Source organism: Bacteroides bouchesdurhonensis (genome assembly GCF_900155865.1).
In the GTDB taxonomy this organism is placed as follows: Bacteria; Bacteroidota; Bacteroidia; order Bacteroidales; family Bacteroidaceae; genus Bacteroides; species Bacteroides bouchesdurhonensis.
Genome location: NZ_LT707006.1, coordinates 5,201,208 through 5,258,878 on the forward strand (window position 1 = coordinate 5,201,208; position 57,671 = coordinate 5,258,878).

At 40.3% G+C, this 57,671-nt stretch carries 54 protein-coding genes and 1 tRNA gene; 28 read left to right on the forward strand and 27 right to left on the reverse strand.

Annotation, left to right across the window (positions count from 1 at the left end; all coding sequences use genetic code 11):
- Window positions 1-735, forward strand: a 735-nt coding sequence (locus tag CZ225_RS22300; protein ID WP_317045360.1) for an RHS repeat domain-containing protein, incomplete at its 5' end; no start/stop codon positions are given.
- Window positions 736-775: 40 nt separating this feature from the next.
- Here CZ225_RS22300 and CZ225_RS22305 read toward each other — a convergent pair.
- The 6 genes from CZ225_RS22305 to CZ225_RS22330 form a co-directional block, all read right to left on the reverse strand.
- The gene (locus CZ225_RS22305; protein WP_077155559.1) at window positions 776-2,275 is read right to left on the reverse strand and encodes a butyryl-CoA:acetate CoA transferase; all 1,500 of its coding nucleotides are present in this window, start codon (window positions 2,273-2,275) and stop codon (window positions 776-778) included.
- A gap of 57 nt (window positions 2,276-2,332) precedes the next feature.
- Entirely contained in the window at window positions 2,333-2,782 is a 450-nt protein-coding gene (locus tag CZ225_RS22310) for a hypothetical protein (RefSeq protein WP_077155560.1), read from the reverse strand.
- Window positions 2,783-3,171: 389 nt separating this feature from the next.
- Window positions 3,172-3,639 (reverse strand): DUF4252 domain-containing protein, encoded by a 468-nt coding sequence (locus tag CZ225_RS22315; RefSeq protein WP_077155956.1) that lies wholly within the window; start codon window positions 3,637-3,639, stop codon window positions 3,172-3,174.
- 1 nt (window position 3,640) lies between these two features.
- Entirely contained in the window at window positions 3,641-4,063 is a 423-nt protein-coding gene (locus CZ225_RS22320) for a hypothetical protein (RefSeq protein WP_077155561.1), read from the reverse strand.
- Entirely contained in the window at window positions 4,056-4,568 is a 513-nt protein-coding gene (locus CZ225_RS22325; protein ID WP_077155562.1) for an RNA polymerase sigma factor, read from the reverse strand. Before CZ225_RS22325 ends, CZ225_RS22320 begins: the two co-directional genes overlap by 8 nt.
- Window positions 4,558-5,010, reverse strand: coding sequence for a DUF4252 domain-containing protein (locus tag CZ225_RS22330; RefSeq protein WP_077155563.1), 453 nt, complete (start codon window positions 5,008-5,010; stop codon window positions 4,558-4,560). Before CZ225_RS22330 ends, CZ225_RS22325 begins: the two co-directional genes overlap by 11 nt.
- A 267-nt stretch (window positions 5,011-5,277) precedes the next feature.
- On the opposite strand from CZ225_RS22330, the gene miaB reads away from it, so the two are divergent.
- The 9 genes from miaB to folK all read left to right on the forward strand — a co-directional run bounded on the left by miaB (window position 5,278) and on the right by folK (window position 12,352).
- A complete protein-coding gene (gene miaB, locus CZ225_RS22335) occupies window positions 5,278-6,648 on the forward strand; it encodes a tRNA (N6-isopentenyl adenosine(37)-C2)-methylthiotransferase MiaB (RefSeq protein WP_077155564.1) in 1,371 nt (456 codons plus the stop codon).
- Window positions 6,649-6,784: 136 nt separating this feature from the next.
- Window positions 6,785-7,684, forward strand: coding sequence for a methyltransferase domain-containing protein (locus CZ225_RS22340; protein ID WP_077155565.1), 900 nt, complete (start codon window positions 6,785-6,787; stop codon window positions 7,682-7,684).
- A 3-nt stretch (window positions 7,685-7,687) separates the two neighbouring features.
- On the forward strand, window positions 7,688-8,569 hold the full coding sequence (locus CZ225_RS22345) for a cell division protein FtsX (RefSeq protein WP_077155566.1): 882 nt from the start codon (window positions 7,688-7,690) through the stop codon (window positions 8,567-8,569).
- 71 nt (window positions 8,570-8,640) lie between these two features.
- Complete coding sequence (locus CZ225_RS22350) at window positions 8,641-8,916, forward strand: DUF3098 domain-containing protein (protein WP_025075523.1); 276 nt, start codon at window positions 8,641-8,643, stop codon at window positions 8,914-8,916.
- Window positions 8,913-9,704, forward strand: coding sequence for an undecaprenyl-diphosphate phosphatase (locus tag CZ225_RS22355; protein WP_077155567.1), 792 nt, complete (start codon window positions 8,913-8,915; stop codon window positions 9,702-9,704). The genes CZ225_RS22350 and CZ225_RS22355 overlap by 4 nt, the downstream gene beginning before the upstream one ends.
- The gene (truB, locus tag CZ225_RS22360; protein WP_077155568.1) at window positions 9,704-10,426 is read left to right on the forward strand and encodes a tRNA pseudouridine(55) synthase TruB; all 723 of its coding nucleotides are present in this window, start codon (window positions 9,704-9,706) and stop codon (window positions 10,424-10,426) included. Before CZ225_RS22355 ends, truB begins: the two co-directional genes overlap by 1 nt.
- 17 nt (window positions 10,427-10,443) lie before the next feature.
- A complete protein-coding gene (gene queA, locus CZ225_RS22365; protein ID WP_077155569.1) occupies window positions 10,444-11,502 on the forward strand; it encodes a tRNA preQ1(34) S-adenosylmethionine ribosyltransferase-isomerase QueA in 1,059 nt (352 codons plus the stop codon).
- Between the two features lie 10 nt (window positions 11,503-11,512).
- Window positions 11,513-11,869, forward strand: coding sequence for a hypothetical protein (locus tag CZ225_RS22370; RefSeq protein ID WP_077155570.1), 357 nt, complete (start codon window positions 11,513-11,515; stop codon window positions 11,867-11,869).
- 6 nt (window positions 11,870-11,875) lie between these two features.
- Complete coding sequence (gene folK / locus CZ225_RS22375) at window positions 11,876-12,352, forward strand: 2-amino-4-hydroxy-6-hydroxymethyldihydropteridine diphosphokinase (protein WP_077155571.1); 477 nt, start codon at window positions 11,876-11,878, stop codon at window positions 12,350-12,352.
- Between the two features lie 103 nt (window positions 12,353-12,455).
- Here folK and CZ225_RS24520 read toward each other — a convergent pair whose 3' ends face one another.
- Entirely contained in the window at window positions 12,456-12,644 is a 189-nt protein-coding gene (locus tag CZ225_RS24520; protein WP_077155572.1) for a hypothetical protein, read from the reverse strand.
- A gap of 276 nt (window positions 12,645-12,920) precedes the next feature.
- On the opposite strand from CZ225_RS24520, the gene metK reads away from it, so the two are divergent.
- The 17 genes from metK (at window position 12,921) to CZ225_RS22470 (ending at window position 29,053) form a co-directional block, all read left to right on the forward strand.
- Window positions 12,921-14,213 carry a methionine adenosyltransferase gene (gene metK / locus CZ225_RS22385; protein WP_077155573.1) on the forward strand — a complete coding sequence of 431 codons (1,293 nt, stop codon included), beginning with the start codon at window positions 12,921-12,923 and terminating at the stop codon, window positions 14,211-14,213.
- A gap of 126 nt (window positions 14,214-14,339) precedes the next feature.
- A complete protein-coding gene (locus CZ225_RS22390; protein ID WP_077155574.1) occupies window positions 14,340-14,927 on the forward strand; it encodes an LOG family protein in 588 nt (195 codons plus the stop codon).
- Between the two features lie 83 nt (window positions 14,928-15,010).
- Window positions 15,011-15,832: a DUF4271 domain-containing protein gene (locus tag CZ225_RS22395; RefSeq protein ID WP_234983201.1), complete on the forward strand. Its 822-nt coding sequence runs from the start codon at window positions 15,011-15,013 to the stop codon at window positions 15,830-15,832.
- Window positions 15,833-15,836: 4 nt separating this feature from the next.
- The gene (locus CZ225_RS22400; RefSeq protein WP_077155575.1) at window positions 15,837-16,583 is read left to right on the forward strand and encodes a uroporphyrinogen-III synthase; all 747 of its coding nucleotides are present in this window, start codon (window positions 15,837-15,839) and stop codon (window positions 16,581-16,583) included.
- A gap of 6 nt (window positions 16,584-16,589) precedes the next feature.
- Window positions 16,590-16,979: a ribonuclease P protein component gene (gene rnpA, locus CZ225_RS22405; protein ID WP_077155576.1), complete on the forward strand. Its 390-nt coding sequence runs from the start codon at window positions 16,590-16,592 to the stop codon at window positions 16,977-16,979.
- A 44-nt stretch (window positions 16,980-17,023) separates the two neighbouring features.
- On the forward strand, window positions 17,024-17,251 hold the full coding sequence (gene yidD / locus CZ225_RS22410) for a membrane protein insertion efficiency factor YidD (protein WP_129585935.1): 228 nt from the start codon (window positions 17,024-17,026) through the stop codon (window positions 17,249-17,251).
- A gap of 23 nt (window positions 17,252-17,274) precedes the next feature.
- Window positions 17,275-18,066: a TatD family hydrolase gene (locus CZ225_RS22415; protein ID WP_077155578.1), complete on the forward strand. Its 792-nt coding sequence runs from the start codon at window positions 17,275-17,277 to the stop codon at window positions 18,064-18,066.
- An 84-nt stretch (window positions 18,067-18,150) separates the two neighbouring features.
- Window positions 18,151-19,443, forward strand: a complete 1,293-nt coding sequence (tyrS, locus tag CZ225_RS22420) for a tyrosine--tRNA ligase (protein WP_077155579.1) — start codon at window positions 18,151-18,153, stop codon at window positions 19,441-19,443.
- Window positions 19,444-19,542: 99 nt separating this feature from the next.
- Window positions 19,543-19,613 (forward strand) — tRNA-Gln (locus CZ225_RS22425).
- Between the two features lie 93 nt (window positions 19,614-19,706).
- Entirely contained in the window at window positions 19,707-20,765 is a 1,059-nt protein-coding gene (locus CZ225_RS22430; protein WP_077155958.1) for an endonuclease/exonuclease/phosphatase family protein, read from the forward strand.
- 1,047 nt (window positions 20,766-21,812) lie between these two features.
- Window positions 21,813-22,691, forward strand: coding sequence for a DUF1573 domain-containing protein (locus CZ225_RS22440; RefSeq protein ID WP_077155581.1), 879 nt, complete (start codon window positions 21,813-21,815; stop codon window positions 22,689-22,691).
- 201 nt (window positions 22,692-22,892) lie between these two features.
- Complete coding sequence (locus CZ225_RS22445) at window positions 22,893-23,192, forward strand: NVEALA domain-containing protein (RefSeq protein ID WP_077155582.1); 300 nt, start codon at window positions 22,893-22,895, stop codon at window positions 23,190-23,192.
- Between the two features lie 145 nt (window positions 23,193-23,337).
- Complete coding sequence (locus CZ225_RS22450) at window positions 23,338-24,456, forward strand: BF3164 family lipoprotein (protein WP_077155583.1); 1,119 nt, start codon at window positions 23,338-23,340, stop codon at window positions 24,454-24,456.
- 149 nt (window positions 24,457-24,605) lie between these two features.
- Complete coding sequence (locus tag CZ225_RS22455; protein ID WP_077155584.1) at window positions 24,606-25,730, forward strand: BF3164 family lipoprotein; 1,125 nt, start codon at window positions 24,606-24,608, stop codon at window positions 25,728-25,730.
- Between the two features lie 282 nt (window positions 25,731-26,012).
- Window positions 26,013-26,855, forward strand: a complete 843-nt coding sequence (gene kduI, locus CZ225_RS22460) for a 5-dehydro-4-deoxy-D-glucuronate isomerase (protein WP_077155585.1) — start codon at window positions 26,013-26,015, stop codon at window positions 26,853-26,855.
- 38 nt (window positions 26,856-26,893) lie between these two features.
- Entirely contained in the window at window positions 26,894-27,697 is an 804-nt protein-coding gene (locus tag CZ225_RS22465) for a gluconate 5-dehydrogenase (protein WP_077155586.1), read from the forward strand.
- A gap of 108 nt (window positions 27,698-27,805) precedes the next feature.
- Window positions 27,806-29,053, forward strand: a complete 1,248-nt coding sequence (locus CZ225_RS22470; protein ID WP_077155959.1) for a DUF4861 domain-containing protein — start codon at window positions 27,806-27,808, stop codon at window positions 29,051-29,053.
- A gap of 8 nt (window positions 29,054-29,061) precedes the next feature.
- Here CZ225_RS22470 and queG read toward each other — a convergent pair whose 3' ends face one another.
- The 13 genes from queG to polA all read right to left on the reverse strand — a co-directional run bounded on the left by queG (window position 29,062) and on the right by polA (window position 48,291).
- On the reverse strand, window positions 29,062-30,039 hold the full coding sequence (queG, locus tag CZ225_RS22475) for a tRNA epoxyqueuosine(34) reductase QueG (RefSeq protein WP_077155587.1): 978 nt from the start codon (window positions 30,037-30,039) through the stop codon (window positions 29,062-29,064).
- A 61-nt stretch (window positions 30,040-30,100) separates the two neighbouring features.
- Window positions 30,101-30,715, reverse strand: a complete 615-nt coding sequence (locus CZ225_RS22480; protein ID WP_073350160.1) for a polysaccharide deacetylase family protein — start codon at window positions 30,713-30,715, stop codon at window positions 30,101-30,103.
- Between the two features lie 99 nt (window positions 30,716-30,814).
- The gene (locus tag CZ225_RS22485) at window positions 30,815-34,231 is read right to left on the reverse strand and encodes a protein O-mannosyl-transferase family (RefSeq protein WP_077155588.1); all 3,417 of its coding nucleotides are present in this window, start codon (window positions 34,229-34,231) and stop codon (window positions 30,815-30,817) included.
- Between the two features lie 269 nt (window positions 34,232-34,500).
- Window positions 34,501-35,310 (reverse strand): metal ABC transporter ATP-binding protein, encoded by an 810-nt coding sequence (locus CZ225_RS22490; RefSeq protein ID WP_077155589.1) that lies wholly within the window; start codon window positions 35,308-35,310, stop codon window positions 34,501-34,503.
- Window positions 35,311-35,449: 139 nt separating this feature from the next.
- Window positions 35,450-36,370, reverse strand: coding sequence for a metal ABC transporter solute-binding protein, Zn/Mn family (locus CZ225_RS22495; RefSeq protein ID WP_077155590.1), 921 nt, complete (start codon window positions 36,368-36,370; stop codon window positions 35,450-35,452).
- 27 nt (window positions 36,371-36,397) lie between these two features.
- Window positions 36,398-37,096 (reverse strand): tRNA (5-methylaminomethyl-2-thiouridine)(34)-methyltransferase MnmC2, encoded by a 699-nt coding sequence (gene mnmD, locus CZ225_RS22500; protein WP_077155591.1) that lies wholly within the window; start codon window positions 37,094-37,096, stop codon window positions 36,398-36,400.
- A gap of 31 nt (window positions 37,097-37,127) precedes the next feature.
- Complete coding sequence (locus CZ225_RS22505; protein WP_077155592.1) at window positions 37,128-37,607, reverse strand: YqaA family protein; 480 nt, start codon at window positions 37,605-37,607, stop codon at window positions 37,128-37,130.
- On the reverse strand, window positions 37,592-38,602 hold the full coding sequence (locus tag CZ225_RS22510) for a hypothetical protein (RefSeq protein ID WP_077155593.1): 1,011 nt from the start codon (window positions 38,600-38,602) through the stop codon (window positions 37,592-37,594). Before CZ225_RS22510 ends, CZ225_RS22505 begins: the two co-directional genes overlap by 16 nt.
- A gap of 167 nt (window positions 38,603-38,769) precedes the next feature.
- Window positions 38,770-40,044, reverse strand: coding sequence for a phosphoribosylamine--glycine ligase (gene purD, locus CZ225_RS22515; protein ID WP_077155594.1), 1,275 nt, complete (start codon window positions 40,042-40,044; stop codon window positions 38,770-38,772).
- A gap of 12 nt (window positions 40,045-40,056) precedes the next feature.
- Window positions 40,057-42,195, reverse strand: a complete 2,139-nt coding sequence (locus tag CZ225_RS22520; protein ID WP_077155595.1) for a S9 family peptidase — start codon at window positions 42,193-42,195, stop codon at window positions 40,057-40,059.
- 247 nt (window positions 42,196-42,442) lie between these two features.
- Window positions 42,443-43,912 carry a THUMP domain-containing class I SAM-dependent RNA methyltransferase gene (locus CZ225_RS22525; protein WP_077155596.1) on the reverse strand — a complete coding sequence of 490 codons (1,470 nt, stop codon included), beginning with the start codon at window positions 43,910-43,912 and terminating at the stop codon, window positions 42,443-42,445.
- 16 nt (window positions 43,913-43,928) lie between these two features.
- Complete coding sequence (locus CZ225_RS22530) at window positions 43,929-44,831, reverse strand: serine O-acetyltransferase (protein ID WP_025075552.1); 903 nt, start codon at window positions 44,829-44,831, stop codon at window positions 43,929-43,931.
- Between the two features lie 619 nt (window positions 44,832-45,450).
- On the reverse strand, window positions 45,451-48,291 hold the full coding sequence (gene polA, locus CZ225_RS22535; protein ID WP_077155597.1) for a DNA polymerase I: 2,841 nt from the start codon (window positions 48,289-48,291) through the stop codon (window positions 45,451-45,453).
- Window positions 48,292-48,378: 87 nt separating this feature from the next.
- Between polA and CZ225_RS22540 the strand changes: the two genes are divergently transcribed.
- Window positions 48,379-49,353, forward strand: a complete 975-nt coding sequence (locus tag CZ225_RS22540; protein ID WP_077155598.1) for a polyprenyl synthetase family protein — start codon at window positions 48,379-48,381, stop codon at window positions 49,351-49,353.
- Here CZ225_RS22540 and CZ225_RS22545 read toward each other — a convergent pair whose 3' ends face one another.
- The 7 genes from CZ225_RS22545 to mnmG form a co-directional block, all read right to left on the reverse strand.
- On the reverse strand, window positions 49,354-50,034 hold the full coding sequence (locus CZ225_RS22545) for a DUF1266 domain-containing protein (protein ID WP_077155599.1): 681 nt from the start codon (window positions 50,032-50,034) through the stop codon (window positions 49,354-49,356).
- A gap of 408 nt (window positions 50,035-50,442) precedes the next feature.
- Window positions 50,443-51,345, reverse strand: coding sequence for a deoxyribose-phosphate aldolase (gene deoC, locus CZ225_RS22555; protein ID WP_077155600.1), 903 nt, complete (start codon window positions 51,343-51,345; stop codon window positions 50,443-50,445).
- Entirely contained in the window at window positions 51,332-51,670 is a 339-nt protein-coding gene (locus tag CZ225_RS22560) for a nucleotide pyrophosphohydrolase (RefSeq protein ID WP_077155601.1), read from the reverse strand. The genes deoC and CZ225_RS22560 overlap by 14 nt, the downstream gene beginning before the upstream one ends.
- Window positions 51,671-51,738: 68 nt before the next feature.
- Window positions 51,739-52,191 (reverse strand): D-aminoacyl-tRNA deacylase, encoded by a 453-nt coding sequence (dtd, locus tag CZ225_RS22565; RefSeq protein WP_077155602.1) that lies wholly within the window; start codon window positions 52,189-52,191, stop codon window positions 51,739-51,741.
- Between the two features lie 305 nt (window positions 52,192-52,496).
- Window positions 52,497-54,329, reverse strand: coding sequence for an excinuclease ABC subunit UvrC (gene uvrC / locus CZ225_RS22570; protein ID WP_077155603.1), 1,833 nt, complete (start codon window positions 54,327-54,329; stop codon window positions 52,497-52,499).
- 75 nt (window positions 54,330-54,404) lie between these two features.
- The gene (locus CZ225_RS22575) at window positions 54,405-54,935 is read right to left on the reverse strand and encodes an adenine phosphoribosyltransferase (protein ID WP_129585854.1); all 531 of its coding nucleotides are present in this window, start codon (window positions 54,933-54,935) and stop codon (window positions 54,405-54,407) included.
- A gap of 50 nt (window positions 54,936-54,985) precedes the next feature.
- Window positions 54,986-56,872: a tRNA uridine-5-carboxymethylaminomethyl(34) synthesis enzyme MnmG gene (gene mnmG, locus CZ225_RS22580; protein WP_077155604.1), complete on the reverse strand. Its 1,887-nt coding sequence runs from the start codon at window positions 56,870-56,872 to the stop codon at window positions 54,986-54,988.
- Window positions 56,873-57,671 lie beyond the last annotated feature (799 nt).

Genomic DNA, 57,671 nt, shown 5'->3' on the forward strand with positions numbered 1-57,671 from the left:
GATCATCTGGCTTTGACGTATAACGGTAACCGGTTGCAGGCAGTCAAGGATGCGGCAACAAACTCTGTCTATGGGAATGGTACGGAGTTTAAAGACGGCAGTAACCAGACAACGGAATACACTTATGATAAAAATGGCAATCTGACTAAAGATTTAAACAAGGATATTAGTAAAATCGGATATAATCTTTTAAATTTGCCTGATGAGGTAACCTTTGCCAACGGTAACAGTATCCGGTATGAGTATGCTGCTGACGGGACGAAGCTTCGTACGGTACACAAGACGGGTGCTACTACCTTGACAACGGATTACTGTGGGAATGCGGTCTATGAGAACGGGGTGTTGAGGATGCTGCTCAATGAGGCGGGGTATGTGAGTTTCCCGGACAGGAAGTTCCATTTCTATTTGAAGGATCATCAGGGGAATGTAAGGGTTGTGGCAGACAAGGATGGTAATGTGGAGGAGATGAATGCGTATTATCCGTTTGGTGGAACGTTTACTTCAACTAATAGTGTTCAGCCTTACAAGTATAATGGTAAGGAGTTGGATGCGAAGAATGGGCTGAACTGGTATGAATATGGGGCGAGACAGTATGATGCCGCGATAGGGAGGTGGCATGCAATAGTTCAAAAATGTGAAAAGTACAATTATTTGTCTCTATATGTTTACGTTTTTATATTTACTCTGTTTGGACATAAAAAAGAAGGTACTAAGAAGCAGTTTCTTCGTTCCTAGTCACCTTCCGGTAATCGCATATGTTGATTGTACTTTATAATTATTTGCTATAAGCAGCCCAATCTGTATTCTTCATATCACCACTCTTGGCAAGTTCGGCATGCATACCCAATGCTGCTTGAATAGCGTGTGGAGTCTGCGCTTTGTCTCCTGCCAGTTTGAGGTAATCCCACAGCAATTGTTTGTAGTCAGGATGTGCACAGTTTTCGATGATAGCCTGTGCACGTTCTTTCGGGCTCTTTCCGCGCAGGTCGGCAACGCCTTGTTCAGTGATAACAATATTTACAGAATGCTCGCTGTGATCCTGGTGAGAAACCATCGGAACAATTGCACTAATCTTTCCTTCCTTCGCAACTGACGGACAGGTGAAGATCGAAATATAAGCATTCCGTGTAAAGTCTCCCGAGCCACCAATACCATTCATCATCTTTGTTCCTCCGATATGAGTAGAATTCACATTACCGTAAAGGTCTACTTCGATAGCAGTATTGATAGAAATGACACCGAGGCGACGAACCACTTCAGGACTATTGGAGATTTCCGACGGACGGAGAACCAATTTGTCGCGGAAGAAATCCATATCATTGTAAACACCTTCCAGACAGTCATTGGTAACAGTTAAAGAACAAGCACTACCAAACTTGATACGTCCTTCACGAATCAAACCGATTACAGAGTTCTGGATCACTTCAGTGTACATTTCGAATGGAGGAATTGTTTTGTCACGTCCCAATGCACCGAGTACAGCGTTAGCGATATTTCCTACTCCTGATTGCAAAGGAAGGAAACTTGCAGGAATAATTCCACGTTTCATGTCAGCAGCAAGGAAGTCGGCAACATTTTGACCGATTTTATCAGTCAATGGATCAGCAGCAGCAAAAGAACGTGCTTCGTCCGGCTTATTTGTTTCTACCACACCGATAATCTTTTTGGGGTCTACCTGAATATAAGGTAATCCGATACGGTCACTTGGCTTGTAGATAGGAATTTCGCGACGGTAAGGCGGGTCCAGAGGTTCGTATACGTCGTGCAATCCCATACCAGCTTTGCTATGTGCGCTGTTCAACTCAACGATAATCTGGTCTGCCAGACGACAAATAGTAGGAGAGATACCACCGGCAGCGGTCAGGTAAATCTTACCGTCCGGAGTCAGTTCGCAAGCTTCGATGATGGCAACATTTACTTTGCCCATGAAACCGTAGCGTACTTCTTGTGCCATTTGCGACAAATGGATATCGTTGTAAGCAATCTCTCCGTTGTTTACAGCTTTGCGGAAGTCGGAATTCGTTGTGTAAGGAGCCCGGTAACGAATTGCTTTGGCGCGTGCCATCACTCCGTCACATGATTCTCCTGTGGAAGCTCCTGTGAATATACCCACTTGAAAAGGATTACCTTTTACGTGCTCTGCCTCAGCTATTTTTGCAAGTTCGGCTGTAACAGCCTTAGCGGTTCCTGCAGGAGTAAATCCGCTCAAACCGATGTTGTAGCCATGTTTGATCAGGCTTGCAGCTTCTGCTGCTGAAATAAGATTGAATGACATAAATAGTATAAATTCGTGTTAGATTACAATTTTCTTTTATAGGTTCTTACTTTCTCGTTAATACTTACGGTGCATGATTTCTCCCCAGATGATAGCACGTCGTGCTTCTTCAATGGAGTGGATAGCAAAGTCCTCTTCGTTTTCTGAGGGTTCCAGAGAAACGGTAGATGAAGAAATATGCGGGTGACTCGATTGAGATTCAGCATTCTGTTGTGCAACGTTATTTTCGGAGCCAAACTGTGCGGCATGCTTTTTCTGGTTCTTTGGTTTTTGTGAAGGAGAAGTAGATTTCTTCGGAGTTGTTGCCGGTTGGAAGATATCTTTGGGTGAGAATATTTTGCCCCACGCCTCAGGCAAGGGAACAGTATCCGGAACTGTTTCAACAGTGGATTGCGTAGGAGGGACAGAACGTTTATCTTCTGTATGATCAACTGTTTTTCTTATCGATTTGACTATTCCTACAATAATAACACCTGCTAGCAAAAGAAACTTAAAAATATCTTCCATAATGTTGCATTTCTAAATAGTTGTCCGCCAAAGGTAAATATAATATCTGATTCAAGCTAACTTTTTGGTATGAAAAAAGGGCAGCTTCACAGCTCCCCTTAATTTTTTTAACCTAAACCTTAACTATGAAAAAATCTAATGTTTCTTTCATTGCACAAAAGTGAAAAATAAAATTAAAAATACCAAGGAATAAGCTTAGAAATGTTTATTCTATTAACATTAATTACAATTTTATCCTTTGAAATACAAGTTCTTGCTTTATTGGGGGCGAATAAAGTAGAAGGGACTAATAATTCTTTGTACGATACTTACATATTATATTCTTAAAAGTATAATTATCATTTTGGATATAGGATTTTACTGATTCGTATAATTAACTTCTAAAATCTCTACTTTTTAGGAGTTGTCTTCGTAATTTCCTGCATCTCTTTCAGTGTGAAACTGCCCAATAGCCGCATGACCGTAAAATCATCCTCTGTCGAATCTGCTATCATAACCATTTCGCTGATAAGATTCCCTTTTTGTTTGATATAGAAATTTACTTTTGTATTTTCGTCTTTTATCCGCATTAACTCTTCATACTCCTTCTTCATCAGGGCAGTAAAATCTTTCTTCATACTTTCCTTTATATTTTTGTCTTCAGAGGTGAGGATATGGAGGGATTCTATTTTGCTTTTCATATTCTCTAAGTTCAATCCCGGAGTATTGACAGAAGGCATCATCTGGAACATTTTCTTCGTGATGAAGACAGAGGTCACATTCTCTTTATCGGCATATTTGTCGAACAACGTATTTTGGGCAAAACAAAGATTTGCGCAAAACAACAATATTAGGGTATATAAATATCTCTTGGTCATATCATTCATTGTTTAATTGTTTATTTAATATTTTATTCACCTTATAAATCTCTTCACTGGTTTTATTGACTTTGGTAAGTCCTTTATTCAAGTTTGCCGACATCATAGCCAAAGCATTTTGAGCAACGGTCGCTGCTTCTTGCGGGTCGGTATATGTATCGGTCAGAGATGTTTCAGGACTATTCGTTTCAGAAAAGACGAATAGTACGGCACCGAGTATAGTGGCAGCTATTCCTCCCGCCCAAAAGAATAATCGTCGTTTAGGTGAGAATCTCTTGCCAGCATTCCTTGTCCTGCCGGCTTGCATTTCTTCCTTCGCCAGAAGATCAATCTTCCGTTCCAGCCTTTCCGATAGACCATCCGGTAGAGATGATTCCTCACGTAATGCTTTGTTTATTAATTCTTCTATTCTCTTCTCATCCATAATTGTTTGATTTATCAAATTTCTCTCGAATAAATTTCCTTGCCCGAAAAAGCAAAGTTCGTATGTTCGCGGTACTTAGTCCTGTTAGCTGCTCAATCTCCTCGTAGGAATAGTTTTCCATACTGTATAAGCGTAGTACTTGTCGCTGGTTATTAGGCAGCAGTTCGATTAACTTATGAACATACCGGATATCGTCTTTCTCTTCCTGCTCTTTCTCCGGTGACGAGTCGGTTGCAAGCACAATCTTTTCTAATGATTCCTCCCCTTCATTGTGTCGTGCTCTGGGTGAGCGAAGAAAATCCAAGCAGAGATTCTTGACCAGTGTTACTGAAAATGCTTCCGGATTCAAAACACCTGCTAGTTCATCCCGTTTGTTCCACAACTTACAGTAAGCTTCTTGGAGGATATCTTCTGCATCTGCCTGGTTCTCTACTAAAGCGTAAGCAATCCGGTAGAGTTTAGGGTGAAACGGGAGAAACCGTTTTTTGAATATCTCAACGTCCATTGTCTTTACGGTCATTGGTAAACTTTCCCATATGCTGAGGATCCATATTTCCCTTGATACGAATGAGTGCATAATCGTCTCCGGTTGTGAGAATCACTAGTTCTCGAATCTTGTTCTCCTCCATTTTGACTAAGATTCTCGTACGACTGTTATTCTTGTTGGATTTGATCATTGTTTCATATGCCGGATCCTTCAGGTTCTTGATCGCGGTCTCCAGACGTTCCTTCACATTCTGTTTACAGTCATTGAATCTTAAAATTTCTATGCCTTCCACTCCCATTGACTTTTTGAATAAAGCAAGCTTCATTGCTATGGTATCCATATTGACAGAAGTAATATCACTCTCTGTCCGGAAGTTTTTGAATAACTGGTCCACCTTCTGTTGCCCGTAACTCAATTGGGCAATAAGAGCGATTGTAGCTATCACAAGTATTTTTTTCATTGTACTCAGTATTTTATGTTAATATCTTATAGCCCTTCGTTTGCGCGCTTTTTGAGGGACTTTCAATAGGGAGACGAGATAAGGAACGGGTTTGTTACAAAATAAATGAAAAAATATGAGTTATCGTCTTTCGAAAGCAAACAAATTGTGTTTTCTTGCTCTGGTTTTCGATGAATTTTAGTTTGTTTACCTTGAATTTCAGTTCATTTTTATGATGAATTGAAAGCGAAGCCGTATCTTTGCAGACGAATTTAACAAGAATAACATATGAATGAACTGACGGGAGCGGACTTTAAATCCGCAACTGCTGATGACAACAAGAAGTTGTTTATCGAAACTTATGGCTGCCAGATGAATGTAGCCGACAGTGAGGTGATAGCCTCCGTGATGAAGATGGCGGGTTATTCGGTAGCCGATACGCTTGAGGAAGCTGATGCAGTGTTTATGAACACTTGTTCTATCCGTGACAATGCGGAACAGAAGATTCTTAACCGCTTAGAGTTTTTCCACTCACTGAAGAAAAAGAAGAAACGCCTGATTGTGGGTGTATTAGGTTGTATGGCAGAACGTGTGAAGGATGATTTGATAACAAATCATCATGTAGACTTGGTAGTAGGTCCGGACGCTTATCTGACACTTCCTGATTTGATTGCAGCTGTGGAAGCCGGCGAGAAAGCGATTAATGTGGAACTTTCCACTACCGAAACCTACCGCGATGTGATTCCTTCCCGGATTTGTGGAAATCATATTTCAGGCTTTGTTTCTATCATGCGCGGGTGCAATAATTTTTGTACATATTGTATTGTGCCTTATACACGCGGGCGTGAACGTAGTCGTGATGTGGAAAGTATCTTGAATGAAGTAGCCGATCTGGTATCGAAAGGTTATAAAGAAGTTACTTTGCTGGGACAAAACGTAAACTCCTACCGTTTTGAGAAAACCTCTGGGGAAGTGGTAACATTTCCGATGTTGCTCCGTACTGTAGCCGAAGCCGCTCCAGGAGTACGTGTTCGTTTCACAACTTCTCATCCGAAGGATATGAGTGATGAAACGTTGGAAGTAATTGCTCAAATGCCGAATGTTTGCAAACATATCCATTTGCCGGTACAGAGCGGAAGTTCTCGTATCTTAAAACTGATGAATCGTAAATATACTCGTGAATGGTATTTAGAGCGGGTAGCTGCTATCAAACGTATCATTCCCGAATGTGGGCTGACTACTGATATTTTCTCCGGTTTTCATTCTGAAACGGAAGAAGATCATCAATTATCTCTTTCCCTGATGGAAGAATGTGGATATGATGCTGCTTTTATGTTTAAATATTCCGAACGTCCGGGTACGTATGCTTCCAAACATCTTGAAGATAATGTGCCGGAAGATGTGAAAGTTCGTCGCCTGAACGAAATCATTGCTTTGCAAAATCGGCTGTCGGCAGAGGCTAACCAGCGGTGTGTCGGTAAGACCTATGAAGTGTTGGTAGAGGGGGTATCCAAGCGTTCGAGAGATCAACTTTTTGGGCGTACAGAGCAGAATCGGGTGGTTGTGTTTGATAGAGGAACACATCGTGTCGGTGATTTTGTGAATGTGCGTATCATGGAAGCGAGTTCAGCAACGCTAAAGGGAGAAGAAGTGTTATAGACTTATCCCTCCTTCTTTCTATTAAAAGTCCTTAAAGAAAGGTTATTACGTCACTTTTTATTTGTTTCTTTGCACCAAATTAGGGTATAGTGTTGTCTTTTGATTGGAGGGCAACACTTAATTTTGTGCAGAATTAATGGAGAAACTCACTATAAATGCTTGTCCGTTGTGTGGTAGTACGCACTTGAAAGGTGTCATGACTTGCACGGATTTTTATGCTTCGGGCGAACAGTTTGAACTGTATTCGTGTGAAGATTGCGGATTTACATTCACGCAAGATGTTCCGGTGGAAGCAGAAATTGGCAAGTATTATGAGACTCCCGATTACATATCTCATACTGATACGCGCAAAGGCGCGATGAATTCCGTTTATCACTATGTACGTTCTTATATGCTGGGCCGTAAAGCGCGTCTGGTAGCAAAAGAAGCATATCGTAAAACGGGGCGTCTGCTCGATATCGGAACAGGGACCGGTTATTTTGCAGATACCATGTTGCGTCGTGGATGGCAAGTGGAAGCGGTGGAAAAGAGTCCGCAGGCACGTGCTTTTGCATTAGAACATTTTGGCTTGGAAGTAAAGCCGGAGTCGGCTTTGAAGGAGTTTGAGCCGGGCAGCTTCGATGTAATTACACTCTGGCACGTGATGGAGCATTTGGAGTCACTTAATGAAACATGGGAGTTGCTTCGTGAGTTGCTGACTGAAAAAGGTTTGTTGATTGTGGCAGTACCTAATTGTTCTTCTTATGATGCAGAGCATTATAAAGAATATTGGGCGGCTTATGATGTGCCCCGTCACCTTTGGCACTTTACTCCTACTACTATTCAGAAGTTGGCTTCCCGTCATGGCTTTATTATGGCAGCCCGTCATCCGATGCCGTTTGATGGATTCTATGTATCCATGCTGAGTGAAAAACATCGTGGTAATTCTTTCAGCTTCCTGAAAGGTATGTATGTAGGAAGCATGGCTTGGCTCAGTGCAATGGGACGTAAAGAACGTAGTAGTTCTATGATTTATGTATTTCGGAAAAAAAGATAACGCATGGGAAATAAGAACAGACATAAACCGACCTCACTTTTCGACATGCAGTTTATCACGTCGAGTATCAGTACGACACTAGTATTGTTGTTGCTGGGACTGGTTGTGTTTTTTGTGCTGGCAGCGCATAATCTTTCTGTATATGTACGCGAAAATATCAGTTTCTCTGTTCTGATCAGCGATGATATGAAGGAGGTAGATATTCTGAAACTTCAGAAGAAGTTGAATAAAGAAGCTTTTGTGAAGGAATCCGAATATATATCCAAGAAACAGGCTTTGAAAGAACAGACCGAAGCCATGGGAACTGATCCGGAAGAGTTTCTTGGATATAATCCTTTTACGGCTTCTCTCGAAATAAAACTTCACTCTGATTATGCAAACTCGGATAGCATTGCGAAAATTGAGAAGATAATCAAAAAGAATTCTAACATACAGGATGTGTTATACCGGAAAGAACTGATTGACGCTGTCAATGAGAATATTCGGAATATCAGCCTTGTGTTGTTGGCACTCGCGGTGGTACTGACATTTATTTCTTTTGCATTGATAAACAATACGATCAGGCTTGCGATTTATTCCAAGCGTTTCCTGATTCATACAATGAAGTTGGTGGGAGCCAGTTGGGGATTTATCCGGCGTCCGTTCCTTCGGAAAAATGTGTGGAGTGGGGTGTTTGCAGCAGTGATAGCCGATACAATATTGATGGGTGCTGCTTATTGGGCAGTGACGTATGAACGGGAGTTGATTCAGGTCATTACTCCTGAGGTGATGTTGATTGTATGCGGAAGTGTGCTGGTGTTTGGAATAGTGATTACCTGGCTGTGCGCTTACATTTCTATCAATAAATACTTGAGGATGAAAGCAAATACGTTATACTATATTTGATATAGTTGTAATGTTAAGGGGGATTTATAATAGTTGATTCTTGGATTTTTAATTAATAATTAAATAAAACTATGGCTGACAAGCAGAAATTTGCTTTTGATAAGGTAAACTTTATCTTACTGGCAATAGGGATGGCGGTTGTTATTATCGGATTTCTATTGATGACAGGACCTTCGTCGTCCGAAACGGCTTTTGAACCGGATATTTTTAGTGTACGTAGAATCAAAGTGGCACCTGCAGTTTGCTTGTTTGGTTTTTTATGGATGATTTATGCTGTACTGCGCAAACCGAAAACGAATCAAACTGATTATAACAACACGACTGATATTAATAAAGAAGTACAATGAGTTGGTTAGAAGCATTGATCCTTGGATTGGTTCAGGGATTGACTGAATATTTGCCTGTAAGTAGTAGTGGACATTTGGCTATCGGATCGGCACTGTTTGGAATAGAGGGAGAGGATAATCTGGCGTTTACAATTGCTGTACATGTGGCTACGGTATGTAGTACGCTGGTTATATTGTGGAAAGAGATCGATTGGATTTTCCGCGGACTATTCAAGTTTCAGATGAATGAAGAAACCCGCTATGTGATTAATATAATAATTTCAATGATTCCAATAGGAATTGTAGGCGTGTTCTTTAAAGATTATGTAGAAGATATATTTGGTTCGGGATTGTTGATTGTGGGCTGTATGCTGTTGCTGACAGCCGTTCTATTGACGTTCTCTTACTATTATAAACCACGTCAGAAAGACAAGATCTCGATGAAAGATGCGTTTATTATCGGTTTGGCACAGGCCTGTGCAGTCATGCCGGGATTGTCACGTTCGGGTTCTACTATTGCTACCGGACTTTTATTGGGTGATAATAAGGCGAAGTTAGCACAGTTCTCTTTCCTGATGGTAATTCCCCCTATTTTGGGAGAAGCAGTGCTTGATGGCATTAAGATGGCAAAGGGAGAATCAGTGATGGGAGATATTCCTACGTTATCATTGATAATAGGTTTTTTAGCAGCTTTTGTTGCCGGCTGTTTGGCATGTAAATGGATGATTAATATTGTGAAGAAAGGAAAGCTGATCTATTTTGCTATTTATTGCGCAATTGCAGGATTGGTGACGATTATACTGAGCTGATGAATTTTAAAAAAGGAGAAGTACTGTTTTTCAATAAACCTCTCGGCTGGACTTCATTTAAGGTAGTCGGTCATGTCCGTTACCATATTTGCCGCCGCATAGGTATGAAAAAATTAAAAGTCGGTCATGCCGGAACGCTTGATCCTCTCGCAACAGGAGTGATGATTATCTGTACTGGTAAGGCTACAAAACGGATTGAAGAGTTTCAATATCATACGAAAGAGTATATCGCCACACTTCGGTTGGGTGCTACTACTCCATCCTATGATCTGGAACATGAGATAGATGTCACCTACCCTACAGAACATATCACAAGGGAAAAGGTAGAAGAAGTATTGACGCACTTTATCGGTGCTATCGAACAAGTTCCCCCAGCCTTTTCTGCCTGTATGGTAGAGGGTAAACGGGCTTACGAATTAGCACGTAAAGGCGAAGATGTAGAGTTGAAACCGAAGCAATTGGTGATTGACGAAATAGAGTTGCTGGAGTGCCGGTTGGATACTCCTGAACCGATGATCCGGATTCGTGTTGTATGCAGTAAAGGAACCTATATTCGTGCTTTGGCACGTGATATTGGCGAAGCACTCCAGAGCGGAGCCCATCTGACAGGATTGATTCGTACTCGTGTCGGCGATGTCCGGTTGGAAGATTGTCTGGATCCGGAACACTTTAAGGAGTGGATTGACCAGCAAGAAATAGAAAATGAAGAAGATAATAATTAACGTAATAAAGAATAGATATGAAACTATCACAATTCAAATTTAAGTTACCCGAGGATAAGATCGCTTTGCATCCTACGAAGTATAGAGATGAGTCGCGCTTGATGGTGTTGCACCGTCGTACTGGTGAAATTGAACACAAGATGTTCAAGGATGTTCTGAACTACTTTGATGATAAGGACGTATTTATATTCAACGATACAAAGGTATTTCCTGCCCGCTTGTATGGTAACAAGGAGAAAACAGGTGCTCGTATCGAAGTATTCTTGTTACGTGAGTTGAATGAAGAACTTCGTTTGTGGGATGTATTGGTAGATCCTGCGCGTAAGATTCGTATCGGTAATAAGTTATACTTTGGCGAGGATGATTCTATGGTTGCCGAAGTAATTGATAATACAACTTCACGCGGCCGTACACTTCGTTTCCTTTATGACGGACCTCATGATGAGTTTAAGAAGGCATTGTATGCGTTGGGTGAAACTCCCCTGCCCCATTCTATCATCAATCGTCCTGTAGAGCCGGAAGATGCGGAACGTTTCCAGTCTATTTTTGCTAAAAACGAAGGTGCGGTAACTGCTCCGACTGCCAGTTTACACTTTAGCCGTGAGTTGTTGAAGCGTCTGGAAATTAAAGGCATTGATTTTGCTTATATCACATTACATGCCGGATTAGGCAACTTCCGTGATATTGATGTAGAGGATTTGACAAAGCATAAGATGGATTCCGAACAGATGCTTGTTGATGAAAAAGCGGTGAATATGGTGAATCGTGCTAAAGATAACGGTAAGAGCGTATGTGCGGTAGGTACTACAGTGATGCGTGCCATAGAAAGTGCAGTCAGCACTGACGGACACCTGAAAGAGTTTGAAGGCTGGACGAATAAGTTTATCTTCCCACCATATGACTTTACGGTAGCTAATTCGATGATTTCTAATTTCCATATGCCTCTTTCTACTTTGTTGATGATTGTGGCTGCTTTCGGTGGATATGACCAGGTGATGGATGCCTATCATGTAGCATTGAAAGAAGGTTACCGTTTCGGTACTTATGGAGATGCAATGTTGATTCTGGATAAATAAACGGAGCTTTATGAAGATATGTCCGAAATGTCATGAAGAAGTAGAAGATAACTTCGATATCTGCTGGAGTTGTAACTATAGCTTTCCGGACGGTCGGGTATTGGATATAGCAGAAATTTCCGGGCAGCTGGTTGATCATGGAGAACGGCCGATAGATTGTTTGCGTTGTCATGTCAAAATGGAATATTCCGGCAAATATGAGTTTCATGAGGGTATGAATACCGGTTTCTTTGGAAACTTCTTCGAACTGTTTCAGAATCGTGAGGCGTTTCATTTGTATGTTTGTCCTCAGTGCGGTAAAGTAGAATTCTTTGTTCCTATGGATAAAGAGTATGCTATTAAAGCATTTCCTGCCGGAAAGAAGTAGTTTGCGATGTCGAAAGTATATCTGGGACTCGGTACAAACCTGGGAGATAAGGAACAAAATCTCCGGATTGCCGTACAAAAAATAGAAGAGCAGATAGGGAAAGTGATTTCCCTGTCTGCTTTTTATGTAACTGCTCCGTGGGGTTTTACTTCTGATAATAGTTTTTTAAATGCTGCCTTGTGTGTGGATACAGCGTTATCCCCATTGGAAGTATTACAGAAAACGCAAGGGATAGAATGTGATTTGGGACGTATCCATAAATCGGTTAATGGAATGTATAGTGACCGGGTGATCGACATAGACTTATTGCTTTATGATGATCTGGTTTTATCTGTTAAGTCTCCTTCAGGTGCTGAGTTAAATCTCCCTCACCCTTTAATGGCGAAGCGTGACTTTGTGATGCGCCCTTTAGCAGAAATTGCACCTGACCTGATACATCCTGTTTTGAGAAAGACAATGAAGAAGATTTTAAGCGATTTATAAAGCTTTTGCAGGATCTATATATTCATTATGCTGGGCATATATACCCACCCTGCTGTATCTATATATCCACTAATAGGTTTCTTATACGTTGATTATCAGTTGATTATTTTCTTTTCTTCTCCACAATGAAGCGTGGCATATATGCTATGCATCCAATCAAAATTGCATATAACAAGTGAATATCTTCAAATTCGATGTCCATAAAATGGCAGACAATTGCATAGATTGCTATGGTAAACCCCACATAGAGTGCCAGAACAAATATTGTTTTTAATTTCTTATTAATGACCATTGAGTGATTTAATTTTGAAAGCGTACCTTAACATACTTACGTTCTATAAAACGAATATTTATATGTTAAACATTGCCCAAAGATAAAAAGAATATTCGAATAATACTTATCTTTGTGCCCGAAATGAAAGTGTGGACAGATTTGAGTAGCTTGCAACCACGGAAAAAAATGCTAAAACATATCTTGTTGATGCCCTTCCGGCTGGTTCTTGCAGCACTCACCCTTCCTACTTATTCATTGATCATTTTCTAGTTTTAATTCTTAATTTATAAGAAGATGGGATACTTATTTACATCCGAATCGGTGTCAGAAGGACACCCCGACAAGGTAGCCGATCAAATATCGGATGCCGTACTTGACAAACTGTTGGCTTACGACCCCAGTTCGAAAGTAGCTTGCGAAACACTGGTAACTACCGGACAAGTGGTACTAGCGGGTGAGGTGAAAACAAAAGCGTACGTTGATCTTCAACTCATCGCACGTGAAGTAATTAAGAAAATCGGTTATACCAAAGGAGAGTATATGTTCGAAAGTAACTCTTGCGGTGTGCTTTCTGCCATTCATGAGCAGAGTCCCGATATCAACCGTGGTGTAGAACGTCAGGATCCGATGGAACAGGGTGCAGGCGACCAGGGAATGATGTTTGGCTATGCAACCAATGAGACGGAAAACTATATGCCGCTTTCACTTGATCTGGCACATCGTATTCTACAAGTGCTGGCTGATATCCGTCGTGAAGGCAAGGTGATGACCTATCTTCGTCCGGACGCCAAAAGCCAGGTTACGATTGAGTATGATGATAACGGAGCTCCTGTCCGTATTGATACGATTGTAGTTTCTACGCAACACGATGACTTTATCCAGCCTGCTGATAATACTGACGCTGCTCAACTGAAAGCTGACGAAGAAATGCTGGAAATTATCCGCAAGGATGTGATCGAGATACTTATGCCGCGTGTCATTGCTTCTATTCATCATGATAAAGTATTGGCACTGTTCAATGACCGTATAGTCTATCATGTAAATCCGACCGGTAAGTTTGTGATCGGTGGACCGCATGGAGATACCGGTTTGACAGGACGCAAGATTATTGTGGATACTTATGGTGGCAAAGGTGCTCACGGTGGTGGAGCCTTCTCCGGAAAAGATCCTAGCAAGGTAGACCGCAGCGCAGCTTATGCAGCCCGCCATATTGCAAAGAATATGGTTGCAGCAGGTGTGGCAGACGAAATGCTGGTACAGGTTTCTTATGCTATTGGAGTTGCTCGCCCGATCAATATCTATGTAAATACCTACGGTCGTGCCCATGTAAGCATGAGCGACGGTGAAATAGCTCGCGTTATCGACCAACTGTTCGACCTTCGTCCGAAAGCGATTGAAGAACGTCTGAAACTTCGTAATCCGATTTATCAGGAAACAGCTGCATATGGTCATATGGGACGTGAGCCTCAGATAGTGTCGAAAACTTTCCATTCTCGTTATGAAGGTAACAAGACAGTGGAAGTGGAACTGTTTACGTGGGAGAAACTTGACTACGTAGATAAGATAAAAGCAGCTTTCGGTCTGTAAACCGGAATTAACCCAATAGAAAGGTCGCCCGTTTTCGGTCTGCGTATGATTTTTGCAGTTACGAGGGGGCGACCTTTATTATTTTTTCCTAATTTTGCACCCACAATTGTAAACCCGTAAATAGTGATGAATCAGATACATTCCGTATGCGTGTACAGTGCCTCCAGTACAAAGATAGATCCTGTATATTTCGAAGCAGCCGAACAACTTGGACGTTTGCTTGCCGAACATCATATCCGTTTGGTCAATGGTGCGGGAAGTATCGGTCTGATGCGTTCTGTAGCCGATGCTGTGCTCAGTAATGGCGGAGAAGTAACAGGTGTCATTCCTCATTTTATGGTAGAGCAGAACTGGCAACATACGGGTCTGACGGAATTGATCGAGGTAGCTTCCATGCATGAACGTAAGCAGAAGATGGCAGACCTGAGTGATGCGGTCATTGCCTTGCCCGGAGGTTGCGGGACGCTGGAAGAGTTGCTTGAAGTAATTACCTGGAAGCAGCTTGGCTTATACCTCAATCCGGTGGTGATTCTGAACGTCAATGGCTTTTATGATCCTTTACTCAATATGCTTGGTAGAGCCATTGATGAAAACTTCATGCGTCGTCAGCACGGTGATATCTGGAAGGTAGCTAACACGCCTGAGGAAGCTGTTGAATTGCTTTATACTACACCTGTCTGGGATATCTCTATTCGTAAATTTGCTGCGATATGAGACCCGGAGCACTCATACATCCTACAGATACCCTTGCGCAATCACCGAACGATTCGCTGCAGACGGACTCGACGGCAACAATGTTGCTGAGAGATACCACATCTGTGGTTTCTGCGGATACATTGCCTCTTTTCTATCAAGGGCAATTTGTGTCGGAAGATAGTCTTCAGCTGACGGAATATCATTCCACACAAGAATATGCCTCCGGTTTTGAAGGGACCCCCCTTTCCTACTCTCCGCGTACAGATGATGTGATCTCTTTGACATTACTAGCATGTTTCTTTCTTTCTTCCATTGCATTGGCAAGAGGAAAGAAATTCCTCACACAGCAAGTGAAAGACTTTGTATTGCACCGCGAACGAACCAGCATTTTTGATAGCTCCACAGCTGCCGATGTGCGTTATCTGATTGTGCTTACTGTCCAGACCTGTGTACTGTCTGGCATTGTATTCTTCAATTTTTTTCATGATAAACAACCAATGTTGATGGAGCGGATTCCTCCCCTGCTTCTTTTAGGGGTTTATGTCGGTTCTTGCTTGGTTTACTTTTTCCTGAAATGGATTATTTATATGTTTTTGGGATGGGTATTCTTTGATAAAAACAGGACAAATATATGGCTTGAATCTTATTCTACACTCATATATTATGCTGGATTTGTACTTTTCCCTTTTGTGCTATTTCTCGTTTATTTCGATTTAAATCTAACGAATCTGATAATAATTGGGTTGACGATTCTAATTTTTACTAAAATATTGATGTTTTATAAGTGGATAAAGCTTTTTTTTCACCAATTAAATACTCTTTTCCTATTAATTTTGTACTTTTGCGCTCTTGAAATAGTACCTTGTCTGCTACTCTATCAGGTACTAGTTCAAATAAACAACATATTGCTAATAAAATTTTAGGACGTTGAAAATTAAAAAAGTACTAGTGTCGCAGCCTAAGCCTGCGTCAGAGAAATCTCCCTATTACGACATCGCTGAAAAGTATGGCGTAAAAATAGATTTCCGGCCTTTTATTAAGGTGGAAAGCCTTTCGGCGAAGGAATTCCGGCAACAGAAGATTTCGATTCTTGACTATACTGCCGTAATATTTTCTTCCCGTCATGCAATTGATCATTTCTTCCATTTGTGTACAGAACTTCGTGTCACAATTCCGGAAACAATGAAATATTTCTGTGTAACTGAAGCGGTTGCACTGTATATCCAGAAATATGTTCAGTATCGTAAACGTAAGATCTTTTTCGGTGCTACCGGAAAGATTGAAGACCTTGTCCCTGCTATTTTGAAGCATAAGACCGAGAAATATCTCGTGCCTATGTCTGATGTTCACAATGATGATGTGAAGAATTTACTCGACAAGCATAATATCCAACATGCTGAAGCTGTGATGTATCGTACAGTCAGCAATGACTTTACAGCCGAGGAGGATTTCGATTATGATATGTTAGTGTTCTTTAGCCCTGCCGGAGTAACTTCTTTGAAGAAGAACTTCCCGGATTTTGACCAAAAAGAAATCAAAATCGGTACCTTTGGTTCGACTACAGCACAAGCAGTACGTGATGCCGGACTTCGCCTGGATCTTGAAGCTCCTACAGTGAAGGCTCCGTCAATGACTGCTGCACTTGATATGTTCATCAAGGAAAACAATAAGTAATTCATAGTGAGTTTATATACATTGCGTAAAGCCGAAAGGCTGAATAGTAAAATTCTGGTCGGAAAGATGTTTGAAGGAGGTGTTTCCAAATCCTTTTCCATCTTTCCGATACGCATTGTATATATGCCTGTCGAAAAAGGAGAAGCTTCGGCTTCTATTCTTATCAGCGTCTCGAAACGGCGATTCAAACGGGCGGTAAAACGTAATCGGGTGAAACGCCAGATTCGTGAAGCTTACCGCAAAAACAAACATCTGTTGCTGGATCAGTTACAATGCTGTAATCAACATCTTGCCATTGCTTTTATTTATCTCTCGGACGAGTTTGTTGCTACTTCCGAGTTAGAAGAAAAGATAAGAACGGCACTTTTGCGCATTTCTGAAAAGCTATCATTATGAAAGCTTATGTTTGCTGGATATCAGTCATCTGGGGAAATATAAGAATGGTTCTTAGAAAAGCATTTTCATTTTTATTGCTGCTTCCCATCTACTTTTACCGGGTTTGTATTTCACCTCTGACTCCTCCTTCCTGTCGGTTTACTCCTACCTGTTCGGCTTATGCTGTCGAAGCAATAAAAAAACATGGTCCTGTTAAAGGGCTCTTTCTGGCTGTCCGTCGTATCCTGCGATGTCACCCCTGGGGTGGATCCGGCTATGATCCGGTCCCCTGAATGATTCGATAAAGATTTAGAATATGAAAAAGGTTGCAAAAGAAAATACAAAACAGATTCTGGACATTCACACACATAATTTGAAGAGCGATGAACGTTCTATTTATAACTATCCTCTGTTGTGGATCTCTCCAATACATATGCCGCCGGCACCTAATCCGGAAGCTGATATAAAAAGAAAGCTTGCTTTACAGCAATTGATATCAGCAAAGCCTTCGGAAGGAGGTTTCTTGGATGGACCGGTTTTCATTAACAAAGAAGCGTTGAAGGAAGGACACTTTTATTCAATGGGAATTCATCCCTGGGAATTAAGTCAAAATAATCTGGAAAAACAGTGGGAGCGCATGAGCGAATTGCAACCTTCCAAGCAAATGATTGCTATCGGTGAGACGGGACTAGATAAACTGGCTCAGGCCTCGATGGATTTACAGCTTTCTATTTTTAAGGAACATGTAGACGCTTCCGAAACGTTTAAGTTGCCAATAATTATTCATTGTGTGAAAGCAATGGAAGAACTGCTGGCGGTAAAAAAGGAATTTTGTGCTAAACAACCTTGGGTCTGGCATGGTTTTCGGGGAAAACCGGAGCAGGCAAAGCAGTTATTGAAGCTCGGTTTTTATCTGTCCTTCGGAGAGTATTATCCGGATGAGGCAATGTTGGCAGTACCGCCTGAACGTTTGTTTCTGGAAACAGATAATAGTCAACTTGATATTGAAGTACTTCTTCAACGGGCAGCTAAGGTACGTGGAGTGGAGGTAGAGGCACTGCGGGAAACGATTCAGGAAAATGTACAAAACGTCTTTTTTAAGGCGTAAGAGTTGTATCTTCGGAGAAAGAGTCGTATTTTTGCCGAAAGTGGAAAAGAAAAACAATAAAAACCTAATAAAAAGAGTAATACGATGAATTTTGTAGAAGAATTAAGATGGCGCGGTATGTTGAATGACATGATGCCGGGAACAGAAGAGTTGTTGAACAAAGAGCAAGTTACGGCTTATTTGGGAATCGACCCGACTGCTGATTCGTTGCATATCGGACACCTTTGCGGTGTGATGATGCTTCGTCATCTTCAACGTTGCGGTCACAAGCCATTGGCACTCGTGGGCGGTGCAACAGGTATGATTGGTGACCCTTCCGGTAAATCGGCTGAGCGTAACTTGCTGGATGAAGCAACGCTGTATCATAACCAAGAATGCATCAAACAGCAACTGGCTAAATTTCTTGATTTTGAATCGGATGCTCCGAATCGTGCCGAGTTGGTGAACAACTATGAGTGGATGAAGAACTTTACTTTTTTGGATTTTGCCCGCGAAGTAGGCAAACATATCACTGTGAACTATATGATGGCGAAAGATTCAGTGAAAAGACGTCTGAATGGTGAGGCACGTGATGGTTTGTCATTTACAGAATTTACCTATCAGTTGTTGCAAGGGTATGATTTTCTTCACTTGTATGAAACAAAAGGTTGTAAGCTTCAGATGGGTGGATCTGACCAATGGGGCAATATTACTACCGGTGCTGAATTGATCCGTCGTACCAATGGGGGAGAGGTATTTGCCTTGACTTGTCCGTTAATTACAAAGGCGGATGGCGGTAAGTTCGGTAAAACGGAATCCGGTAATATCTGGTTGGATGCCCGCTATACTTCACCTTATAAGTTCTATCAATTCTGGTTGAACGTAAGCGACGCTGATGCAGAACGTTATATTAAGATCTTTACTTCTATCGGTAAGGAGGAAATTGATGCGTTGATTGCTGAACATCGTGAGAATCCGCATCTACGTGTACTTCAGAAACGTTTGGCAAAAGAAGTAACGATCATGGTTCACTCTGAAGATGATTATAATGCAGCAGTAGATGCATCTAATATCTTGTTTGGTAATGCTACCTCTGAAGCTTTACGCAAACTGGATGAAGATACTTTGTTGGCAGTGTTCGAAGGAGTCCCTCAGTTCGAAATTTCTCGTGATACGTTGGTAGAAGGAGTGAAGGCTGTCGACCTGTTTGTGGATCATGCGGCTGTATTTGCTTCGAAAGGAGAGATGCGTAAGTTAGTTCAAGGTGGAGGCGTTTCTTTGAATAAAGAGAAGCTGACGGCTTTTGATCAGACAATTACAACTGCTGACCTGCTGGATGAGAAATATCTGCTTGTTCAACGTGGCAAAAAGAACTATTACTTGCTGATCGCAAAATAAGAAAAAGAGGGTTTCTGATAAAAAAAATATCGAAATATTTGGAGATTTAGTTGGATAACCCTATCTTTGCACCGCTTTTTAACAGAAAGCACTCGAGTTTGTCCTATGGTGTAATGGTAGCACAACAGTTTTTGGTTCTGTTTGTCTAAGTTCGAATCTTGGTAGGACAACTGTTAATTAAAGAAAAGCCCTGGAAGGTAATACTTTCGGGGCTTTTTCATTTTCGGGGATTGGAGAAAGAATATAAAAAAGAAAGACATAATATGAAAAAGAGCTTGTTATTATTGTTTTGTTTGTTGGGCTTGATTAGTGTTTGCATTGCGAAGCCGACAAAGACATTTACAGTTTTGCAGTTGAACCTTTGGCATGAGGGTTCTAAGGTTCCTAACGGCTATCAAGGGATTGTAGATGTGTTGGATCAGGTGGATGCAGATGTTGTGTTCTTGTGTGAAATCAGAGATTTTAACGGGAATAAGTTTATGCCTCGTGTATTAAAGGATCTGGAAGCTAGGGGGAAACATTATTATGGAGAGACTTTAGGTATGGTAGTCGGTGTACTGAGTAAGTTCAAACCGGATAGTCTGATGAGATGCTGCATTGTGCCCGGTGATGAGGTTCGTGCAATGTTGAAGATGGTAACTACGATAGACGGACAATCGATATCTTTCTACTCTTGTCATTTAGATTATTTGCATTATGAATGTTACATGCCTCGTGGTTATGATGGTACTACTTGGAAGAAGATGGATAAGCCGGTTACGGACGAGAATGAAGTTCTAAAAGCAAACCGAATGGCTTATAGAGATGAGACCATCCGTTCTTTTGTTCAAGAGGTTCAGTCGGATATTAAACAAGGGCGTCCGGTGATTATGGGTGGAGATTTTAATGAACCTTCTCATTTGGATTGGCAAGCAGATACGAAGGATTTGTGGGATCATAACGGAGCAATTATCCATTGGGACTGTTCTATGATGCTTCATGAGGCGGGCTTCAAAGATACTTATCGAGAGAAATATCCGAATCCTGTTCAATATCCCGGATTTACCTTTCCTGCCGGAAATAAAGTAGCTGAACAGGCTAAATTAGAAATACTCGCTTGGGCTCCGGATGCTGACGAACGGGATCGCATTGACTTTATCTATTATTATCCGACGAACTCAAAGTTATCAATGAAAGACTGCTTGCTGGTAGGTCCTTCGGAAACTGTTATTCGTGGAAAAATAACAGAAAACAATTCTAAAGATAAGTTTTTAACACCTTCTTGTATCTGGCCAACAGATCATAAAGGGAATCTTGTTACGTTTAAGATTCGGAGAAAATAATTGTCTGATAAATAAATTGTTAGGTCGAAATTGGTCAAAAACAACGTGAATTATCAATGTAAAAGCATTTATGTTCATCGTCATATTTTTGTATATATCGCTACTATACAGATGATTGCATTGCGTCATCTTTTTATTATGATTTCTAGATACAATAATATAGAAAGTAAATAGACAGATCAAAAATACAGAATACGGTTATTCGGAAAATGTCTTAAAAGAGTCGTGAATGATTGAGACACTTCATGTGAAAAAAGATGGCGCAATGTAATCATTTGAGTATTAACAGAATATATAAAAATATGACAATGAATCAAAGTCTTTTCACTTATTCAAAAGAGGCTATTTTTAAAAAAAACATTGAATAGATTGTTATTAAACACCGTAATGTTTGAAAAAAAGATCGAATAGATTGAAAATAATCTTCTCATAGATTATAAAAGAATAAACTTGTACTTGAGTTGTCTGACTCTTATATATCTTTCAGCTGATTGTAGTACTTGAGTTGTCTGATTGTAGTACTTGAGTTGTTTAATACTAGTACATGTTTCAGATCATTCTTGTATAACATTTAGAGAAACTGTCAAAAAGTTATTCTCTTCAAGACAACGATGGAGTTTGGAACTAACTTCCATGGTATTGTTTTTCATTCGATAAATTTTCAGTTCTCACTTCTTGACTGTAGTTACTTAGGTGCACTATTTCAATGTGCTAGTGTGATAAAAAGGATGTTTGTATCATTCACTAGAAAAAACGATCTTCAAAAAAATGCCGATTTTATCGATATTTTAGCATAAAAGTAAAGTTGGTCCGAAATGGTCAGCCTTTTTTTTTGGTAAAATACGATTTTTGTTTTACTTTTGTTTTACCAGTTGATTTTGTAATGCTGAAAAACAATTTTATTTCTTTTTATAAAAAACAGTATTACTAATTTGATAATCTTTTTGAAAGACAAATCAATAAAAGTTCCTTTGTTATTTATTAGTCAGAATTATATAAGAGAAAAACAATAACTAATAAATCTAATATGATGATAAAACAACAAAAATGAAAAATGCGTTTACTTTAATTCTATTTTTATACTTGGCAATATCTTGTCATGACTCAAAGAAGAATCAGCTTTCCAATTTAGTAAAAGAATGGAGCGGAAAGGAGATACAATTTCCATCTCATTTAACTTTTACTGTTCAAGGTAAAGATACAGTCAATTTTGACTATCTTCATTCTACATATAAGATTATAATGTATGCAGATTCGATGGGTTGCCTTAGTTGTAAACTACAGCTTTCTAAATGGAAGACTTTTATGCAAGAAGTGGATTCTTTGCGAGATCAAAATAAAGCTGTTTCATTCGTATTTTGTTTTTTCCCGAAAAACAGACAGATGTTACAAAATATTTTATGTTATGAGCATTTTGTTCATCCTGTTTGTATAGATGCGCAAGATGAATTTAATAAACTGAATCATTTCCCATCAGAGATAGCTTTTCAGACATTTTTATTAGATCGAGATAATAGAGTGATAGCGATTGGTAATCCTATCCGTAATCCTAAAGTGAAAGAATTATATTTGAAATTGATAAGAGGTGAAGCTAAAACAACGGAAGAACAAGTAGTGACTATGGGAGAATTGAGTGAAAATAAGGTGGATTTTGGCATTTTTCCTAAAACAGAGAAGCAGGAACGAATAATTGAATTAAAAAATACAGGCACAGAAGTGTTGGTAATACAAGATGTAACTACTTCATGCGGATGTACTAAACTGGAGTTTGAAAGGACCCCTGTTCCTGTAGGAGATAAAAGAGTATTAAAGATTATTTATGAAGCAGATAACAGTGGATACTTTCAAAAAACTGTAGATGTGTTTTGTAATATAGATTCTTCTCCTTTACGAATAAACGTGATAGGAGAAGCGAAAGAAAAATGAGACATAAGAGAAAATTTGGAGAATGGCTTTGGTAGAGCATTGAAATGGCGGTTAAACTGTAGGTTGTTTGCAAAGATTTATCTAATCAAACTAGTGCACTTACGGTTTTTATATAAACAATTAATTAACATGAGTTTTATTTGATAGCTTGAACTTGCACTGGTTTAATTCTGTCAATGAGAAAATTAAATTTTATCAATTATGAAAAAGAAATTTTTATTAGTTGTACTTGCTGTTACTGTAGTAAGTGCAGTTTGTGTGAAGAAAAGTATGAAGGGTGTTTGCCTAACAGACTTGGGATTAGAGAATGTTGAGGCATTGGCTGCTGATAATGAGGGAACAAGTGTAGGTACTTGCTATCTGGAAGAACCAAGCTCTTCTGATAGAGATTACAAATTTTTCTGTGATAGACGTACTGATAATGGTACTATCTATCCGTGTCCGCAATCTGCATCATATGGACCATATTTCGAAAATTCGAGAGATAGATGTACAAAATAGCTAATTTATGAGTGTATAGAAAACTTAAGGGCATATATTGTTCTCTTTTATTTTCCAATTTATAATGGAATCAAACGAATTTCAGTATTTGCTCTTGAAATATAAATATCTTGAATAATCTAATTTGTAGTAAAATGTTTGGAAGATGAAAAGAATTAAAGGAGTGTTTTATTTTATGTCTATCTTGATTCTTTGTACCAATACCAATTGTAGTAAAATGCATCATGATGATAGTATGTACTTCAATGGAAAGATTCAAAATATTGAAGATGGTATAGAGAATGCTAGAAATTTACAATTGAAACCCCTGCCTCTGAATGGGGCAAATTATGGATGGATTGCTGCTTATGATTCACTTATGTTTTTCATGAATTCTAAATTACCTAATCAGTTTTTCAATGTATTCAACATAGATACAGGAGAAGAACTTGGTACTTTCTGTAATAAAGGGAGCGGGCCGGAAGAGGCTGCATCTGTGGGTCCTATCTTTCAGCTTTTTAAAGAAGGAAATGAATTGAAAACCCTTCTTTTTGCTCCCAATGAGGAAAGACTGTTGATTTGGAATATAACTCAATCCTTGGAGCAAGGCAAGACAGTGATGGATAGGGTCATTCCTTATGCGTGGAGGGATGAAAATAAAGGTGCTTGTTATAATGAAATGTTTCTTCAAGATAGCAACACGTTATTGACTAAAGTCAGTGCTTTTCCTATTAGTGATGATGATGCAACTTTGCCTTTTTTCCAGAAACGGACTCTTGATACTAATAAATGCTTGAAGGACTATCAAAGTTATAAACAAACGATTAAAAATAAGGAATTACCTCTTCTGCCTGAGTGTTTTTTTAACTCTAATAATACATTTAAACCGGACGGCACTAAAATAGTACAAGCTATGATACGTCTTCCTCAATTGAATATTGTGGATGTGCAAACAGGAGAGGTTGTCGGATATCGTCTTAACTATGGTTTGGATTTCTCAATTTTTAAAGGAGAAAAACAATTAAGAAACTTCTATGGACTTGTACAGGCTGATGACAATTATATATATGCATTGTATTGGGGGAAAGTACAATGGGGAGACATCAATACAATCTATGTATTTGATTGGAGTGGCAATTTAATAGATAAATTGAAGGTAGATCATTATATAAGTAGCATATGGCTGGATACGGTCCGGAATAGATTCTATATCATTGAGAGTAAGACGGATGATGTCTTTTATTATGAATTGGATGAGCTTAACAAAGAATGGGGGGCTCATTAGTCTTGACTCTGTTATCTGCTACAAGGGTATCTAATTTCAACAATACATCTCAAAAGTGGAGAATTCATTCTTTAAATATCAAGAAAAAGGGTTTATGTATTCATTTTTGGGATATTATAAATTTATAAAATAATGAATTATCTGAAATCATGAAAAGAGTTGAATTTGTTTTTTACACGTTGTTGGTCATTTACTCTTGTGTTTCAACGAGTTGTCAGAAAAGTAATGATGATGAATGTTTCAATGGTGATATTCACCCAATTAGGGATACTATAGATAGAGTGGAAACCGTTAAGTTACAATCTGTATTTTTGGATGGCGCAAACTATGGAACGCCTTTTGTATATGATTCTCTCATCATTTTTATGAATCCTAAATTGAAAGATCATTTTTATAATGTGTTTAATATAAATACAGGGCAGGAAATAGGTGTTTTTTGTAATAAAGGAGGAGGTCCCGGCGAATTTTATTCTTTAAGTTTGATTTATCAATTATTTAAAGAAAAGAATGAATTGAAAGCACTTTTGTTTGAGGCACATAAGGAAAATATTTTAATTTGGAATATAAGCCAATCGATAAGAGAAGGTAAAACTATTATTGAAACGATTCCTTATACTTGGAAAACGGAAAATAATAATGCATGTTACAGTGGTTTGTTTCTTAAAAGTAGAAATGAATTATTGGCTAAGGTTGCTGCTTTGCCTATAGATAAGGATGATGCCACATTACCAATTTATCAGAAAAGGTCTATTGATGCCAATCAGTGTTTAAGAACTTATTCAATTTATAAACAGACGATTAAAAATAGTGAAGCATCTATTATACCAGAAGCTTTTTTTAATTCTAGTGACGCTTTTAAACCTGATGGGACGAAAATAGTACAAGCCATGGTTCATCTTCCTCAACTTAATATTATCGATGTGGAAACTGGCAAAATAACAGGATATCGTTTAGAGAATGGGGAAGATTTTTCTGTTTTCAAAGGGAAAAAAGAGATTAAGAACCATTTTGTACGTTTAGCGGCAGATGATAAATTTATATATGCCTTGTATTGGGGAAAGTTGCCTTGGGGAGCGAGAGAAATTCCGTATATTAATACTATTTATATCTTTGATTGGAAAGGGAAATTAGTGAGTAAGATCGCTACAGATCATGATGTCGATAAGATGTGTGTAGATACTGTCCGGAATAGAATCTATATTATTGGACCAAAGACAGATGATGTCTTTTACTATGATTTGGATGAGCTTAATAAAGGATCGGAATCCCGTTAGTTCTGCTTCAGTTTCTCATTCTGGAAATTCCGGGGAATTCTGTTGTGGTGACTCATATAATCTGAGTGCTGATTTTTTAATTAAATATGAAAGACCTGCTCCCAATCAAATCGTATTATAGTTCGTTAAAAAGATATATATCGCATCAATTCAGACATTTTTGATGGATAATTAAAACAAAATTGTAATGCAAAGACGTTTTCTTTTATTATTTTTGCATCGTGTACGCAAACGGAGTACATCTGGAATAGAGAACTTATTCAATAATTAAAATAATAAGATATGAAAACGAACTATGAGATTCGCTATGCTGCCCATCCGGAGGATGCAAAAAATTATGATACTAAAAGAATCCGTCGCGATTTCTTAATCGAAAAGATATTTGCTCCCAATGAAGTGAATATGGTGTATTCCATGTATGACCGTATGGTAGTGGGAGGTGCATTGCCAGTAGGAGAGGTACTGACTCTTGAAGCGATTGATCCGTTGAAAGCCCCATTCTTCCTGACTCGTCGTGAAATGGGTATTTACAATGTTGGAGGACCGGGTGTAGTAAAGGCTGGTGATGCAGTTTTTGAACTTGATTATAAGGAAGCCCTTTATCTGGGGTCAGGAGACCGTATGGTGACTTTTGAAAGTAAGGATGCTTCCCGCCCTGCTAAGTTCTACTTCAACTCTTTGACAGCACACCGAAATTACCCGGATCGTAAAGTGACAAAGGCTGATGCAATAGTAGCCGAAATGGGTTCGTTGGAAGGCTCCAATCACCGTAATATCAATAAGATGTTGGTGAATCAGGTACTTCCTACCTGCCAATTACAGATGGGAATGACGGAGTTGGCTCCGGGAAGTGTTTGGAATACGATGCCGGCTCATGTCCATAGCCGTCGGATGGAAGCTTATTTCTATTTTGAGATTCCCGAAGATCATGCCATCTGTCATTTTATGGGTGAAGTAGACGAGACCCGTCACGTATGGATGAAAGGTGATCAGGCGGTTCTTTCTCCTGAATGGTCTATTCACTCGGCTGCTGCTACCCACAATTATACCTTTATTTGGGGGATGGGTGGAGAGAACCTTGATTACGGTGATCAGGATTTCTCATTGATTACAGACTTGAAATAACAATTAAAATAATCCTCTTAATTTAATAACAAAAGATTATGAATCAGTTTTTGAATTTTTCTCTGGAAGGTAAAGTAGCTCTCGTAACAGGTGCTTCTTATGGTATTGGTTTTGCTATTGCTTCTGCTTATGCAGAACAAGGTGCTACTATCTGTTTCAATGATATCAATCAGGAATTAGTAGATAAAGGAATGGCTGCTTATGCTGAAAAGGGAATTAAGGCTCATGGCTATGTATGCGATGTAACAGACGAACCGGCTGTTCAGGCTATGGTTGCTACCATCGAAAAAGAAGTGGGTAGCATCGATATTCTTGTAAATAATGCAGGTATCATCCGTCGTGTTCCTATGCACGAGATGGAAGCTGCTGATTTTCGTCGTGTAATCGATATTGATCTGAACGCTCCTTTTATCATGTCTAAGGCTGTTTTGCCGGCAATGATGAAAAAGGGGCATGGCAAGATTATCAACATCTGTTCTATGATGTCAGAGTTAGGTCGTGAAACTGTATCAGCATATGCTGCTGCCAAAGGTGGTTTGAAGATGCTGACTCGTAATATCTGTTCTGAGTATGGTGAGTACAACATCCAATGTAATGGTATTGGTCCGGGTTATATTGCTACGCCGCAGACTGCCCCTTTGCGTGAAAAACAACCGGATGGAAGCCGTCACCCATTCGATTCATTTATTTGTGCCAAGACTCCTGCCGGTCGCTGGTTAGATCCTCAGGAACTTACAGGTCCTGCTGTTTTCCTGGCTTCAGAAGCTTCTAATGCGGTCAATGGACATATACTCTACGTAGACGGAGGTATCCTTGCATACATCGGTAAACAACCAAAATAGTTTTTTAATGGATCATTGATAATGGATAATTGTGGCTGTATGGTCATGATATCCATTATCAATTTCTTAATTATTAGTCCAAACTTCATTATTTATCAATCAATGAAAGTGAGAAAGGTATTAATTCTAATAACTGTTATCATCATGAGTTGTGTTTCTTCTTGTGTAGATAGCAAACAAACAATGACGGTGACAGTGTCTAATCCTTTGGGACTGGAACGTATAGGTGAGATGGTTGAGCTGGCAATGAGTGATGTAGTTGCTAAACTGAAATTGGCAGATACAGCACAGATTGTGATACTTGACATGGATGGGCAGCAAGTTCCTTACCAGATAACCTATGATCAGAAAGTTATTTTCCCGGCAACGGTGAAAGCCAATGGTACAGTAACTTATACCGTTCAGGAAGGTATGCCGGAGCCTTATAATGTGATAGCATGTGGCAGATACTACCCGGAGCGTTTGGATGATGTAGCTTGGGAGAATGATTTGGTTGCTTTTCGTGCATATGGTCCGGCTTTGCAGCAACGCGGCGAACGTGGGTTCGGTTATGATGTGTTTACTAAGTATAATACAACAGAGCCTGTTGTAGAAGCTCGTTATGCCAATGAAGTGAGCAAGGAAAAACGGGCAAAAATAGCAGAATTGAAGAAGACCGATCCTAAGGCTGCCAGAGAACTGGAGCGTGCTATTTCCTATCATATCGATCATGGCAATGGAATGGATTGTTATAATGTAGGTCCTACACTGGGAGGCGGTACATCTGCCTTGATGGTGGGGGATACCATTATATATCCTTATTGCTATCGTACACAGGAAATACTGGATAATGGTCCCTTACGTTTTACTGTGAAGCTGGAGTATAATCCCTTAGTGGTACGTGGTGATTCTAATGTTGTGGAGACTCGTGTAATTACGTTGGATGCCCATTCTTATTTGAATAAAACGGTGGTTTCTTATACGAATCTGAAAGAATCAGTACCCGTAGTTACCGGAATTGTTCTTCATGAGCCGGATGGGACCATAAAGACCGATGTTGCTAACGGATATATGACTTATGTAGATCCGACTGGAAACCCGAAGGCCGGTAATGGTAAGATATTTATCGGAGCTGCTTTTCCTGCTCAAATCAATGAAGCCAAGGCCGTACTTTTCTCAGAGAAGGAGAAGAAAGAAGAGCGTGCCGGAGCAGATGGTCATTTATTGGCGGTCAGTGACTACCAGCCAGGTGCTGAATATACCTATTATTGGGGTTCTGCATGGGATAAGGCAGCTATTAAGACAGTGGATGCTTGGAATGAGTATATGGCTCAATATGTGCAGAAACTGCATGCTCCACTTATTGTATCCTATTAATGAATTGATTATTTAGATTCCGGTGATTCTTTTACGATACGGATATTTCGCATTAATCCCGAATATTTAACCCTTTTCACGGCACTCCCTTTGAAGAGGGTTTTATATTGTTCCTCTGTTAGACTTTGCCAATCACTTTTTTTCATTTGCAGCAGAGAAGGAGAGGGGTGAAATTCTTCTGTTTGGCAAGGAGTGGAATAGCGGTTCCATGGGCAGGTATACTGGCATTCATCACATCCATATATTTTTTTATTCATTTTTTGTCCCATATTGGGCGAAAGGTCCCCACGATATTCAATGGTAAGATAGGAAAGACATCTCTCGGAATTAAGCCGGAAAGGGGCTTCTAAAGCTTTTGTTGGACAAGCGTCTATGCAACGGGTGCATGAACCACATCGACTTTTCTGCGGAATATCATAATTATCGGCTACTATATTGATAATCACTTCTCCTAAAAAGAAGCAAGAACCGGCATGAGGAATGATCAGTTGTGTGTTTTTTCCTATCCATCCGAGTCCGGCGCGCCATGCCCAATACCGTTCGAGTATAGGTGCTGTGTCGCAAAAGACGCGACCGCTAACCGTTAGGGGAGAAGTAGCTGGAACGATTGTCTCTGAGCTAGTGGATGAGAGCATGATAAATTCCAGTAGAGCATTGAGTTTTTTCTTCATCACATCGTGATAATCCTTTCCGTAGGCATACCAGGCTATCTGATACTCCTCTATCGGAAGTTTAGTTTCCGGATAGTAGTTTAATGCGACACTGATGACTGTGCGTGCTCCTTCAACCAATAGACGAGGATCAAGGCGTTTATCTTCATAATTTTGCATATAAGCCATTTCTGCCTGACAGCCGTCAGCCAACCATTGGCGGAAGGAAGTTGCAACAGTCTCATTGACAGCTTCGGCAGGTGCCAGTCCACAAGCGGAAAAGCCGAGGCGAGTGGCTTCGGCTTTTATTTGTTCGGAAGAGAGAAGTTTATTCATATAAAAAGACTTGTCTCGTTATAAATATCTTGTGGTAAACCAGGGTTTAGTATCTTGCAGCTTATAATACTTTAAACTCGTATCCCTCTGCTTTCAGAAACTCGATGGCTCGGGGAAGTGCATATTGAAGATTCCCGTTATTCCAGGACTTCAGAGAGTCGTGAAAAGTAATGATAGAGCCATTTCTTACATAACGTTTTACATTATTCAGGACTTGTTCGGGACGCATCCGTTTACTGTAATCGCGTGTCACAAGGTCCCACATAATGATTCGGTAATAATGTCGCAATGTGTAGTACTGCCGGAATCCCATGTGCCCATGTGGTGGGCGGAACAGTTCGGAATGAATCATTTCGTCTACCTTTTTTGTGTTTGCCAGGTATTCCGGATTGGAATATTCGAATCCTCGGATGTGGTTGAAAGTGTGGTTACCAATGCGATGTCCGTGTTCTACCACCATCCGGTATACATCCGGGTGTTTGCGGATATTATCGCCTACCATGAAGAATGTGGCTTTAATATCATACTTTTCCAGCAACTCTAACACCCAAGGGGTTACTTCCGGGATAGGTCCGTCGTCGAAAGTCAGATAAACTGCCCGTTCGTTCGGGTCCATGCGGAAGATGGCTTGTGGGTACAACGCTCGGAAAAGCCAAGGCGGTTGTTCTATAAACATAAACTAATTGAATAAAAAATGCAGAATGAAGAATGAAGAATCCAGTGCGACATAAGGTGCGCAACCCATTCTTCATTCTTTATTCTCATGCTTAATTTATTATTGTTTTCCTTTCATTATCGTCACGTACTCGTTGTATAATTGTTCGAGTTGTGCGGAATAATGTTTTGCGAGTTTTTCTGATTTGTATTTTTCCATTAGGCGGACTTCAGCGTCAAGCAAGCTTGCATTGTACATGAAGTTTTCACCTGCGATAGCAAGCTGGTTGTCGTTGAGGCTGAGATACCAAATCATATATTCGAGCGACTTGTTGGCAAGTGCATCGATTATCTTATCTGCTTTCTCTGTCTGGCCTAGTTGATAGTATGATTCTGCCATTTGGAAGGCACCGTTTCTCCAGTCGTAAGGTACGTTGTAAGCAGGTATCATCTTTTCAGCGTAGTCAAGTGCGGCAAGAGCTTTGTCTTTCTTACCTTCCTTGATAAGTTGGCCGACAAGCTGAGTGAAGATACGACGGTGTGTATCACACATACGCATCACATTTTCATCAATATAGATACCCGGTTTGTCGATACCTCCGAACTTGAATTTGTTCATCAGGTTGTCGTACATCTTTTCACTGTCGATTTTGCTATCCAGCTTATCAGTATCAAACGGAGTGAAACGGTAGGCAAGACCTTCTTGTATGAAATGATTGGTCATACCCAGGTTGTTTTCGCTACCTACAGTGATTGCCATATAGATAGGACGTTCCCAGTTTGCGTTGGCAAGCATCTCGAGCATCATCAGTTCACTCTTGTAGAGTGCGCGTTTGGGACTACCGTTTGCATCTTTCAGTAAGATAGTCATATATTCGGGGATAGAGTCACCCAATGCTTCCGGTATCTTCATTCCGGAGCGGCGGACAGCCTCTTCATCGATCTTCATGACAATACTGTCTGTAGGAATAAGTGGTAATTTGATGTCCTGTCCTGTCTTTTTGAGCAGTTCTTTAAGCTGATCATTCTTGCCGAGCATCCAACGGTTAATGATTTCTTTCAGTTCATAAGGATTTTCACCAAAGATGGAATGAACAAGTGACAGTACGGTAGTATCCCCTTGGGCAGCTAATTCATTTGCCTGTTTGAAATAGTTGTCGATAAGCGATCTTACTTCCGGGTGGATAGGGATATATTCATTCTGTCCTTCTACGTATTCCACGCGATCCCATGTGATAGGGAGTGAAGGTGAATCGTAGGCCGGACGTTTCATCTGGTCGATGTACCAATCGGTCTGTAAATAGCTCAGATTACAAGTACGAGCATCGGTGCGGAATTCTTCTGTTTCCTGATTGTACCACAGAGGGAAGGTGTCGTTATCACCATTCGTATAGATGATCGGATTGCCTTCTTCCTGAAGGGTCATCAGATAATTCTGACCGAAGTCACGCGCAACGAAACGTCCGCTACGATCGTGGTCATCCCAGGTTTGTCCTGCCATTTGAATAGGAACCAATAAGCAAAGTACGGAAGCTAATGCCGCCGCCGGAAGTTCTTTCATCTTACAGTATTCCCGTAATAAATGAATGATACCCGCTACTCCCATACCTATCCAGATGGCAAAGGCATAGAAGGAACCTGCATACGCGTAGTCACGTTCACGAGGCTGTGCAGGTGTTTGGTTGAGGTAGAGCACAATGGCAATACCTGTCATAAAGAACAGGAAGAAAACAACCCAGAATTGTTGAATACCGCGTTGGCTGTGATAAGCTTGCCAGAACAGGCCGATCAGTCCAAGTATCAACGGTAGGCAGTAAAAGACGTTGCGTCCCTTATTGTCCTTCAGGTCTTGTGGGAGTAATTCCTGGTTGCCTACTAGTAGGTTATCTATGAATGGGATACCTGTAATCCAATTGCCATGTTCGATTTCTCCACTGCCTTGAATATCGTTTTGACGTCCTGCAAAGTTCCACATGAAGTAACGCCAGTACATGAAGTTCAATTGGTAAGAGAAGAAGTATTTGATGTTTTCCCATTGCGTAGGCATGTTTACCATCACCATTTCACCGCATTGGTCGTAAGGAACATCATAACCTTTCACATCTACCCATTGTTTGTAGAGTCCGGCATGTGAGGCACTGTACATACGGGGGAATAGCATGTTCTGTGCATATTCGTATTCGATGCGTCCGGGAAGTTGGATATAAGAGTCTTTTTCGTCCGGAGAAGTCTTTTCCTTACGGATATATTTTACTCCGGTTTCTGATTGGCGAGGTATGCAATAGCCATCTTTGGTCTCGAGTGCTACTTTTGATGAGTAAGCAGGACCGTAGAAGAGCGGACGTGTTCCGTATTGCTCACGACCCAGGTATTCACCTAAAGTGAAGATGTCTTCCGGGGAGTTCTGATCCATCGGAGTATTGGCTGTGGAACGGATTACGATCAGTGCATAAGACGAATATCCGATCACGATCATCATGGTACACAACAAAGTTGTATTCATGGTGCGTGCGGAAATACGCCATTTCTCTTTTATCTTTTCCTGCACCTGTGGAGCAAGGTAGATAGCCAATACGGCAATCACTAAAATACCAATCAGGATGCTGCTGGCTCCATGTCCGTAGAACGGAATACCCAACAGGGCAATGGTGAGGATAAAGGAGATAGCCATACGTAGTCTGCTTTTCTCCGTATAGCTTTCGTATATACCCCAGATAAGGGAAGCTGCCAGAATGATGATATAAACCACTACGCCTGTGTTGAACGGCATTCCCATTCCATTGACAAACATGAGCTCAAACCAACCACCTACTTTCACGATACCCGGAACGATACCATAAAGTACGGCTGCTACCAGTACGCCCGATCCGATGAGGGCAAGCAATGAACCTTTTGCAGTGGCATTCGGTGTTTTCTTGTAGTAATATACCAATACGATCGCCGGTAGACAAAGCAAGTTCAGCAAGTGAACGCCGATACTCAATCCCGTCAAATAAGCAATCAGGATAAGCCAACGGTCACTGTGGGGTTGGTCGGCTACGTCTTCCCACTTCAAGATCAGCCAGAATACAATGGCGGTGAACAGGGAAGAGAAAGCATATACTTCGCCTTCTACTGCTGAGAACCAGAAGGTATCGCTGAATGTATAGACCAGAGCACCTACCAGTCCGCTACCCATAATTGTTATGAGTTGCCCTTTGGTAATGTTATTCTCGTCGGTGATGATTAACTTGCGAACTAAATGGGTAATACTCCAGAAAAGGAATAGGATACAGGCACCGCTCATCAGGGCACTCATATAGTTTACCATTTTAGCAACAGTGGTTACGTCGGAAGCAAATTGAGTAAACAAATTTGCCATCAGCATAAAGAAGGGTGCGCCGGGTGGATGACCGACTTCCAGTTTGTAGCCGGTGGTTATAAACTCGGGACAATCCCAGAAACTAGCAGTCGGCTCTATTGTAAGGCAATAGACCGTTGCTGCAATGATGAATGTAAGCCAACCCATCAGGTTGTTTACGGTTCTGTACTGTTTCATTAGCACTTATCGTAGTTTATTCGTTAAAAACAGATTAGACGGGCGCAAAGATAATGATTTACGGGCATAAAGTAGAAGAAAGTAAGATTTATTAAGTATCAGAGGGGCGATTTCGTAGTTTGTGGGCTATTAATAATCTACTTGACAGGTATTAATAGCTTAAATGGCAAGTATTAATAGTTGAGAAATAGGATATTAATACCTGATAAGTGGCTAAAATAAAGTGCTTAGAGGTTGATAGCATGAGAATTATGATTGTGTACTTTTTATCAAGGAGTATCGTTGTGATGATGGTGATGATGTTCTCCAAGAATGCGGTGTGGAAGTGTTCCATGTCCAAGTAATTCGATCGGACAATTGAAGTTCTTTTCCAACCATTCTGTAGTGACCTCTGTATCTGGATGATAATCCAGTGTCTCATTGACACAAGCAATGGATTTCACTTGTTGAAGTACCGTACCGATATCATGGCTGACGAGAATAATGGCACACTCTTTATTGATTTCAGCCAGCAATTCGTACAGACGTGCTTCGAAACGTTTGTCGATATAGGTACTTGGTTCATCAAGAATCAAGGCGGAAGGATCGGAGATAATGGCACGTCCCAATAGAGCACGTTGTAGTTGTCCGCCACTTAATTGTCCGATAGCGCGATGTTCGAGACCTTCCAGTCCCATACGGGAAACGATTTGTTTTCCTTTCTCTTTTTGTTCCGGCGTAAAGCGTGAGGTTAGCGATTTCTGAATGCTTAAACCTGACAAGATTACTTCTTCTACTGAAATAGGAAACTTCCGGTCGATGCTGTTGTATTGCGGGAGATAACCGAGAGAAATTTCTGAGCTGGAAGTTGGGGCTTGAGAATGGTTATCGCTTTGCCCGGTATGAAAGATTATTTCCCCTCCGGTAGGTTTCAACAGACCTAGGATACATTTGATTAATGTCGTTTTACCTCCTCCATTGGGACCGATAATACCTAAGAAATCCCGTTCGTAGATATGGAGGTTTACATCATGAAGAACGGTACGACCGTCGTACCCGGCAGAAAGATTCTTTATTTCGATGATGGGAGTTGCAGCCATAGTTACTTCCTACTTGTAGTTTGATATTATTGGAGCAAAGGTAAGCAATTAAACGATAAAATCAAGAAGTTAGTCAAACAGCTACGCACCCAAGCCAATGAAATATTCAAAGAGGCTTTGGGTGCAGATTGTCCGTTTATCAGGGTTTCTCAACAGGCATAAGTGCATTTGCCACATTCAGCATTTCCGCTTCCCAATCATAGCTCAGCGGATTGATGGGGACCACGCGTGTTCCCGTTTGCTGCGCTATTGTCTCTGCATTTCTTTTGTCAAACTCCGGTTGTACGAAGATAACTTGTACGTTTTCTTCTTTACATAAGTCTATCAATTCTTTCAAATGAGCAGGAGAGGGTTCTTTTCCTCCCTCTTCGATAGAGATCTGATGCAGTCCGTAATCACGGGCAAAGTAGGAGAGAGCCGGATGGTAAATCATAAATGCTTTGGCCGCTTCAGGTTTTGACAACTGCTCGCAAATGATACTGTCTGTATATTGTATGCGTTGGCAGAGAGAATCATAACGTGCGAAATAATAAGCTTGATTGGCTTTATCGAGCGTGCAGAGTGCTTTATAGGTGTTTCCGGCAATGATCAAAGCATTGGTTGCAGAATTCCATATATGAGGCTCTATAGAGTGAATATGACCATCATGAGACGTATGTCCATGTCCCGGATCATCATTACTCAGGATAAGATCTACCCCTTTTGAGGTATCGAACATCTGTATATGCGGAGTATTATTCATTAAACGATCCATCCATGTTTGTTCAAATCCGATATAGCCGATTCGGAAATACGCTTTACTATCCCCCAAGGATACAAGCTGCTGCGGGACAGGATCATAAGTCTCCGGGCTGGAACCTTTGGGAACCATGCTGACTACCTTAAACTTGTCACCGGCAATTGCTTCGGTGAAGTAACGTTGCGGTTCCAGGGTAACGGTGATAACCGGTTTTTCACCTTCTTTACCGTTTGACTTGGATGAATTTCCTGTGCAAGCTGCCAGTAAAAGACAGGTGCTGAGCAACAAGAAAGTACATTTATTTTTTAGTTGTTTTTTCATGACTGGTTCTTTTAATTTCTTTGATTGTTATACTTGTTTGCGGGCTCGTAATATTTCCCGTTTACCTCCCGGAGGGCCCGGTAAACGTTCGACTACAAATCCTGCGGTTTGCAACATCCTCCGGATTACTCCTTTGGCACAATAAGTGGTCAGAATCCCATCATTGCTTAATAAAACATACAAACGGTTGAATAGTTCTTGAGACCACATTTCCGGTTGTTTTTCGGGGGCAAATGCATCGAAATAGACGATATCAGGGCTGTCTGGCAGAGAACGGAAGATCCATTCGTTAAAGTCTGCCTGTACTTTCCGCAGGGTGAAGTGTGGGCTGAGGCAGACTTCCTCTTCCCAAGGTGAAATGTGAAGCTGTTTAAACAGTTCGATAGCTGTTACCGGTTGGTTATTTATGGTTAGTTGTTCGCTATCCTCGATATAGCCTAGTTGCTCTATTATCGGCCATTCCAGAGGATAGAGTTCTAATCCTGTATAGTGTATATTCCGGTGGTTTCTTTCTGCTTCCTCAAGCGTAAGCCAGGCATTTAGTCCTGTGCCGAAGCCAATTTCCAGAATTCGGGGTGAGGGCACATCAGATGCTTCCAGTCCCATGTGGATGAAAATGTGTTGCGATTCTGTACGTGCCCCTTTGATTGAATGATAATGCTCATTCAATTCGGGTACAAACAGAGTTGCACTTCCGTCGTCGGTTTTTTCAATGACTCTTTTCATCCTATTTTAATTTCTTATCTTTATGTCTCTTTTATCCTGCAACTATGTTCCAGGCATTCTCCAATACATATAGCAGAAGAATGTAGCGCAATAGTTTACCTATAAACATGGAAGTGACAGTAAGCCATGTGTTGCTTCGCATAAATCCCAGTGCAATGGCCACTACTTCGCCAATGGCTGGCAAGAAAGCAAAGAATGCCATCAATGCCCCTTTCCCTTGCAGGAAGGTAACCATCTTGTCTATTTTCTCTTTCTTTACTTTAAAGTATTTCTCAATCCAGCTTATCTTGCCTAGACGACCCATGTAATAACAAGTCATTCCACCCACTGTATTGCCCAGTGTAGCAGCAAGTATACATGCGGTAGGATTTAGACCGAGTTTTACTAATGTAACTAGCACGAGCTCGGAACTGAAAGGTATAATACTTCCTGCTAACATGGCCGAAATAAACAATCCCGGCAATCCCCAATCAATGAGAAGTTGTATGGTTGAATCTATAAAAGCGTCCATATATTAAAACCGAATAAGAGGATGAGGCTAACCATCGTTATAATGAAAAACACATTGGATGTTTTACTGTTGGTCAGCGCAAAAAGGTGTCCGATTAGGATACTGCTGCTTATCATCAGAAGTGGTAGCAGGTCGTTACATAGCATCGGCTGTAAGGCTATCAGCAAAAAGAGGAAAGCAGTCAGTTCAATAAGAAACTGCAAATAGGCGCGTGTGCGTATCTTGTCTTCAAGACCGGCAACAATACAGTGGGCTGTACTGACAATATATAATACAAGCAAGAAGCCAAGTGTTGCAAATTCCCAGGGTTGCAAGGATTGTAAATCGAAGACATTTCCAAACGAAATCAGATCGTAGAAAGGTCGGTAGAACAAGTCCATCTGACCGTAGAAGAAGGCGTGTCCGAATAACATCCAATAGGGAAGCATCCATCCCAATATCGCTGCACAGAAACTGCGTGGATTGAGTGATTGAAAACGGTAAGCTCCGAGTAACCACAACACCGACAGGAAAGTGAGCTGAGGAAAAAAGATACTTCCTGCTCCGATAAAGAAAAAGGAATAAAACAGATTGCCTGATGCTTGTGATTGTTGATAGCTGTTGAATAAAAAATAAAGGGAGACCAAAAAAGCAAGAGCAGTAATGTCTCCGGCATATAACAGGTGCATTTCCGGGCAGACAGTGACTAGCAGAAAGTAAATCGCTGTCTGTACGGAAGCCCGCATACGTATGATGGTAAAACGGTTGTTTATCTCGATCAGGAAATAGCCGATAATTGCATATACCAGATAGCTGACAATACGGTCTGCCCATGAGGGGAGCAATAGGGAACGGGTAGACTGCCAGATAGTAGAACCTCCTTCTTTGCCTAATGAGGAAGTGAGGTCGGGCAATAAGAGGGAAGTCAGCACCCAGAAGAGAGTGCAGATAAGGATGACGGCTGGTAATGTCCAACGTCCTGCTGTTATCTGGCTTTGTAGTCTTTTGTTCCTCATTAATTAAAGTTTAACAAGAGATTTACTGTGTATTTGATCTCCGTCTTTTGAGTCGTTTACTGTTCCTATATGTACACTGCGGTGGGCATATAGATCCACCGTGCTGTACATATATACCCACCACGGTGAGTATATATGCCTACCAAACGGTTTTACTATCTCCTGTTTTACAGGTCAAATCCAATGTCGCGACGGAAGTATTTCTTGTCGAAATTGATCATGTCTGCCACTTTATAGCTCTGAGCCAATGCTTCTTCTTTAGTTGCACCGTAAGAGCAAACTGCAATGACACGTCCTCCATTTGTTACCACCTGACTGTCTTTTACGGCTGTTCCGGCATGGAAAATGATACTGTCCGTGGTGGTAGCTTGTTCCAGTCCGCTGATAGGGAATCCTTTCTCGTAAGCTTCGGGATAACCGCCACTAACAAGAATCACACAACCTGCGGAGCGTGGGTCCATAACCAATTCCTTTTCGTTAAGATTGCCTGCGGCTGTACCTTCCAGCAATTCAACGAAGTCGCTCTGGATACGAAGCATTACACTCTCTGTTTCCGGATCGCCCATACGAACGTTATATTCAATGACCATCGGTTCGCCTTTTACTCTGATCAATCCGAGGAAAATGAAACCTTTGTACGTGATATTTTCTTCTTTCAACCCGTTGATGGTAGGTTCGATGATGCGTGTACGTACTTTTTCCATAAATTCTTCGTCTGCAAACGGGACAGGAGTTACGCTACCCATACCACCGGTATTGAGGCCTTTGTCACCTTCTCCGATACGTTTGTAGTCTTTGGCAACAGGAAGTACTTTGTAGTTCTCTCCATCTGTAAGTACGAATACGGAACATTCGATACCACTCAGGAACTCTTCGATAACGACAGTTGCCGATGCAGAACCAAACATGCCCCCAAGCATTTCTTTCAATTCTTTTTTGGCTTCATCCAGTGTAGGCAGGATCAAAACACCTTTTCCGGCACAAAGGCCGTCTGCTTTCAGTACGTAAGGAGCTTCCAGCGTTTCGAGGAAGGACAGTCCTTCTTCAAGGTTATTGGCTGTAATGCTTTTGTAGCGTGCTGTCGGGATATGATGACGCATCATGAAACCTTTCGCAAACTCTTTGCTCCCTTCCAACTGTGCTCCTTTGGCAGAAGGACCGATAACGGCAATATGTTTCAATTCGGGATGATTCTGAAAGTAGTCGTAGATACCTTGTACCAACGGATCTTCCGGACCTACAACAACCATATTGATATTCTCTTTTACAGCAAAAGCACCGATTGCATCAAAATCAGTAGCTTTGATATTTACGTTTTCGCCTACGGCGGTGGTTCCTGCATTTCCCGGTGCAATATACAACTTTTCTACTTTTGGACTTTGGGCAATTTTCCATGCAAGTGCATGTTCGCGGCCGCCCGAGCCTAATAATAATATCTTCATAATCAGTAGGTATTATAAATGTTCTTCAAAATATCGGATAATTTTCTCGTGTAAGTGTACGCGGTCGCGACCTGAGACATTGTGCTTATGGCAGGGGTAAATGAACAGGTCGGGATAAGTGCGGGCGTCTACACAGGCTTTCATAAACGAAAGCGTATGCTGTGGCACACAGGTATCGTCATGGTCGTCATGAATGATCAAAAGACGTCCTTTCAGTTGTCCTGCAAGGTTTCTAAGGTTGCATTCCTTATATCCTTCCGGATTGCTTTGAGGTGTGTCCATATAGCGCTCGCCGTACATTATTTCGTAATATCCCCAATCGATAACGGGACCTCCGGCTACACCTACTTTAAATATCTCCGGGTAACGGAGTAGGAGAGCAGTAGTCATGTGTCCTCCGAAGCTCCATCCATGTACACCGATACGGTTACCGTCTACATAAGGGAGAGACTTCAGATATTCGATTCCTTTTACTTGGTCCTTACCTTCTTCGATACCCAAATGGCGGAAAGTAGCATTCTCAAACTCTAAACCTCGGTTAGAACTACCCCGGTTGTCGATAGTAAACATGATATAGCCTTTGTTTGCCATGTAAATGTCCCATCCACGTGCACCGTTCAGCCATCCGCCTGTCACACATTGTGCGTGGGGACCACCATAGACGTAGACAATGACAGGATATTTCTTGTTCGGATCGAAGTCTGCCGGTTTCATCAATCGATAGTATAGATCAGTGGTACCGTCCGCTGCTTTGATCGTTCCGGTTTCGAGAGTAGGCATTTGATAACCTTCATACGGGTTTTTAGATTGAAGTAGATTGATACTTTTGAAGTTTTTAGTATCTACCAAATCGATAGTACGGGCTTTATTTATAGCAGAAGAAAAGTCAATGAGATAGGTACCCGAAGCATTGAGTATTCCGTTATGCTGGCTTTCTTTGCAAGTATCGAATGGCTGATTCATCTTTCCGTTGCTGACATTAACAGCAAAATGTCCGCTTTTCAGACCCTCTATGGCTGTGAAGATAACTTCTTTCTTTTTTGTATTAAAGCCCAGCAACTCACTTACTAGCCAGTTTCCCTTTGTTAGTTGTTTCAGTAGCTTACCTTCTGTATTATACAAATAGAGGTGATTGAAACCATCTTTTTGGCTTTGATAAATGAATTTACTATCGTCCCAAGGTAGGAAAGTAATCGGATGTTGGGGCTCTACATATTTGGGGTGACTTTCTTCGAACAGAATCTTTACCAAGTCTCCCGTTTCTGCATTGTATTGGCAAAGTTTGGCATGGTTTTGGTCACGATTCAATTCAATAAGATAGAGGCTTTTTTCATCCGGTGCCCAACTAATATTAGTGAAATAGCGATCGGTAGGATCACCTGCATTCAGATAGATGCTTTTTCCTGTTTCCGGGTTGTAAATACCTACTTTTACCTTATGACTAGTCATTCCCGCCATCGGATAACGGATATTGTTTACTTCTCCCACACGTGCCGTAATGTCTACAAGCGGATATTGTGTGACCATGCTTTCATCCATGCGGTAGAAAGCAAGTAGGTTTCCTTTCGGACTCCAGAATGTACCCTTCTCAATACCGAACTCATTGCGGTGCACCGATTGTCCGCAAACGATTCCTTCAGGTTCATCGGTCACTGCCTGATCGTTTACATATAGGTTGTTTCCTATGGTGTATGCCACTTTCCCACTCGCTGCACAATAATCTTGATTACTTGCTTTCTCTTTCAGTTTGAGTGAACTGGCCAGTTGGTCTGTCTTAAAGTCATATACAACATATTTACCCGGTAGAGTCAATAGTAGTTGTGACTTGTCCGCCCAGGGGAAGCTAACAGAATATAAATGAGATAGCTTTCCTAATTTGTTAGCTTCTAGTACTTTGTTGATCTGCTCCCGAGTAACAAGCATTGTTTCTTTACCCGTTTGGGGCTGAATTGTATAAATTGTATCCATACCCGGTTTAATGCATTCATCCCCCCACCATTGTAGCGCGTAGAGGTTTTCTGCATATCGGTATGTTTCGCCACCCGGAATTAAGTCATCCAGTGTCAGCTTTTTCATTTCTTGTGCCATAACATTGATTACCATTGGCAGTGCCATCAATAACAAGATGGTTCTTTTTCCAATTTTATTCATTGTTTTCTTCTTTATTATTTATTTTAAATCTATCTATTGTTACTCTTCCAAGAGTGGCCGTTTTTATCTGAACGACTGCATTTAATTTAGCGAAATCCAAGAATAATTCATCACATAGCTTTTCGTAGCTCTCTCTGTCAGACGATACTGTTATTTAAGTTTTAGGTTATAATTTATGCCCCAAAGCTGTGTATCAATTAGTTAATGAGGAGTAATGATTGAACTTGTCATTAACTATTCATTCTAACTATTCTTCAGTCTTCTTCGGAATTCTAGGCTCCCGATTACCTCTGAATTCTCTCGGTGCTTTCGGATCTCTTCCTTCCTCTCTGTATCCACCCTCTCTGCGTGGTTTGAACTCTCCTTCTCGCCTTGGTCTGGATTCACCCTCTCTACGTGGCTTAAACTCTCCTTCCCGTCTTGGTTTATATTCTCCCTCTCTGCGTGGCTTGAACTCACCTTCCCGTCTCGGTCTGGATTCTTCATCTTTACGTGGCTTAAATTCCCCTTCTCTGCGAGGTCTGAAGTCTTTTCTCTCTTCTCCTTCTCCACCTTCTTCTGTTTCCTGGCTCTTGAATTCTTTGTATTTTCCATCAAAAATTTCATATTTCCGGAACTCACACTCCAGTGGACCATTGAACAATGGAATCTTTTGACTTGCTTTCAAACCTATCTGGTCAAAACATTCTTCGCGGTAGGAAAGTACCCATGCCTCATTTCCAACGAAAGCATGTTTCAGGCGTTCACCAATCATCTGATACAATCCGAGCAAGTCATTTGTAGAAATACGTTCACCATAAGGAGGATTCGTTATGATAATTGATTTCTCTTTCGGTTGCTCGAATTGTTGGAATGGTTGCAGTTTCAATACTACGTCTTTGGATACACCGGCAGCTTTTATATTGTGAGTTGCAATCTCATTAGCTTTCGGGTTATTGTCATAACCATAAATCTTATGCTCAAATTCACGTTCCTGACTATCATCATTATAGATCTCGTCGAACATATCCGCATCAAAATCCACCCACTTCTCGAATGCAAATCCTTTGCGGAAGACTCCTGGGGCAATGTTTCGAGCAATGAGTGCTGCTTCGATAGGAATTGTACCCGAACCACACATCGGATCGATCAAGTCACATTCTCCTCGCCATCCGGTCATCAGGATCATGCCTGCTGCCAATACTTCATTCAATGGAGCTTCTACCGCTTCCTGACGGTATCCACGACGATGAAGAGACTCACCTGAAGAGTCTAATGACAATGTGCAAGTAGTCTGTGCGATATGTATATTCAATAGAACATCCGGATTATTGATGCGCACTGACGGACGTTTCCCGGTTTTCTCACGAAAATAATCTACGATGGCGTCTTTTACTTTATATGAAACGAACTTCGAATGGCGGAACTCTTCGCTAAACACTACCGCATCTATAGCAAATGTCTTGTCAGCGTCCAGATACTCTTCCCAAGGAATTTCCTGAATCTGACTGTAAACCTCATCGGCATTTTTAGCGGTAAAATGCTTAATTGGTTTCAGGATACGAATGGCAGTACGAAGGCAGAAATTTGCTTTGTACATCATGCGCTTATCTCCTGTAAATGAAACCATGCGGCGTCCTATCTGAATGTCGTTGGCTCCTAATGTTGTCAGTTCTTCTGCAAGTATCTCTTCCAATCCTTGGAAAGTCTTGGCAATAATTTCGAATTGTTCGCTCATATATTGTAATTTGAATTTATTTCTTAGCTTTAGTTTGTACTATTTTCGCACCTGCAGGCACATTTTCTGTTACCCAGATGTTACCTCCTACAGTGGCGTCTTTTCCTATGGTGATTCTGCCTAAGATAGTGGCGTTGGAGTACACAATAACATTGTCTTCCAATATCGGATGACGAGGAATACCTTTGATGGGCTTTCCGTCTGCATCCAAGGGGAAACTCTTAGCTCCTAATGTAACACCTTGATATAGCTTAACGTTATTTCCGATAATGCTTGTAGCACCAATTACCACACCCGTTCCATGGTCAATCGTGAAATAACTACCTATCTTAGCTCCCGGATGGATATCAATACCAGTTTCGCTATGTGCCATTTCCGTAATGATGCGGGGAATCAATGGAACACCTAACTCTAATAATTCATGTGCAATGCGGTAATTACTGATCGCTTTAATGGCAGGATAGCAACAAATCACTTCACCATAACTTTCGGCAGCAGGATCACCATTGTATGCGGCTTCTACGTCAGTTGCCAATATTTTTCTCATACAAGGCAACTTACTGATAAACTTAGCGGCAAGTCGGGCAGCTTCCTCTCTTTTGGAGTCGGAACAAGTATTGCATTTACCTTCTGCTGTTCCAAAACATAGCCCTGCCAAGATTTGCTCAGATAGCAAATCATATAGCTTTTCGATATTTACACCAATGTGGTAATTGATTGTACGACTGTTGATGGTAGAATTACCGTAATATCCGGGAAAAAGAATGGAGCGTGAAAGCTCGATAATCTCATACAAGACTTTAGCAGAAGGCAGTGGTTCGCCATCTTTATGTTGATGAAACAGTCCTTTGTAAGATTCGCTTTCCGATAGCTCATCGACTGCCTGTGTCAAAATGTGGGTAAAGTTCAGTGGACTCATTAGGTCAGTTACTCATTTTTAATATGATATGGGCACAAAGGTATTAAAAAAATGATTAATATCGTTGATATTCAGAATAAAATAAATCAATTAGATCAGTCGTTTCATTTCCAGTTACTTTGTACTTAACTCTTCTAAAATATGAAAACGCCATTTCTTCATCAGAAACGGCGTCCTCTATTTGTTAGAATATTAGAATGAGAGAGTTTTGTTATTATATAGATTTGTTTTGCTTTATCTTACTATTGTTCAGAATAGAACTGTACAAAATATATATTGTAGTCCCATTTTAGATAATTAGTGATGCACGCTTTCTTGCATCTTTTCTTTTGTCTACTAATGTATCTGTTTTTCTGTTGCAAAGGTATATATAAATTTGATATAGGAATGGTTGCGACCAGAAATGTTATCAAAGTGTTATAAATGCTTGGTTAAAGCAACTTGCTTTTTGATAAAATTGGTAGTAAAAAAATATCCGGCAGTAAGTTGCCGGATATAGAATATAGCATTAAGCTGTATAAATATTCATTTCTCTTGCTTTCTGAATGCCGAGTTAAATAATGTTATTGCCTCTTTTAGCCTTTGCTTTATCTCTCGAATATTCCTTCAGTAGGGAGTTTTAATGAGCTTCGAGCCAATTTTTGCCCCATCCGCAATCAGCTTTTAAAGGAACATGCATACGATAAGCGTTTTCCATTTCTTCAATAACAATCTCTTCGACCCGTTCCTTTTCATTGATAGGAACACTGAAGTTCAATTCGTCATGCACTTGAAGAATCATCTTGGCTTGAATTCCTTCTGCCCGGAATCTTTTGTAAATACGTGCCATGGCTACTTTTATAATATCGGCGGCACTTCCCTGAATAGGTGCATTAATAGCATTACGTTCTGCATAACCACGAACGACTGCATTACGCGAGTTAATGTCCGGCAAGAAGCGTTTCCGATGGAAGATTGTCTCCACATAACCTTTCTCGCGAGCTATTTGTATGCTTTTATCCATATAAGCCTTCACTCCCGGATACGTCTCAAAATAGCCGTCGATTAATTCTTTGGCTTCTTTACGGTCTACATTCATCCGTTCGGCAAGACCAAATACGGATATACCATAAATGATACCGAAATTAGCAGTTTTAGCTTTGCGGCGCATATCCGATCCTACTTCTTTTAGGTCTGTTTTATAAATCTTGGCTGCTGTAGCAGCATGGATATCATAATTACTGAGAAAAGCGTCAATCATATTCTTATCTTCGCTGAGGTGTGCCATGATGCGTAGCTCAATCTGAGAATAGTCGGCAGAGAAGAAAAGGCTACCTTCATCGGGAATGAATGCTTTGCGAATCTCTTTACCGTTTTCATCGCGGATAGGAATGTTCTGTAAATTCGGATTACTTGAACTAAGTCGTCCGGTAGAGGTTACCGTTTGGTTGAAAGACGTATGTACCCGTCCCGTACGAGGATTGATAAGTTGGGGAAGCGCGTCGATGTATGTTCCCAGTAACTTCTTCAATCCGCGGTGTTCCAAAATCTTTTCCACTATGGGATGTTTGTGGCGGAGGCTTTCGAGTACTTCTTCCGATGTAATATACTGACCGGTCTTCGTCTTTTTGGCTTTCTCCACAATCTTTAGTTTGTCAAACAAAATCTCTCCGACTTGTTTCGGGGAAGCAATGTTGAATGATTCCTCTGCCAATTGGTAGATTTCTTGCTCAATGTTTTGCATTTGGGCTGTGAAATGAGCTGACGACTGTTTAAGTGCTTCTGTATCCAGCAGTACTCCATTACGTTCTATATTAACCAATACTGGTACAAGAGGCATTTCAATGTCATAGAATAAACGTTCAGCATCGTTAGCTTTCAACTCTTTTTCGAGAACATTCTTTAGTTTCAGTGTCACATCTGCATCTTCACACGCATAACGGTAAACGTCTTTAGGTGACAGATCACGCATATTTTTCTGATTCTTTCCTTTCGGACCGATAAGCTCATCAATATGGATAGTTTGATAATGGAGATAAATTTCTGCCAGGTAATCCATTCCATGTCGAAGTTCCGGTTGAAGAACATAATGGGCAATCATTGTGTCGAAGAGCGGACCTTTTACTTCTACTCCATAATTTTGGAGAACGATCATATCATACTTGATATTCTGCCCGATTTTCAAAGAATCTTCATTTTCATAAACCGGACGGAACTCATTGACTATTTTTAAGGCTTCGTCTCGTTCCGGTGGAACCGGTACATAAAAAGCTTGATTTTCTTCGATAGAGAAACTCATTCCTACTAGTTCGGCATCCATTGGTTCGGTTCCTGTAGTTTCCGTATCTAACGAAAGAATTTCAGATGTAAGTAACTTTTGAATTATTTTACTTCTTTTCTCTTCTGTATCAATGAGTTGATAATCGCATCCTAGCGTTTCTAACGTGTCTAGATTTGATTTTTTTGGATCATCCGCCCCGTTGCTCGCGAAATTCGCAAATAAATCGCCTTGTACAGACCTTTCTTCATCGGGAAAAAGAGGAAGAGAAGAGAGGGGAGTTTTACTTGTAGTTTTATTTCCATTTGCCGTTTCACTTCCGAAGTTCTCTTTTTTGAGGACACGGTCGATGAGAGTTCTAAATTCCAATTCCTCAAAGATCTGACGAAGTGAATTTTCGTCTATCTGTTCGCGAACGAGTGAATCCATCTCAAGTTGGATGGGAACATCAATTTTGATCGTTGCCAGAAATTTGGAGAAAGTGATCAATTCCCGATTCGTTTCCACTTTTGTTTTCAAAGCTCCTTTCAGTTGATCGGTATGTTCCAAAAGATTTTCGATACTTCCGAATTCGGCAATCAATTTTTGGGCTGTCTTTTCTCCGACTCCGGGGCAACCGGGAATATTATCCGATGAATCACCCATCAGACCAAGCATATCTATTACTTGGGCAGGGGATTGAATGTCGAACTTAGCTTTTACCTCTTCGATACCCATTACTTCAAAACCGCCGGTATGTTTAGGGCGGTACATGAATACATGGTCCGTTACCAACTGACCGTAATCTTTATCAGGAGTCATCATATAAGTAATGATACCTTGCTTTCCGGCTTTGGTAGCAAGAGTTCCGATCACATCATCAGCTTCGAAGCCTGCAACTTCAAGGATTGGTATCCGATAAGCACGAATGATATCTTTAATAATAGGTACGGATAGGCGAATGGCTTCCGGAGTTTCTTCTCGCTGTGCTTTATATTGCTCAAAGGCTTCATGGCGAAAAGTAGGACCGGCAGGATCGAAAGCTACTCCTATATGACTAGGATTCTCTTTCTTCAGCACTTCCTCAAGCGTATTGACAAATCCGAGGATAGCTGAAGTATTGAATCCTTTGGAATTGATTCTAGGGTTTTTAATAAAGGCATAATATGCCCGATATATCAGTGCATAAGCGTCTAAAAGAAATAATTTATTGTCTGACTCCATAGATTTATTTAATTTTTCATGGTAAAAGTACAAAAAAATACCGTATTAAACGTTTTATTATTACATTTGTACTCAAATTGTGTGTGAATGGATAGTATCACTTGCATCAAAAAACCAATAACGACTGAACTTGAGGATTTCAGAGACCTTTTTGACAGTTCTCTCTCCAGTTCGAATGCATTGCTCGATAGTGTAATAGCTTATATACGTCAGAGGAATGGTAAGATGATGCGTCCTATTCTCGTCCTTTTAGTCGCACGTCTCTATGGTGAAATCCGCCCAAGTACTCTTCATGCAGCTGTATCTTTAGAACTTCTTCATACTGCCAGTTTGGTGCACGATGATGTAGTGGATGAGAGTACCGAGCGTCGGGGACAACTTTCAGTGAATGCTGTTTTTAATAATAAGGTGTCGGTATTGGCAGGAGATTATTTACTAGCTACCAGTCTGGTACATGCCGGACTTACAAAGAGCCACGATATTATACAAGTCGTGTCTTTATTGGGACAGGATCTTGCTGAAGGAGAATTGCTTCAGTTGTCGAATGTAAGTAATCACAACTTTTCTGAAAAAGTCTATTTTGATGTGATTCGTAAAAAGACGGCAGCTCTTTTTGCAGCTTGTACAAAAGCAGCTGCTTATTCGGTAGGAGTAGGAGAGGAGGATACTGAATTTGCCCGTCTATTGGGTGAATATATAGGTATTTGTTTTCAAATTAAAGACGATATTTTTGATTACTTTGATAGCAAAGAGATAGGTAAACCAACAGGCAATGATATGCTTGAAGGAAAACTTACTTTACCTGCTTTGTATGTGCTGAATGCAACTCAGGATGCGCGAATACATGAAATTGCATTTAAGATAAAAGAGGGTACAGCCAGTATGGAAGAAATAGCTTGTTTAATTGCATTTACCAAAGAAAACGGGGGAATTGAATATGCTATTCAGATAATGAATGCATATAAGAAAAAAGCTCTTGATTTGTTAAGTATATTACCGGATTCAGAAGTGCGGGTTGCTTTGGAGACTTATCTGGATTATGTAGTCGATCGTGAGAAGTGATCATTTCCTGAATTTACTCAAAAGAGAGTAGCACAAAATTAGTTGTTCCCAGTCCTCTATTTTATCTGATTTTATGGCTCTTCCGATCAGACAACTTTTATCTATTTCTTCTGGAGTGCTGAGGACCTCGGCACAAAAAGTGTTTGCTTGTTCAATGTATTCCCAAGCTTCCTCTCTAGTTATATATCCACACTCATTTGCTGCGCGAGCAATTGTGACTGCTAATCCCATGTCACATCCGATAATCCCTCTTTCAAGATCATTAATCCAAATGATCGGATCTCTTCTTTCCTCTGCGTATTTTACGAAGTTATATAGATTCTTACCTTGTTGAATAAATCGTTCTACTCCGAAAAAGCGTTTACGTATTATCGCTTCAAATTCATTCAGGTTGTCTGTTGATAGCAGAAAGGGAGTTTGTATAGCATAAGATATTCTGTCTCCTTCGTTCATCAGGAATTGTAGCATATTACAGGTCGAATCAGTATCAACACAGTTGAATTTATTGGCGAGAAGTTTAATAATTTCTTGTTTAGGTAACCCTGTCTCAATAGTATTGAGGCGAAAGTTTTCAAGTGTAGCATGCATATAGCCGATACGTAATCCTTGTTTTCTCTTTGCATTGAGAATCAGATTTAAAGGGTTATGGTTAAATCGTAAGGTCTTTAAGTGTATTTTCATCAATATACTTCTTGTTATAATATGGTATAGGATTTATTGAAAAGCGTGAGAACTGCCACTTGATATCTTTCCTGGGGCTTCGGCGAGCCGTTATGACGATACAAGCAACAGTCCCACGCTCCGTTCGATATATAACAAAAATGTATACGTGAAGGTGCGTGAGACCCGTTTGCTTATCACCGCTCATAACTTTGAATTTTGCCGAATTCCAGGAGTAGGTAATAAATAAAACGTTCTCTAATTCAATTAGTTATGTCTAAATACAATAACTAAATGTATCACAAAGATAGTGAAAAAGTAAATAGCAGCAATAAGTAATTTTAGTTTTTCTTAAATAAATACTACCACACAACTCTCGTTATAAATGCGAGTGTTGTGCGGTAGTTATATTTAATGTTAATGTGGCTTTTAGAAAAATTTGATATCTTCGCCTTTGATATCAGAAAGCAGAAGATTTGCTAACCGACTTGTTCCCAAACGGAAAAATTGATTGTTTAACCATTCTTCGCCAAGAATTTCTTTGACGATCGTATAGTAAATGAGTGCATCATTTACGGTATTGATACCTCCGGCAGGTTTGAATCCTACTTTATTTCCTGTTTTCTGGTAGTATTCTTTGATAGCTTCGCACATCACATAGGCAGCTTCGGGTGTAGCGGCAGGCTGTTGTTTTCCGGTTGATGTTTTGATGAAGTCTGCACCTGAGTACATGGATAGGATAGAAGCCTTTTTGATGTTGGAAGCACTTTTCAAAGCTCCTGTTTCAAGAATCACCTTGAGATGGTGGTCTTTGCAAGTATCTTTTAGCTCTTGGATTTCATCGCACATTGTTTCATAATCACCATTCAGGAATTCACCTACGGAAATTACGATATCTATCTCGTCTGCTCCGTCGGCGATAGCTAATGCAGTTTCTGCAATTTTTACTTCAATGAAGGTCTGAGACGATGGAAAACCACCTGATACACAGGCAATATTGACATCTTCTACTTCTAAGGTATTCTTAACGATGGCTGCGAAATTAGGGTATACACAGACAGCGGCTACATTCTTCAGGTCGGGAAACTCATCATCGAATTGATTCACTTTTTCAGTAAAGCGCATGACACTTTCATCGCTGTCCGTAGTGTTCAGTGTGGTCAGATCAATGCAGTTGAATAGGAGTTTTTTAACCTCCTCTGTATTGTTTTCCGGTACTTTATTCTCCATAAGATCAGCTACGCGAGCTTGTATATCTGCATCGTTCAGATCGGTATTGTATTTCGCCAAAGCGATTTCATACTTACTAGGTTGTGAATTATTCTCTTCCATGATCGTTCAGTTTTGGATTATTAATATGTCTTTTATTATCTCTCTTTGTTTTCTTTTCCAGACTTTTCTGTAAAGCTTCAGTTACATTGACTCCTGTTTGATTAGCAATGCAAAGAAGTACCCATAAAATGTCGGCTATTTCTTCATCAATGTTGTCTTTTTCACCTTCTTTGAAGGATTGGTCACCATATTTTCGTGCCATGACACGTGCTAATTCTCCGACTTCTTCGGTCAGGACAGCCATATTGGTCAATTCGCTAAAGTAACGGACACCGTATGTTTTTATCCATTGGTCTACTTGCTTCTGAGCTTCTTCCAGAGTCATAATATAATGGTTTAAGTGGTTTGAATCATTGATCGGAAGGAATTGATCCCTCTCATCACAGATTGATTTTATTCTTTATTTTTAGTGTCCATACATATAGTAACAGGACCATCATTTAAAAGTTCAACTTTCATGTCTGCACCGAAAGTGCCTGTGCCGATTTCTTTTCCTAATGCACCGCTCAGATCTTCACAGAATTGTTCATAGAGTGGGATAGAGATCTCCGGTTTGGCAGCTTTGATGTACGAAGGACGGTTGCCTTTTTTAGTGGAAGCGTGTAAAGTGAACTGGCTGATAACTAAAATATCACCTCCATCTTCCAGTATGGATTTATTCATAACACCGTTCTCATCATCAAAAATGCGAAGGTTTACTATCTTTTTGCAAAGCCAGTCGATGTCTTCTTTTCCGTCAGTTTCTTCAATTCCAACTAATATCAGCATTCCTTTACCGATAGAGGACTTACAGTGTTTATCAATAGTTACTGAAGCGTGGCTAACACGTTGAATTACTACTCTCATTGATTCTTTTGTTATATTTACGGAAGGCAAATTTACGAAATTCGGCAGATAAAATGATGGAATAGAGGAAATATTATTCTCGTTATACCTGTTTGAATATTCCCCCTCAATATTTCTGATGATGTAAACCTCTGGTTAGGCAAATGAAGAAAGGTTTCTAGGTCAATTACTATCCTATACGATGAATAAACTCCGTTTTACTAAAGTGCAGTTCTTGGTATTGTTCTTAAATATGGGAGAGCAGAACCATGGTATTGGGGTATAATAGCACTTTACCCGTTGATGTAAAAAGAGAATTTCAGGTACTAAATATTCTGATTTAATCCCTCCTTGATGATTTTGGCTTTCGCTTCACCGATGATTGCAGATATATCCTCGAATGGTGCTTCTTTTATTCGTTTTACACTCTTAAATTCTTTCAATAAAGCTGTTTTTGTCTTCTCCCCGATACCTTTAATGGTATCTAATGCAGAGGCTACTTGTCGTTTACTGCGTTTATCCCGATGGAAAGTAATAGCAAAACGGTGTACTTCATCCTGTATTTGGGTGAGTAGACGGAAGAGGGGACTATGTTGCTTGATTCCGATAGTTTGTGGTGGAAACCCAAATAATAGTTCTGAAGTACGGTGCCGATTATCTTTAGCTAGTCCGGCGATAGGTATGTTCAACTTTAATTCATCTTCAATAACCTCTCTGACAACCTCCATTTGTCCTTTACCACCATCAGTAATAATCAGGTCCGGAAGTGGCGATTGTTCATCGATGGCACGTTGATAACGCCTTCTTACTACCTCTTTCATTGAAGCATAATCATCAGGTCCCACTACAGTTTTTATATTGTATTTCCGGTAATCTTTCTTTGATGGTTTGGCTTTTTTGAATACAACACACGCCGCTACAGCATCCGAACCTTGTATATTGGAGTTATCAAAACATTCAATTTGCATGGGTAATCTATCTAAATGTAGTTCTTGCTGTATTTCCTTCATTAAGCGCATACTTCGCTGTTCCGGATTGAGCTTTTCCGCTTGCTTTAAACGGTCAGCTTTATATTGCTTTACGTTCAAAATCGAAAGTTCTAATAATTTCTTTTTATCTCCGCGCTGAGGAACGGTAAAATCAACGTTATTCAGCTCTATATTCAACTCAAACGGAACAATAATTTCCCGAGACAGGCTTTTATAGCGTTCTCGCATCTCAATGATACCAAGAGTTAATAGCTCCTCTTTTGTCTCGTTCAGTTTCTTTTTATATTCGAAAGTAAATGCCTGGTTAATGGCACCATTTGTAATATGTAGGTAGTTAATGAAGGCTGAGTTGGAGTCATCTTCTTCAATTGAAAAGACATCGATATTATGCAGAACAGAGCTAACCACTTCAGATTTTGAACGATAATTTTCTATCAAAAGGTATTTCTCCTTCATCTTTTGTGCCTCTTCAAACTTCATCTCACTTGCCAGCTCTTGCATCTTTTCCAGTAACATACGACTAATATCCTGGGTGTTTCCCTTTAATATCTCCTTGATTTCATCGATATTTTTTAGATATTCCTCCTGTGATTGTAGCCCAATGCAAGGTCCTGCACAATTCTTAATGTGATACTCCAAGCAGACATTGAATTTACCCGCCCGTATATTTTCCGGGGTAAGATTCAGATTGCAGGTGCGTAATGGATATAAGTGCTTTATCAAATCGAGTAGAGCATACATAGAAGGGATATGGCTGTATGGACCATAATAGGAAGAACCATTTTTGATAATCTTTCTTGTTTTGAAAACCCTGGGAAAATACTCGTTTTGTACACATATCGAAGGATAGGTTTTATCATCCTTCAATAATACATTGTAGCGGGGTTTATACTTTTTTATCAGGTTATTTTCCAATAATAGTGCATCTTCTTCCGAATTGACAACGATATAACGGATATCAGCGATTTTGCTGACCAATATACGAGTCTTACCCGGTTCGTGTTCTTTGCTAAAATACGAATAGACCCTTTTCTTTAGGTTTTTAGCCTTTCCAACGTATATAATGATACCTTCGGTATTTAGATATTGGTAAATACCTGGCTTTTCCGGAAGATTTGCCACAATACCTTTTAGGTATTCGCTGGTTGGGTCTACTGAATCTGTATTCATAATCTTTAGAGATGAAGAACGGAAATAAATAGGGCGCAGCTATACAGCTACGCCCTGCAAATATAATCAATAAGTTTATAATGACAATACTGATTCTACTTCTACATCATCTCCAAACATTGAGATACCATTCAAATCTTTTAGTTCGACGATGAAGTTTACATATACTTTTTTCGGCTTTAAGTTTTTCACAAGTGCGCAAGCAGCCTTCATTGTTCCTCCGGTTGCTAATAGGTCGTCGTGCAGAAGTATTATATCGTTTTCGTCGATTGCGTCTTTGTGAATTTGTATGGTGTCTTTTCCATATTCTTTATCGTAGCTTTCTTCAAGAGTTTCTGCAGGAAGTTTTCCCGGTTTGCGGATTGGAACAAATCCTGCATTTAAGCGGGTAGCTAGTATAGGTCCCATAATGAATCCTCTTGATTCTATACCTACTACTTTAGTAATGCCTTTATCCTTATACATGTCAAACATGATATTGGATAACTCTTGCAAACACCAAGGGTCTTTAAACAGGGTGGTTACATCATAGAACAAGATTCCCGGAATGGGGAAGTCTGGTATTTCACGAATACTTTTGATTAGCGTTTCTTTGCTCATAATCATTGTTTTATATCGTTTCTTTAATTCTTTTGTTTCACGTGAAACGTTGCCGCTTATCGTCCTGAAAGCACCAGCAATACGTTGATGTCGCTTGGTGATACTCCTGGGATTCTGCTTGCTTGGGCAATCGTTTCCGGATCTATTTTAACTAGCTTTTGACGAGCTTCTGTGGATAGAGATTGGATAGAAGCGTAGTCAAATTTGCCTTTGATTTTTATACTTTCTAAGCGAGCAAGCTTTTCTGCAATCATACGTTCTCTATCAATGTAACCTTGATATTTTATTAATATCTCAGCAGCTTCAAGGATTTCTTCTTTGCGGTCTGATTCCATTGCTGTTACCCTATCCAATTCTTTTTGGAATACAGGAACATATTGTGCTATGTTTTCTATTGTCACTTGCGGACGGTTTAGAATTTCTATCAACTTGCATCCTTGGCGTAGGGGAGTGGTACCTATCTTTTCGAGTCCATCATTAATTAATGCCGGTTTCATCGAATAACTATGCGTGAAGGCTATGATTTGATCTATAGCTTCTTTTTTACTTTTGAGCAGCTGGTAACGGTCCTCTTTGACTAATCCTAGTTTATATGCCCGTTCGGTCAGTCTCATATCCGCATCGTCCATGCGAAGAAGGATTCGATATTCTGCTCGCGAGGTAAACATACGGTAAGGCTCGTCTACACCTTTGGTTACAAGATCATCGATCAATACGCCAATATAAGCTTCGTCACGTGCAAGCGTGAAAGGTTCTCCACCATTGCAATTGATGTGGGCATTGATACCGGCAATTATTCCTTGTCCGCCTGCTTCTTCATAACCGGTAGTTCCGTTCACTTGTCCGGCGAAGAATAGATTTTTAATAATCTTCGATTCCAACGAATGTTTGAGTTGGGTAGGATCGAAGTAATCGTATTCGATGGCATATCCCGGTCGGTAGATTACTAGATCTTTGAAAGCCGGAATCTTTTTTAGTGCGGCGATTTGTATATCCATTGGAAGGGAAGAGGAGAAACCGTTGAGATATAACTCTTGTGTTGTTTCTCCTTCCGGTTCCAGAAACAATTGGTGCTGGTTTTTATCCGGAAAAGTAACGATCTTCGTTTCTATACTCGGGCAATAGCGTGGTCCGATACTTTGTATTTGTCCGTTGAATAGAGGAGAATCCGGCAATCCTTCACGAAGAATGTGGTGTACCTCTTCATTGGTATAACACGTCCAGCATTGTAGTTGTTTTAAATGTCTGACACTGGTATTCATGAATGAAAACTTGTGGAAGTCAGCTTCCCCTTCCTGTATTTCCATTTGATCCAAATGAACGCTACGAGCATCAATACGTACCGGTGTACCGGTTTTCATTCTACCATAATTGATACCATGACGAACGATGGATTCGGTGAGTTGGTAAGAAGCCGGTTCGGCCATTCTTCCACCCGGAAGTTTGTGACGACCGATGTGCATAAGGCCGTTAAGGAAAGTTCCTGCCGTAAGTACTATACATTTGGCTTTGAAAGTAACGCCCCAGACTGTAACTAATCCGGTAACTTCTCCGTTTTCTACGAGAAGCTCGCATACTGTATCTTGCCAAATATGAAGGTTGGGAGTGTTTTCAAGTTTCTCACGCCAGGACCAAATGAATTTGGCTCGGTCGCATTGAGCACGCGGGCTCCACATGGCAGGTCCTTTTGAACGGTTCAAGATTCTGAACTGAATGGCGGTTTCGTCAGTTACTATCCCCATCTGTCCGCCGAGTGCATCTATTTCGCGTACTATTTGTCCCTTGGCGATTCCTCCTACGGCCGGGTTGCAACTCATCTGCCCAATCTTGTTCATGTCCATTGTGATGAGACAAGTTTTGGAACCAAGATTTGCAGCGGCAGCTGCTGCTTCGCAACCGGCATGTCCGGCACCAATTACAATAACGTCGTACTTAAAATCCATTCTGTCTTATTTATTATCTAACGCTGCAAAGTTACGGAAAAGTTACGAGAGTTGTATCCGCTGCCCGTTTTTGCTTCCAAAAATTGCGGTCAGGTGTCGGAGCGGATAAAAAATCTCTTTAATTTTAGATTAGAAATATGCAGAATGTCGTTTCCTTTGAGGTGATTTGTGGATGATATTCACTTTCTAATCGGCAATATTTTGAATTTATGATTTTAAATCGTTGTTATTTCTGTCTTTTTGTTACTTCGAACAGGAATGGATTTTAAGAGTAAATAGAAAATTAGTGGAACCTATTTTTAGAAAAGAGAGCTAAGAGCCATTTTACACTTAATTGTCTCCTTTTTCTCTTGATATAAGTCAATAAAATGAGCAATTAACTGTTTTTTAGAATAGGAACTATTGCATTTTTCCAAATCCGGCGTAACTTTGCAGCGTAGTTGTGAAACTACTCAATAGTTTAGTTTCAGTTTAAAGAATTTTTAGGTATTAGAAAAGGTGAAAAAGGTATTAAGTATTAGTTTATAAAATTAAGGATTAGATTTAAGATTAGTTTTTAGGTAGCAAGTTAGTTTTTATTAGGTATTTTGAGTAAAAGAGTAGTTTTTCAGGTAACAAGTAAAATGAAGATGCAGAAAAAAGAATCCCATTTATGGGGGATTCTTTAAAGGTGGGGCGGAATTATTCGCTCTTTTTTTGTTTTTAGTCCCTTCTTATTCGCTAATGTTTTCTTTAAAGCGTTTATCGGTTGTCTTTGGTTTGGAATTACAACATTTACTTTTTTAGGTGATCACTCTTG

What these genes read in the sequence shown, in the direction of transcription:
- CZ225_RS22305 (WP_077155559.1), bottom strand. Translation starts at nt 2,275, where the DNA reads ATGTCATTCAATCTTATTTCAGCAGCAGAAGCTGCAAGCCTGATCAAA.
- CZ225_RS22310 (WP_077155560.1), bottom strand. Translation starts at nt 2,782, where the DNA reads ATGGAAGATATTTTTAAGTTTCTTTTGCTAGCAGGTGTTATTATTGTA.
- CZ225_RS22315 (WP_077155956.1), bottom strand. Translation starts at nt 3,639, where the DNA reads ATGACCAAGAGATATTTATATACCCTAATATTGTTGTTTTGCGCAAAT.
- CZ225_RS22320 (WP_077155561.1), bottom strand. Translation starts at nt 4,063, where the DNA reads ATGGATGAGAAGAGAATAGAAGAATTAATAAACAAAGCATTACGTGAG.
- CZ225_RS22325 (WP_077155562.1), bottom strand. Translation starts at nt 4,568, where the DNA reads ATGGACGTTGAGATATTCAAAAAACGGTTTCTCCCGTTTCACCCTAAA.
- CZ225_RS22330 (WP_077155563.1), bottom strand. Translation starts at nt 5,010, where the DNA reads ATGAAAAAAATACTTGTGATAGCTACAATCGCTCTTATTGCCCAATTG.
- miaB (WP_077155564.1), top strand. Translation starts at nt 5,278, where the DNA reads ATGAATGAACTGACGGGAGCGGACTTTAAATCCGCAACTGCTGATGAC.
- CZ225_RS22340 (WP_077155565.1), top strand. Translation starts at nt 6,785, where the DNA reads ATGGAGAAACTCACTATAAATGCTTGTCCGTTGTGTGGTAGTACGCAC.
- CZ225_RS22345 (WP_077155566.1), top strand. Translation starts at nt 7,688, where the DNA reads ATGGGAAATAAGAACAGACATAAACCGACCTCACTTTTCGACATGCAG.
- CZ225_RS22350 (WP_025075523.1), top strand. Translation starts at nt 8,641, where the DNA reads ATGGCTGACAAGCAGAAATTTGCTTTTGATAAGGTAAACTTTATCTTA.
- CZ225_RS22355 (WP_077155567.1), top strand. Translation starts at nt 8,913, where the DNA reads ATGAGTTGGTTAGAAGCATTGATCCTTGGATTGGTTCAGGGATTGACT.
- truB (WP_077155568.1), top strand. Translation starts at nt 9,704, where the DNA reads ATGAATTTTAAAAAAGGAGAAGTACTGTTTTTCAATAAACCTCTCGGC.
- queA (WP_077155569.1), top strand. Translation starts at nt 10,444, where the DNA reads ATGAAACTATCACAATTCAAATTTAAGTTACCCGAGGATAAGATCGCT.
- CZ225_RS22370 (WP_077155570.1), top strand. Translation starts at nt 11,513, where the DNA reads ATGAAGATATGTCCGAAATGTCATGAAGAAGTAGAAGATAACTTCGAT.
- folK (WP_077155571.1), top strand. Translation starts at nt 11,876, where the DNA reads ATGTCGAAAGTATATCTGGGACTCGGTACAAACCTGGGAGATAAGGAA.
- CZ225_RS24520 (WP_077155572.1), bottom strand. Translation starts at nt 12,644, where the DNA reads ATGGTCATTAATAAGAAATTAAAAACAATATTTGTTCTGGCACTCTAT.
- metK (WP_077155573.1), top strand. Translation starts at nt 12,921, where the DNA reads ATGGGATACTTATTTACATCCGAATCGGTGTCAGAAGGACACCCCGAC.
- CZ225_RS22390 (WP_077155574.1), top strand. Translation starts at nt 14,340, where the DNA reads ATGAATCAGATACATTCCGTATGCGTGTACAGTGCCTCCAGTACAAAG.
- yidD (WP_129585935.1), top strand. Translation starts at nt 17,024, where the DNA reads ATGGTTCTTAGAAAAGCATTTTCATTTTTATTGCTGCTTCCCATCTAC.
- CZ225_RS22415 (WP_077155578.1), top strand. Translation starts at nt 17,275, where the DNA reads ATGAAAAAGGTTGCAAAAGAAAATACAAAACAGATTCTGGACATTCAC.
- tyrS (WP_077155579.1), top strand. Translation starts at nt 18,151, where the DNA reads ATGAATTTTGTAGAAGAATTAAGATGGCGCGGTATGTTGAATGACATG.
- CZ225_RS22430 (WP_077155958.1), top strand. Translation starts at nt 19,707, where the DNA reads ATGAAAAAGAGCTTGTTATTATTGTTTTGTTTGTTGGGCTTGATTAGT.
- CZ225_RS22440 (WP_077155581.1), top strand. Translation starts at nt 21,813, where the DNA reads ATGAAAAATGCGTTTACTTTAATTCTATTTTTATACTTGGCAATATCT.
- CZ225_RS22445 (WP_077155582.1), top strand. Translation starts at nt 22,893, where the DNA reads ATGAAAAAGAAATTTTTATTAGTTGTACTTGCTGTTACTGTAGTAAGT.
- CZ225_RS22450 (WP_077155583.1), top strand. Translation starts at nt 23,338, where the DNA reads ATGAAAAGAATTAAAGGAGTGTTTTATTTTATGTCTATCTTGATTCTT.
- CZ225_RS22455 (WP_077155584.1), top strand. Translation starts at nt 24,606, where the DNA reads ATGAAAAGAGTTGAATTTGTTTTTTACACGTTGTTGGTCATTTACTCT.
- kduI (WP_077155585.1), top strand. Translation starts at nt 26,013, where the DNA reads ATGAAAACGAACTATGAGATTCGCTATGCTGCCCATCCGGAGGATGCA.
- CZ225_RS22465 (WP_077155586.1), top strand. Translation starts at nt 26,894, where the DNA reads ATGAATCAGTTTTTGAATTTTTCTCTGGAAGGTAAAGTAGCTCTCGTA.
- queG (WP_077155587.1), bottom strand. Translation starts at nt 30,039, where the DNA reads ATGAATAAACTTCTCTCTTCCGAACAAATAAAAGCCGAAGCCACTCGC.
- CZ225_RS22480 (WP_073350160.1), bottom strand. Translation starts at nt 30,715, where the DNA reads ATGTTTATAGAACAACCGCCTTGGCTTTTCCGAGCGTTGTACCCACAA.
- CZ225_RS22485 (WP_077155588.1), bottom strand. Translation starts at nt 34,231, where the DNA reads ATGAAACAGTACAGAACCGTAAACAACCTGATGGGTTGGCTTACATTC.
- CZ225_RS22490 (WP_077155589.1), bottom strand. Translation starts at nt 35,310, where the DNA reads ATGGCTGCAACTCCCATCATCGAAATAAAGAATCTTTCTGCCGGGTAC.
- CZ225_RS22495 (WP_077155590.1), bottom strand. Translation starts at nt 36,370, where the DNA reads ATGAAAAAACAACTAAAAAATAAATGTACTTTCTTGTTGCTCAGCACC.
- mnmD (WP_077155591.1), bottom strand. Translation starts at nt 37,096, where the DNA reads ATGAAAAGAGTCATTGAAAAAACCGACGACGGAAGTGCAACTCTGTTT.
- CZ225_RS22505 (WP_077155592.1), bottom strand. Translation starts at nt 37,607, where the DNA reads ATGGACGCTTTTATAGATTCAACCATACAACTTCTCATTGATTGGGGA.
- CZ225_RS22510 (WP_077155593.1), bottom strand. Translation starts at nt 38,602, where the DNA reads ATGAGGAACAAAAGACTACAAAGCCAGATAACAGCAGGACGTTGGACA.
- purD (WP_077155594.1), bottom strand. Translation starts at nt 40,044, where the DNA reads ATGAAGATATTATTATTAGGCTCGGGCGGCCGCGAACATGCACTTGCA.
- CZ225_RS22520 (WP_077155595.1), bottom strand. Translation starts at nt 42,195, where the DNA reads ATGAATAAAATTGGAAAAAGAACCATCTTGTTATTGATGGCACTGCCA.
- CZ225_RS22525 (WP_077155596.1), bottom strand. Translation starts at nt 43,912, where the DNA reads ATGAGCGAACAATTCGAAATTATTGCCAAGACTTTCCAAGGATTGGAA.
- CZ225_RS22530 (WP_025075552.1), bottom strand. Translation starts at nt 44,831, where the DNA reads ATGAGTCCACTGAACTTTACCCACATTTTGACACAGGCAGTCGATGAG.
- polA (WP_077155597.1), bottom strand. Translation starts at nt 48,291, where the DNA reads ATGGAGTCAGACAATAAATTATTTCTTTTAGACGCTTATGCACTGATA.
- CZ225_RS22540 (WP_077155598.1), top strand. Translation starts at nt 48,379, where the DNA reads ATGGATAGTATCACTTGCATCAAAAAACCAATAACGACTGAACTTGAG.
- CZ225_RS22545 (WP_077155599.1), bottom strand. Translation starts at nt 50,034, where the DNA reads ATGAAAATACACTTAAAGACCTTACGATTTAACCATAACCCTTTAAAT.
- deoC (WP_077155600.1), bottom strand. Translation starts at nt 51,345, where the DNA reads ATGGAAGAGAATAATTCACAACCTAGTAAGTATGAAATCGCTTTGGCG.
- CZ225_RS22560 (WP_077155601.1), bottom strand. Translation starts at nt 51,670, where the DNA reads ATGACTCTGGAAGAAGCTCAGAAGCAAGTAGACCAATGGATAAAAACA.
- dtd (WP_077155602.1), bottom strand. Translation starts at nt 52,191, where the DNA reads ATGAGAGTAGTAATTCAACGTGTTAGCCACGCTTCAGTAACTATTGAT.
- uvrC (WP_077155603.1), bottom strand. Translation starts at nt 54,329, where the DNA reads ATGAATACAGATTCAGTAGACCCAACCAGCGAATACCTAAAAGGTATT.
- CZ225_RS22575 (WP_129585854.1), bottom strand. Translation starts at nt 54,935, where the DNA reads ATGATTATGAGCAAAGAAACGCTAATCAAAAGTATTCGTGAAATACCA.
- mnmG (WP_077155604.1), bottom strand. Translation starts at nt 56,872, where the DNA reads ATGGATTTTAAGTACGACGTTATTGTAATTGGTGCCGGACATGCCGGT.